This is a genomic window from Mesorhizobium sp. ZC-5 (genome assembly GCF_025753855.1).
Classification (GTDB): Bacteria; Pseudomonadota; Alphaproteobacteria; order Rhizobiales; family Rhizobiaceae; genus Neomesorhizobium.
Map to the genome: position 1 here is coordinate 552,568 of NZ_JAOWPT010000001.1, position 54,013 is coordinate 606,580.

Consider the following 54,013-nt stretch of genomic DNA (forward strand, 5'->3'; position numbering starts at 1 on the left):
CTGGCCGGCGGCAACAGTCTGGCTGGTTTCAGTGATATCGTCGGCCATGAGGATCTCCGGGAAGTTGGCCGCGACTCGGGCCGCGGCGGTGTCGGCGGTTCGATGCCTCAGCGGCGTAAGCGGGTCAAGCGCTGAATCTCCCCTCGCTGCCTCTACAGCAATTCCAGCAAAAGCGTGCAGCGGTTTCGCGTCCGGAATTGCGGCAAACTGCCTAATGGTCTTTCGGCCGCCGCGCCTCGAATTCCGCCCGCTTGGCGTCCGGCGCATCGGTCTGGTGCAGCGCCTGCCACTCGGCATAGGGCATGCCGTAGACGATTTCGCGCGACTCGTCCTTCGACAGTTCGATGCCTTCGGCGTTGGCCGCGTCCCGGTACCAGTTGGAAAGGCAGTTGCGGCAGAAGCCGGCCAGATTCATCAGGTCGATGTTCTGCACGTCGCTGCGCTCGCGAAGGTGCTCGACCAGCGTGCGGAACGCCGCTGCCTCGAAATCGCGCTTCTGTTCGTCGCTGAGCTCGGTCATGGCGAAACCTCCTTCACACCGGCCCGGTGCGCGAGCCGAATTGTTTGACCTCGTGTATATCGGGACGCCGGTTGATCGCGTCAACGATCGGCGCCAGCCGTTCCGCCCAGTCGCCCGCCCCTTTTTCATCGCCGATCAGGTCCTGCCTTATCTCGATCAGCGCATGCGCGAAACCGTTGACGATGGCATGGCGGAACATCGTGTCGCCGCGCAGCGCCCCGTCGTAAGGCTCGTTGTCGCCGACGACGAGGCTCTTGCCTTCGGCCAGTTGTTCGATCAGCGGCCATGGCGCGCGAGGGTCCATGTCCCACAGCACCCCGACATGCCATGGCCGGACATGGCCCTGCATCGCCGGCGTGAACGAATGCACCGAGAAGATGAACGGCGCCCGGCCTGATTCGTGCGCAACCGATGCCACCATGGCGCCGACGGCGTCATGGTAGGGCCGGTAGAAGCGGTCGAGCCGGCGCTCGCGTTCTTCTGCCGTCATCGGGTAGTTGCCCGGAACCACGGTGCCGTCATAGAGCTGGCGGATCAGCGTCGGATCGTCTTCGCCGCGATTCGGGTCGATCAGCAGCCGCGAGAACCGCGCCATCACCGCCGGCACGCCAAGCAGGGCGGCCAGCTTACGGGTCACCGCCTCGACGCCGATGTCATAGGCGATATGGCGATCGAATTCGGACGCCGGCAGGCCGAGATCGCCATATTCCTCCGGCAGTTCGCGATGCGCATGGTCGGCGACCAGCACGATGCCCCGCTTCCGGTCGCCTTCGATGATGTCGAACGGAGCAAAGACTGCGGAACGGGTCATGAGAGCTGGCGGACTTTATGGCGGCGGGTGATGTTCCGTCATTCCACGAAGTCCCGTGCCGTGCAACGCCGTTGTTTGGTCATTGTTTTTCCGTGAAATGGATTCGGGCGTTGAATCTGGGCGCTTTGGCGCACTAATCGATTAAGATCGAAGACGTGACCGCGTTGACATGCGCCCGCACTTTGCCGAAAAGGGGCGTCTAAGATGCTGATTTCACGCATGAGGGGCTTCACCATGGAATTCGCCAGGAGGCAGCGCTTTCACCCGTTGGTGACCGCTCTCTTGGCCATCGTCGCGCTGCCCTTTGTTGCCGCCCTGTCGGCAACGCCGGCGCTGGCGGATTTTCGCGTCTGCAACGCCACGCAGAATCTCGTCGGCGTCGCCATCGGGTACCGTGCCAAGGCCGGCTGGGTCACCGAGGGCTGGTGGCATGTCGAAGGCTCGTCCTGCAAGACGCTGATCGAGGGTCAGCTGTCATCACGTTATTATTATCTTTATGCAGAAGACGCCGAGCGCGGCGGACGCTGGGATGGTCCGGTCAACATGTGCGTAGCGGAAAAAGAGTTCAAGGTATCCGGCGTCAGCGATTGTTTTGCCCGTGGATTCCAGCGCGCCGGCTTTCAGGAATACGACACGGGCGAGCAGGCCAGCTGGATGGTCCAACTGACTGAGCCCGCAACGGACGGCACCGCCGCCGTCACGGGAACCAACGGTCAATGAGACGCAGCAGAAAAGTAAAGATACTCGCCACACTCGGTCCGGCCTCCTCCGATGAGGCCATGATCCGCAGGCTTTTCGAAGCCGGCGCCGATGTCTTCCGCATCAATATGAGCCATACCGACCACGACACGATGCGGACCCTGATCGCGCGCATCCGCAAGGTCGAGGACGAGGTGGCGCGCCCGATCGGCATTCTCGCCGACCTGCAGGGCCCCAAGCTGCGCGTCGGCAAGTTCGCCAACGGCAAGGAAGAGCTGAAGGTTGGCCAGACCTTCACCTTCGATGGAAGTCCCGAACCCGGCACCACCGAACGGGTTCACCTGCCGCACCCCGAGATCCTCAAATCGGTCGAGGCCGGCCACCGCCTGTTGATCGACGACGGCCGCCTCGAACTCGTCGTCGTCAAGGCCGACGGCAAGTCGATCGTCTGCAAGGTGGTCGCCGGCACCAGGATCTCCGACAAGAAGGGTGTCAGCCTGCCCGACACCGAGCTGCCGGTCGGTGCCCTTACCGAGAAGGACCGCAAGGATCTCGACGCGGTCCTGGCAACCGGCGTCGACTGGGTGGCGCTGTCCTTCATCCAGCGGCCGGAAGACCTTGCCGAAGCCCGCAAGATCGCCCGCGGCCGCGCCGCCATCATGTCCAAGATCGAGAAGCCGCAGGCGGTCGCCCGGCTGGCCGAGATCATCGAACTCTCCGACGCGCTGATGGTGGCGCGCGGCGACCTCGGCGTCGAGATGCCGCTGGAAGCCGTGCCCGGCATCCAGAAGCAGATCACCCGCGCCGCCCGCCGCGCCGGCAAGCCGGTGGTGGTGGCCACCCAGATGCTGGAATCGATGATCACCGCGCCGGTTCCGACCCGCGCCGAGGTCTCGGACGTCTCCATCGCCGTCTTCGAAGGCGCCGACGCAATCATGCTGTCGGCCGAGTCCGCTGCTGGCCAGTATCCGGTCGAAGCGGTCGCCATGATGGACCGCATCGCCCAGCGCGTCGAGCAGGACCCGACCTATCCCGGCATCATCAACGCCCAGCGTTCCGAGCCGGAGGCGACCGGCGCTGACGCCATCTCGCTCGCCGCCCGGCAGATCGCCGAGACGCTCAAGCTCACCGCCATCGTCACCTACACGGCGTCGGGCACCACCGGCCTGCGCGCCGCGCGCGAACGTCCGCAGGTGCCGATTATCGCGCTGTCGCCGATCCTCGAGACGGCACGCCGCCTGTCGCTCCTGTGGGGCACTCACTGCGTGGTGACGCCGGACGCCACCGACCTCGACGACATGGTCGACCGCGCCTGCCAGATCACCTTCGCCGAAGGCTTCGGCAAGGTTGGCGACCGCGTCATCATCACCGCCGGCGTGCCGCTCAGGACACCCGGCTCCACCAACATGCTGCGCATCGCCTATATCGGCTCGGACGGGCTGGGCGGGATCTAGAAACTCACCCCGGCGCCAGTTCCGCCGTCGGCGCCTTTTCGTTGACGCAGCCGGCGGGCAGCACGTCGCCGGCGATCCGTGCCTCGACCGCGCGCGCCACGCTGTCGAGGTCGCGATCCTTGCCGGCGACCTTTTCGATCGCCGCCACCACAAGGTCGCGGGCGACCCAGTCCGGCTTGTGGCCGAGGTTCTTCACCCACACCAGTTCGGCGCCTGGAATGTCCCGCGCCAGACCTATCGAGTGGATTTCCTCGTAGATCACGGTGTCCTCGTCGCCGGAAACCACCACCGTTGGCGCATTGATTTCGCGGTATCGCTGCGCCACTTCGAGCACATAGTCATACAGCCCGGCGACATCGATGGCGTTGGAGCGGAAGGCGCGCGGCCTCAGCACCAGCGGGATCGAGGCCTCGTCGGAATAGGCGACCGGCACCGCGTTCGGGGCGAAGACGCAGGCCGTGGCGGCCGGCATCCGCATCATGCCGGCGGGATAGGTGATGGCTTGCGCAAACAGCCAGCCGACCACCGGCGTCGCGGTCAGGCTGTAATACCAGGCAGTGGCGCCGCCGGGCCATGGGTGGGTCGCCGCCGACAGGAACACCAGTCCGCGCGTCCGTTCCGCCTGGTCCAGCGCGAAGGTCGCGGTCACCGCGCCGCCAAAGGAATGGCCCACGATGATGGCATCGTCGATGCCGACATGGTCCATCAGCGCCGCGATCGTCGCGGCCTGCTCATGCGGGTTGTCGTTGCGACCGCCGCGTTCCGACCAGCCATGGCCCGGGCGGTCGAAGAACAGCATCTCGGCGCGCCCTTGCAGCAAGGGCCGCAGCGGTTGCATCTGATCCCTGAGATTGCCACTGGCACCATGGATGAACACCAGCGGCGGCAGGTCGGCATCCGGCCCGGCCGGCACATGCACATAGTGCATACGGGTCGCGTTCACCGTTGCGAAGCTTCCGATCGGCGGATAGTGCCGCTCGATCAGCCAGGAGCCGACACGTGTGATGCCGACGAGGATCAGGAAAAAGGCGAGCAGGAAGGCGAGCGCGGCGGTGATCAGATTCATCGGTCAGGCAAATGTCTTCGAAAGGAATTCAAGAAACGAGCGCGCGGCCGGCCGAGTTTCCGCTCAGATGCCTTCGCCCGCCAGTTCCTCGGAAAGCTCGGACACCTCGTTCTGCGCGCTGCGCATCATCGGATAGATTGCGAGCACGCGCTGGTAGGCATCGAGCGCCAGTTCCTTGCGGCCTGTGGTCTTCATGATCTCTGCCATGCCGGAAAGCGCACCGAAATGACGCGGCTCCAGTTCCAGTGTCCGCTCAATGTCGGCCATCGACTTGCCGAAGTTCTGCATCATGAAATGCACGGTGGCGCGGCGGTTCCAGCCCTCGGGATAGGTCGGCGCCAGCACGATGACCTGGTCGAGGAAATCCAGCGCCACGTCGTACTTCTTGGCTTCGACCGCGTCGCCCGCCCATTTCATCATCAGGTCGACCGACGCGCTGCCGGACTTGAACCATTCCTGCCAGATATTGCCGGCGATCCGTTCGGCCGCCTTTTCGTTGCGCTGCCGCTTCAGGTCGCCGAACAGCTTGTCGAGCCGGCTGCCGACCTGTTCCTCGGGCTGTGGTTTGATTTCCTCGGTCGGCGGAGCGTCCTGGGCAAGAGCCGGAAACGCGGCGCCGAGTGTCAGGGCAATGGCAAATGCAAAAACGCTCCGCATATGCGGGAATCTATCCCCGCATGGCGGAACGTCAAACTGAATTTCGCGTGAAGGGGGCGAAAGCCCGATCAGCCCTGGCGGGCCTTGTAGCGCGGCGCAGTCTTGTTGATGATGTAGATGCGGCCCTTGCGGCGAACCAGCTGGTTGTCGCGATGGCGGGCCTTCAAGGCCTTGAGCGAATTCTTGATCTTCATTGGTCTTGCCCGTCGAATGGGCCCTCGTCCGGGCCGAACTGAAAGGCGCGCCCGAAGACGCGCCGAATTTGTGAGAGGCTCATAAACGAGGAGCACTGCGCGTGTCAACCTGTGTAGCGCCTGGGTGGTGTCCCGGCTGCAAAGCGCATCAACGCGGACGGCGCTACCGTTGACGTCGGCGGGTCGCCTCTGGCCTTTTAAAGCGGATTGGCATCAGCGGTTCGGCTCCCAACCATTGGGTACGACAATCACTTTCTTTTTTTGGACGGTCCAAAGCGGGTTTCCTTCATCATCGGTCTCGTCCAGCACCGTCACTTCGATATCATGGTCAGGGAAGTCGTGTTGCTCTTTCGCCAACGCCACCTTGTGGCAGTGTGCCTTTTCCTCGGGCGTCAAAAACCGCTTTTGCGACATTTATCGCTCCCGTGTTTTTTATCACTCCCATGCTTTCCGCTAAGCATATAGGCGCTTCGCCTGAGCGATCAAACTGGGATAGCTGTGGTTGAGCGGTCAACCCATTTCGGTGTTGCTGCCCGGCGTCATGCCGCGTTGGCCGTCTCGGATCGCCGCTGCGCCTCGAACAGGCCGCGGCCGATGGCACGGGCCGTATCCAGATGCGAAGCCGGATCTTGGGTTTCCGATTGGAGCAGCAGTTCGGACGTCAGCACCCGCGCGCCGCAATAATCGAACATCCCATGGTCGATCTGCGTCTTCATGGCGCCGAAATAGCCGTGCCGCGCATAGGTTCTGAGGTTGGCGCCGCCAATGGCGACCAGATGAACCGACAAATGACGAAGCTTCTTCACCAGCCTGGTGTCCGGACCTTCGTCATAAGCCCAGCCATTGGCGAACACGCGGTCGATCCAGCCCTTGAGAAGCCCTGGCATCGACCACCAGTAGACGGGGTAGACCAGCACCAGTGCGTCGGCGCGGTCGATCCGCGCCTGCTCGGCGGCAACATCGGCGGTGGGCGGCGCCTCGCGGAGATGGACGGCGATGTCCGCCGCGGTGAACCTCGGATCGAACGCCTCCGCGGCGAGATCGGCGATCTCGAATGAATCGCCGCCGGCGGACACGCCCTCGGCAACATGCGATGCGACGCCATGGGTGAGCGACCTTGGATCGGGATGCGCGACAACGATGAGCGCTTGCATGTCGAAAACTCCTGATTGCAGGCGAAGGGTGAAACTTATATACTTTTCGTAGCTACGTTCCGTAACCTACTTTTGGTATATTACCGTGTCAAGCGCTGAAACCATCGGACAGGCGTCAGATCCGCAGCCACGCCGCCGCCTGTCGAGGCAGGAACGGCATCGCCAACTCGTTGACGTCGCCTGGCAAGTGGTTCGCGAGGAAGGAACGGAAGCCTTGACGCTTCCACGGCTCGCCGAGCGGGCAAACATCGCAAAGCCCGTCGTCTACGACCATTTCGGCACGCGCAGCGGGCTGCTGGCGGTGCTGTATCAGGATTTCGACGCGCGCCAGTCGGAGATCATGGACGCTGCATTTCAAGCAAGCGAGCCGACTCTTGAAGGAAGGGCTTCGGTCATTGCGTCTTCTTATGTCGACTGCGTGTTGTTCCAGGGCCGTGAGATACCGGGCGTGATCGCATCTCTGGCCGGCTCGCCGGAACTCGAGGAGATCAAGCGGGAGTACCAGGCGGTTTTCATGGAAAAATGCCGGACCATGCTCGCACCGTTCGCTGGTGACATTGCTGGAGCTGGCCTTCGGGCGATGCTCGGCGCCGCCGAGGCCTTGTCTTACGCCGCTGCGACCGGCGAGATTACCGCCGCGCAGGCACAGGCCGAGCTTTACGAAACGATCGTCGCGATGGTCGCCAGAAACGCACGCGGCGGCACCCCGTAGTCGCCAATCTCGTGCGCGGCCATCGATGCGATGGAACAGTTTCGCAATCTCGAACGCTGTTGTGGGTGTAACCTTGCGATAGAGACCAGCGGGAGAGCGATAGAGCGAGGACCATGAACCTGCGATTTCTGGTGTGGAGCGGTCTTGGCGCCGCCGTGCTTTTCCTGATCGGCGGCGCCATCTGGATCTTGTCGCTGCCCGCTGCACCGGCCGCCGCGGCCGCGCCGCCGATCGCGCAGGACGAAGCCGAGGCCACGCTCGCCGCCCTGAAGCCCCCGAAACGCCAGCGTCCGCTGGTCGCCATCATCGGCATCAATGACGCCACCGAGACCACCGACTACCTCATGCCTTACGGCATCCTGCGGCGCGCCGACATCGCCGACGTGGTTGCGCTGGCCACCAGGCCGGGACCAATGCAGCTCTACCCGGCGCTCAAGGTCGAGCCGCAGGCGACGGTCACCGACTTCGATACCGAGCATCCGGACGGCGCCGACTATGTCATCGTCCCGGCGATGAGCCGCGACGATGATCCGGCGGTCCTGCAATGGCTGAACAGCCAGGCCGCCAAGGGTGCGATCATCATCGGCGTCTGCGTCGGAGCCAAGGTCGTCGCCGCGGCCGGCCTGCTCGACGGCAAGCGGGCGACCACACACTGGTATTCTCTCGGGGAGCTACGCAAAGAACATCCCGACATCCGTTATGTCGCCGACCGGCGCCTGGTCGTCGACGGGCGCGTCGCGACGACGACGGGCATCACCGCATCCATGCCGATGTCGCTCACCTTGATCGAGGCCATCGCCGGCCGGGAGAAGGCTGAAGCCGTCGCCCGGGATCTCGGCCTGGCGGACTGGGATGCGCGCCACGACAGCGCTGCGTTCCGCTTCACGCGCCCGTTCGCCCTGACGGCGATCGGCAACACGCTCGCCTTCTGGAACCGCGAGCAGCTCGGCATGGAGATTACGCCCGGCGTCGACGAAGTGGCGCTGGCGCTTGTCGCCGATGCCTGGTCGCGCACCTACCGGTCGCGCGCGTTCACCTTCGCCGACGCCGCAATTAAGACCCGCAACGGCATCCGCATCCTGCCCGATCAGGTCGACACGAGCTGGCCTGCGGAGCACGTGATCCCACCGATCGGAGGCCGGCAGCCGGCAAAGGCGCTGGACGACACCCTGCAAGGGATAGCGGAACGCTATGGAATGCGCACAGCCGATTTCGTTGCCATGCAGCTCGAATATCCGAAGTCAAACGCCCCCTGAGGGATGCCGCGCCGCCGGTTCGGGAGATAATTTCTAGCGCCGCCGCTTCAGGCGGGTGAAATGACCCATCTTGCGGCCCGCGCGGGCTTCCGCCTTGCCGTAGAGATGCAGCACGACATCGGGTTCGGCAAGCAGCGCTTCGGCTCTGGCAACGTCGTTGCCGATCAGGTTTTCCATGACGCAATTGGAGTGCCGCGCGGTCGTGCCGAGCGGCAGCCCGGCAATGGCGCGGATATGCTGCTCGAACTGCGAGATGCCGCAAGCCGCCTCGGTCCAGTGCCCAGAATTGTGCACCCTCGGCGCGATCTCGTTGACCAGCAGCCTGCCATCCTTCGCCGCGAAGAACTCGACCCCGATCACCCCGACATAATCGAGCGCCTCGAGGATCGCGAAGGCCGCGTCGCGCGCAGCCTGCGCCGTTGCCGCTTTCAGCTTTGCCGGCACGGTGGACGTATGCAGTATCCCGGCGCGGTGGATGTTCTCGGCCGGATCGTAGGCCGCAAGCGAGCCGTCGCGGCCGCGCGCCGCGATCACCGAGATCTCGCGCTCGAAGGCAACGAACGCTTCAAGGATCAGTGGCACGGCGCCCATCGAGGCAAAGGTGCCCGAAACATCGTCGCCGCCGATCTTGTCGAAGGCGCGCTGCCCCTTGCCGTCATAGCCCATGCGGCGCGTCTTCAGGATTCCCGCGCCGGAAAATTCCTTGAGCGCGTCAGTCAGCTGCCGGTCGTTATCCACAGGACGATAATCCGCTGTGGATATCCCGATGCCGTTGAGGAAGGCCTTTTCCGCCACCCGGTCCTGGCTGACTTCCAGCGCCTTGGCCGGCGGAAACACCGGCACGTCGGCGGCCAGCGCCTTGGCCGAGGCCACCGGCACGTTCTCGAATTCATAGGTAACGACGTCGCTTTCGCGGGAGAGTTCAGCCAGCCCGTAGGCGTCATCGTAGGCTGCTATTATCTGCCGGTTGGCGACCTGCGCTGCCGGGCAGTCGCCTTGCGGCTCCAGCACCACGGTGCGGTAGCCGAGCCTGGCCGCAGCCATCGCCAACATGCGGCCGAGTTGGCCGCCGCCGATGATGCCGATGGTCGAGCCGGCCGGCAGCGCTGTGCTCATACCGTGTCCGACGGTTTTTCGGCGACCTTCGCGGTCTGCTCGGCCCGCCAGGCCTCCAGCCGCCCCGCGAGGGCCTCGTCGCTCAGCGCCAGCACGGCCGCCGCCAGCAGCGCCGCGTTGATAGCGCCGGGCTTGCCGATCGCCAGCGTACCGACCGGAATGCCGCCCGGCATCTGCACGATGGAGAGCAATGAATCCTGACCCGACAGCGCCTTCGATTCGACCGGCACGCCGAACACCGGCAGCGCCGTCATCGATGCCGTCATGCCGGGCAGGTGCGCAGCACCGCCTGCCCCGGCGATGATCACCTTGAAGCCTTCGGCCTTGGCGCCCTTGGCGAACTCATAGAGCCGCTGCGGCGTGCGATGCGCGGAGATGATGCGGCTGTCATGCGAAACGCCGAGTGCCGCCAGCATGTCGGCGGCGTGTTTCATTGTCGCCCAGTCGGACTGGCTGCCCATGATGATAGCCACGTCGGCACGCTTGTTTGTCACGGCACTTTCCCCGACACGAAGGAAGTGGCCGATTAGCCCAGTTCGCCGGCTGCCGCAAGGATTGACGGCCAATCTGCCGAAGCGCGACGCGAACCCGTCTCGAAACGCGCTCCCGCGAGACAGCTGGTGGTGTTTTCGAGAACCGGAGCGCAGCGGACATTCAGGTCCGTGAGCACCGGAAGCGCAGAAAACGCCGGCAGATGGCCACGGGAGTAGCGTTTCCAGATGGGCTCAGGCGATGATGTCGGGAATGATCCGGTCTTCCAGGTTCTTCAGCTTGTCCTTCAGCGCCAGCTTCTTCTTCTTCATGCGCTGCACCTGCAGCGGATCACAGCCGGTGGCGATCATCGCGGCGATGGCGGCATCGAAATCCGCGTGTTCCTGTTTCAACCGTGCAAACTCGAGACGAATTTCGGCCTTTTCCTGATCCGACATGTCTACCGTCTGTGAGTCTCCGGCGCCAAGCTCGCGCCATTCCGGGCGGGTCCGGACACACTTGATTCCGGCGTGGCGCTCTTACCACATTTCATGACGACAGGAAATGCTACTACGACGAAATCGACTTCCGGATCGTGTGGTGGCAAACTATCATCCTTCCGTCACGCTGGTGCCCCAGCGGTGGACGTACCTGTGACGGTTGCCTCGAGGAAACCATGAAAGGGAGAACCAATCATGTCTCTTGCCAACCATCTTGAAGAGCTGCAGCGCAAACACGGTGATATCGAGCGTGAAATCGACGAAGCATTGCTGCATCCGTCGGTGGACGATCTCGAAATCGTGAAGCTGAAGCGTCGCAAGTTGGCACTCAAGGACGAGATGGAGAAACTGAAAGGGCACCACACGACACACTGAATCCAGCAGTCATAAACGCGCCGTCGGCGCGTCGGTTTTGCCAGCGGCGGCGCTGATTGTGCCGCCGGGTTGGATGTGTGGTTTTCTAAAATCAATTATGATCATCGCTGCATGCACTGCCATTGCGAGGCAGTTGGTGCGATCAACTAACTTTCCCAGAACTGATCCAGCCAGATATTGAGATGCATGAAACCGGACGTGCTCACGGCATAGAAGCGCTTCGTCCCCTCCGCGCGTGCGCTCACCAGCCCGGCGTCGAGCAGCACCTTGAGATGCTGCGACACTGCCGGGCGCGACACCGGCAACCCCGCGGCAAGCTGGTTCACCGTCTTCGGTCCGCGCCGCAATTCTTCCAGCAGATGGCGCCGGTTGGCATCCGCGATCGCGATGAAGGCGTCGGCAGGGCTCATCCGGCCTTTGTGCGGCAAAGCCCGGCGAATCTCAACCGCCTTGTTCCTCGCCGCTCGGGTCGAGTTCCTCGCCGCGCGGGTCGAGCCTGAGTGCTTCCGGCGTCACCGCGCGCTCGGCCGGCAGCGACTTGAAGGCGTCGCGGTCCTCGACCGGCACCGGCGCCCGCTTGCTGACGCGCACCACTGTGTAGGCGGCAAGTCCCGCATGCGCGCAGGCGGTGGCGAGAAACAGGCTTTCCGGCCGCAGGCTCCCCATCAGCACGGCGCCGAGCACCGGCCCGATCATGGTGCCGAAACCATAGAGCAGCAGCAATCCGCCTGAGACCTTGACGAAATCCTCCGGCTTGGCGTGGTCGTTGGCATGCGCCACCGCCAGCGAATAGAGCGTATAGGCGAGCGCTCCGTAGGCCGCCGTCATGGCGATGACGAAGACCGCCGTGCGCGGCGTCGCCAGAAAGATCAGCAGCGCGAACAGCGCCGAGCCGAGCGAGGCGCCGGCCAGCACATAGCGGCGGTCGGTCTTGTCGGAGAGGCGGCCGACGGGCATCTGCATGGCCGCACCCGCCACCACCACCAGGCTCATCATCAGCGCGATCTCCGCCGTCGAGATGCCGATGCGCGCGCCGTAGACGGCGCCCAGCGTTCCCCAGGCGCCGTTGGCGACGCCGATCAGCAGGCAGCCGACCGACGACACCGGGGAATTGGTGTAGAGGCCCTTGAGGTCGAGCGACACGTCCTGCAGCGGCTTCGGCGTCGCCGCAGCCGAAATCGCCGTCGGGATCAGCGAACAGCAGAAGAAGATGCCGGCCACCATGAACAGCGACGCCTGGGTCACATCGCCGACCGCCACGATCATCTGGCCGGCCATAATCGAGGCATAGGTCACCATCATGTAGAGGCCGAACACCGTGCCGCGGTTTTCGTTGGTTGCCCGCTCGTTCAGCCAGCTCTCGATCACCATGAAGGCGCCCGCCATGGTGAAGCCGGTGCCGGCACGCAGCAGGATCCAGACCGGCGCGTTGATCATCAGCCCGGTCAGCAGCGCTATGATGGCGCCGGTGGCGGCAAACGCGCCGAAGGCGCGCACATGGCCGACCTTGCGCACCAGCCGCGGCGCAAAGAAGCAGCCGGCGACGAAGCCGCCCGCCCAGGCGGTACCGAGCAGGCCGAGCGACGCAGTCGAGAACCCCTCCTCCTGTCCGCGCAGCGGCAGAAGCAGGCCGTGCAGGCCGGACGCCGCCAGCAGGAATGCCGTGCCGCGCAGCAGCGAAAGGATCGGTCTGTAGGTTGCGAACATGCTGCTACCTGCAAGGACTGGGTTGAGGGGAAGAACCACCGTGGACGCTTCGGCCGCGCCGGAATGGTATCGTCGAAAAATCAGCTCCGGCGAAACAGTGCTTCCGCCGCCGCCTTGGTGCTGCCTTTCGACCTGAGTTCCGCTTCGAGCCGTTCGATCTCGGCGCGCAGCTGCACGATCCGCTCGTCGAGCTCGCCGACCGACAGCAAGGACAGGTCCTGGCCGATCTCATGCACCCGCTTCGGTTTTGTCGGTTCGTCGTCGAAGATGGCCATCGGAACGCTCCCGTTTGCATGATTTGCCGGAAGAATACATACGAGGGTACGGTTGACGCAAATGCCGGGGGCGAACGTTGTCCGGAGAAGGGAACCCAAAATGTCAGATCAGTCGAAAATCCCGGCGAAAATGGTCGCTATCGCCATCTCCGAACCGGGTGGCCCGCTCGTCCTGAAACCCGAGAAACGCGACGTCCCGGTCCCTGGCCCGGGCGAGATCCTGATTCGCGTCCGCGCCGCCGGCGTCAACCGGCCAGACATTTTGCAGCGCAAGGGCGCCTATCCGGCGCCGCCCGGCGCCTCCGACCTGCCGGGCCTCGAAGTCGCCGGTGAAGTCGCGGCGAGCGGCGAGGGTGCCACGCGCTGGCGCCTCGGCGACCGCGTCTGCGCGCTGACGCCGGGCGGCGGCTATGCGGAATATTGCCTCGTCCACGAGAGCAACGCCCTGCCGGTGCCGCCCGGCTTCACTTTCACCGAGGCCGCGGCGCTCCCCGAAACCTTCTTCACCGTCTGGCACAACGTGTTCGAGCGCGGCGCGCTCAAGAAGGGCGAGACGCTGCTCGTCCACGGCGGTTCGTCCGGCATCGGCACCACCGCGATCCAGCTCGCCTCGGCCTTCGGCGCCTATGTGATCACCACCGCGGGCTCGGCAGATAAATGCGCCGCCTGCCTCAAGCTCGGCGCCGACCGCGCAGTCAACTACCAGCGCGAGGATTTCGTCGCGGTCGTCAAGGAAGCAACCGAAGGTCGCGGCGCCGACGTCATCCTCGACATGGTCGGCGGTGACTATGTGGCCCGCAACTACCACGCCGCCGCCGTCGATGGCCGCATCGTGCAGATCGCCACGCAGGCCGGCCCCATCGCCAGCGCCGATTTCTCCCGGCTGATGGTCAAGCGGCTGACCCACACCGGCTCGACGCTGCGGCCGCGCACAGCTGAGTTCAAGGCTGGCATCGCCGCGGCGCTGGAGGCACAGGTCTGGCCGCTGCTTGCCAGCCGCCGTATCGCGCCGGTCATGGACATGATCTACCCGCTTCGCGAGGCATGGCGCGCGCATGAGCGCATGGAGGAAGGCAGCCACATCGGCAAGATCGTGCTCGACGTGGCCTGACGATGGCGGCGCAAGACGCCCGCGCGCTCTGCGCCCGCAACAATGCCGAACTGTGCGATAGCGTCTGCCGTTCGCATGGCGTGCCCGGACAATTCTCCGCGGATGTATGGCTGCAGCCGCGCGATGGCCCGGCCTATTATCCCAACGCCGTCACGCTTTCCGCTTCGGGCGACGGTATAGCCGCGCAGATCGAGCGGCTCTCCGCGGCGCGGCCAAACGGCTTTTCGGTCAAGGACTCGTTCGATCAGCTCGATCTTTCGGAGTTCGGGCTGCGCCGGCTCTTTAGGGCTGAATGGGTTTGGCTTGAGAGCGATCCCCCGCCAGCGGCCGGGGGAACCGGGGCTATCTGGAAGAGGATAGGCACCGACGGGGAACTTCAGGCCTTCGAGGCCGCATGGTCGGCCGGCAATCCGCCCCATGGCCGTATTTTCCTGCCGCAGCTTCTGGAAGACGCAACCGTTTCCCTGCTCGCCGCCCGGCGGGACGGACGTATCGTCGCCGGCTGCATCGCCAATCGCGGTCCCGCCGGCGTAACCGGCTTTTCAAATTTCTTCGCCCCGCAGGCAGGCCGGTCCGCATTCCGTGCCGAGGCGGTCCTGCAACTGCGGCGCATGGATGGCGGTGCGATCGCGGGCTACGACAACGGCGAGGAATTGGCCGGGCTGCTTGCCCTCGGCTTTCGCGCCGTTGGTTCGCTTGCTGTCTGGACGATGCCGTAGCGCGAATACGTCAATTATTGTGCAATGCACAAAACGCATTCCGCCTATGCAAAAGCATCCATTCACGTTTTGCCTCGGCACCACCATATCGGCGCCATCGAACACGAATGGAGGGACAGATGAACCTGGTCCGCACTTTGAAGAACTGGCGCCGTTACAACGAGACGGTGCGTGAACTGAACCGCCTCAACAGCCGCCAGCTGAGCGATCTCGGCATTTCCCGTTCCGACATCGAACGGGTCGCCCGCTCGGCCATCTAAGCAGAGCCGCGTAAGCCGGGATTTCGTATCCCGCCGCTGGTTCCAGACCCGCCGGACCCATGGTCTGGCGGGTTTTTGTTTGCCCGGATGCCGGCCATCGGAAGGCCGCAGCACTACGGAATGCAGTTCTTTTCAATGTCGTGCGCGGCAAAATCCGCCGCCCGCCGCCACGCCTCATCGGTGTCGCCCCTGTAGGTCAGGGTGCGGTCGCAGACGGGTTTGTTCTCGTCCAGGTCCAGCACGGCGAATTTCACCCAGCCGACCAGCGTGCTCATCTTGTGCACCTCTCCGACCAGGAGATATCTCGTGCCGTCCGTCTTCGCCTTTGCCGACAGGCTGTCGAGACCGGATTTCCGCGGCGTGCATGGGTCGGCGCCGCAAGCCAGGGGCACAAGCCTAATCTTCGGATTGCCCGCAAGGGCATCGTGAAGCGTAGCGCCGAATGCCTTCAGCCGTGCTTCATGCAAGGCAACCTGGTCCCGGACCTCACCGGACGTATCCCTGAAATCGAAACCGGCGATCGCCAGCCGCGACGGCTCGGCGGCGAAGGCCGTCGATGCAACGGCAGCGATGCAGATTAGCGCCAGGAAAAACTTCACGATCGCAATTGGCATGGCATGGCATCCGGACTGCGGTCTTCACGCATCGGCTGTGAAACCGCCCCGCGACGATCATCGCATGTAATTTTCTCGTGACGCAAGCAAGCCCCCTCCACCTCCCCCTTGAGGGGAGGAGAAGCTCGTTTCGTGGACATCTCAGCGGGGTTGGAACGTCACGGCATGGCAACTGTGTCAGCCGTGACATCCGTGAAGCTAACCAACGGTGCAGAAAAGCAAAAGCCCCGATGAAGCGGCGCATGCCCAAAATCGCCGTGAAACGTCTTGGCGTGGAGCAAAATCGCCTGCCGGGATTGCCTTCTCCCTACCGGGAGGAGAAGGCAATCCCGTGCTTGAAGAGAAATACCTCAGTTCACCGCTTCGATGTTGCCGAGCTTCAGGAACAGCGTCTCGCCCGACGAATCGTCGACACCGTCATTGTCGGTGACGACGAAGGCATTGCCGTCCTGGTCGATGGTGAAGCCCTCGACCTTGTCGAGGACATAGCCATTGGTCGCCGATTTCAGATCCGGCAGCAGGTCGCGCACCAGCGTCTTTTCGACCAGTGGCAGGTCGCCGCCGAGCTCGGCCGGCTTGAAGCCGTCGAGCGGCACCGAATAGACGTGCTTCACCTTGGCAAGGTCGCCGAGCAGATTGTCGCGCTCGATGATGAAAAGCTTGCCGTTGTGGGCGGTGATTTCGGAAAGCCCCATCCAGCCGCCTTCCGACGGCGCTTCGAGCGGATAGCGCACCGCCGACCATTCCTTGGCCTTCGGCTTGTAGGCGAGCAGCTTGACCTGACCCTTGGGGTCATCGCCCCATTCCCGCTGCACGGCCATGACCAGCGTCAGGTCGTCGCCTTCGCCGACGGCCGTGATGCCTTCGAGGCCGAAGCGGGTCTGGCCGGCGAGCAGTTCGACCGGGAAGCCGATCTCCTGCTTGATCTCGCCCTTGTCGTTGACGTGCAGGATGGCATGCGGAACCAGTTTCGCCGGATCGCCCTCGTTGGCTAGCCAGAAGCCGCCTTCGCCGTCGCCGGCGACGCCTTCGATGTCGAGCTTCTGTGCCGGGTTGCCGTCGCGGGTGACAATGGTCTTGCCGATGATCAGCGCCGGGGTCTGCGTCGCATCGATTGCGAAGATCGCCGGCGCGTTGGCATAGACCGAGTCCGACGCGGCGAAGAGCTTGCCGGCTGCGTCGCCTGCCGTGAGCGCCGAAAGCGCGCCCCAGCCGAGCGGTGTGCCGTTATCGGTCAGGGCCGCGTTGATCATCGGGTAGCTCGCCGGGCCTTCGGCGCGTTCGAAGATCATGACGTGCGAGCGGGCGAGACCGTCCTCGACCAGGTCGGTTTCGTTGGCGGTGACCAGGAGGTTGCGCGACGGGATGGCCACGAGGCCTTCCGGGCCGATGCCCGACGGCAGCAGCTGGATGAATTCCGGGGCAGCGCCGGTGTCCTTGTAGACGCCGACCACCGAGCCACGCTCGGAAGCGACGAACAGAAGCTTGTCGTCGCCATATGCGCCGACCTCGAGGCCTTCCGGCTCGTTGCCCTTCTTGTTGCGGGCTTCCGGATAGTGGCCGGCATTGGCGACTTCATATTCGAACGACGCACCGGATTCGTAAAGCACTTCGCCCTTCTTGTTGAAGATGGTGAAGCCGCGTGAACCGCCTTCGTAGTCGCCTTCATTGGCAACCGCGAAACGGTCGTTGTCGAGCCACTTGATGGTGTCGGGTTCGCGCAGCACGTTTTCCTGCTTGCCGCCGAACGAGAAGGCGTCGTTCTTCTTGGTGTCGATGTTTTCGAGCGTCACCGAACCGGCCGAGAAATGCGCGGTCACCTTGGCAGTCGCCGCATCGACGATGGCGATGTGATTGTTTTCCTGCAGCGTCACCGCGATCTCGCCGGCATCGTTGAAGGACACGAACTCGGTCTCGGCGTCGTCGGGAGCCACGTCGGAAAGGCCGGTGAGTTCGACCGTCTTAATGGTGGCGCAATCGGGAACGCCTGCGGCGAGCGACACGATCTTCAGATTGCCGGAAGGCAGTTGCGGGATCTTGCCGTCGTTCAACTCTTCGTCACGTTCGTTTTCGATGGCCACCGCAAGGAATTTGCCGTCCTTGCTGAGCGCCACCGAATCCGGCTGGCCGCCGAGATCGCAGGAGGCCTCGATCGCCTTCGAGGCGAGATCGATGACGGTCAGGTTGCCGGAAGGATTGGCCTTACTTTCGGATGTGTTGACGCCGGCCAGGACCTTGCCGCCAATGACCGCGACCGAGGTCGGCTCGCCGTCGATCTTGACGATGCCGCTGGCCTTCGGCGCCTTCGGATCTGTGATGTCGATGAAGCCGACCGCACCCAGCGGGCTGTCGGAATAGACCAGCGTCATGCCGTCTTCCGTCGCGGTGATGATTTCCGACGACGTCGGCTTCGACTTGTCGGCATCGGCGGGCAGATTGTCGGCGACGGCGAAGCTGGCAACACGGTTGAACATCATGTCGGCATGGGCCGGGAGCGCGACGGACGCGGTCAATACCGCGGTCAGCGCGAAAAGGCGTGAATTCAGCATGGCAAGAACCTCTCCTGATATTGGGGCGGCTCTGCTTTGCGGTGTCGAGATTTCAGGCCGATGACGGATACGCGACAGTTTCGTGACATCCGGAACTTCCCGGGGCAAAGATTCTTGCCCCGTGTGGCGAACAAGGCTATATACGCCTCGATTTCCCAATTTTCGGTGGTTCCATCCACCGCCCGCGCAAGGGACGCGGGCGAACGAGAGGATATTATCTAATGGCCAATACGCTGCTGATGCCCAAGGCGACCGCTGTCTGGCTGGTCGACAATACCGCGCTGACCTTCGAGCAGATCGCGCAGTTCTGCACGCTGCACCCGCTCGAGGTGAAGGCGATCGCCGACGGCGAGTCGGCGCAGGGTATCAAGGGCATGGACCCGGTCATCACCGGCCAGTTGACGCGCGAGGAAATCGCCCGCGCCGAGAAGGATTCCAACCACCGCCTGAAGCTTTCCGATCCCAAGGTGCGGGTGCCGGAATCCAAGCGGAAAGGCCCGCGCTACACGCCGCTGTCGAAGCGCCAGGATCGCCCGAACGCCATCCTCTGGCTGGTGCGCAACCATCCCGAGCTGAAGGATGCGCAGATTTCGCGCCTCGTCGGCACCACCAAGTCGACGATCGAGCAGATCCGCGACCGCAAGCACTGGAACGCCGCCAACCTTGTTCCGATGGACCCGGTGACGCTCGGCCTATGCTCGCAGATCGACCTCGACCTCGAAGTGCAGCGCGCCTCGCGCGGCCGCGAGCCCGCCGCTCCTGTCGGCGACACCTTGCTGCCGGCCTCGCTCACCGAGCGGCTGGTCCCCGAGGCAGAGAAGCCGCACGACGAGGACAAGGAACTCGACGCCAATGCGGTATTCGCCAAGCTGTCCTCGCTGAAGTCGAAGGATCCGGAACCCGACGAGGAATAAGCCTGTATTTTGCGAAAAGCCCGCCGATCGGCGGGCTTTTTTGTTAATTTGCGCTGGAATTTTCGAAGTTCCGCAACAAGACGGATTCAGAATAAGAGGCTCCGCCGTAGCGGAGCCTTTTGCGTTGCGCCTCTTTCAAGCGAGGCGCAAGCTGTTTGCCTTGGCTGTCATGCCGGCAGCGACAATGGAGGAGTTCTTCGATGCCGAACAAACCTGCAATTGTTCTCGTGCATGGCTTTTGGGGCGGAGCGGCGCATTGGGGCAAAGTGATCGTTGCGCTCTCGAAGAAAGGCTACCAATCGATCTCGGCCGTCGAGAATCCGTTGACCTCGCTTGCCGACGATGCCGAGCGAACCCGCAAGATGATCGCGCAGCACCAAGGACCGGTTCTTGTGGTGGGGCATTCCTATGGCGGCGCGGTGATCACCGAAGCCGGCGACCAGCCCAATGTGGTAGGGCTGGTTTATATCGCCGCGTTCGCTCCGGACGCCGGCGAAAGCCCAGGCAGTATCACTGCCAAGAATCCACCGGTGGCGGTGCCAAACCTGGCTCCTGACAGCGACGGATTTCTTTGGATCAGGCGAGACAAGTTTCACGAGAGCTTCTGTCAGGATTTGACCGCCGATGAGGCTTTGGTGATGGCCGTCGCCCAAAAGGCGCCGGTTGCCAGTACCTTCGAGAACACGATCACCAAACCGGCGTGGAAAAAGAAACCCTCCTGGTACCAGATATCCACTGAGGATCGGATGATCGCTCCAGCAAACCAGGAATGGATGTCAGGCCGCCTCGGCGCTAAGAAGATCGTCACGCTGAAGGCGAGCCACGCTTCGCTGGCCTCGATGCCAAACGAGGTGACCGCACTGATCGACGAAGCCGCGTCCGCACCTTCGACATAGGACGCAAGCTGGCCGACCGGTACAACTTGGCAGGCCGGCCAGATCTCACATCGACAGAAGTTTGCCGAGCACCATCTGCTTGTAGGCCTCTACCAGGCCGTCGCCCTCTTCGCGCCCGACCGAGATGGCGAGCCGCATTGCCGCCTCCCCCAGCGACATGACCAGGAACGCGGTGCGGTCGATTTCGACCGGGTCGACATCCGGCCGCACCCGCTTCAGCGCGCGCGCCAGGATTTCGCCGTTTACCCTGCCGTAGACGAGATCGATGTCGCGCAGCTGCTTGTCGGCCTGCGTGCCCGACCAGATATCGCGCATCACCGGCTCGGCGAGGAACAGCTCGTAGTAGGTGTCGATCAGCCCGCCGAACGCGGCGCGGAAACCATCCGCGTCCGAAACATCGGCCAGCTCCGCCTCGATGCAGTCGCGCCCCAGCGTGTTGTAGCGGTCCGCAAGCGTGCGGATGATCGAACCCTTGTCCGGAAAGTACTGGTAGAGCGAGCCGATCGACACGCCGGCCCGTTCCGCCACTTCGCCCATGCGCATGGCGTCGCTGCCCTGTTCGGCGATCACATCGGAAGCCGCCGTCAGCATGCGCTCAACGCGTTCGCGGCTGCGTTTCTGGCTCGGTGCGCGACGGAGTCCGGCAAGGTCGGGCTGATTTGCGCCGGCTTCGGTAATGTCTGCCTCGTCCATGGTTCGTTCCCAAGTCCATCGATTCCTGCTTGACAGCCATAATATGAGGATTTATCACATTTGCAAATGTGAGGATTACTCATATTGTGACGAAAGGAAAGATTATGCGGAAGCCCATTGAACATTCGATGCCTGTCCTGGTTGTCGGCGGCACCGGCAAGACCGGCCGGCGCGTTGCTGAGCGACTTGTGGCGAAAGGCATCCCCGTGCGCATTGGTTCGCGTTCCGCGTCCCCGTCGTTCGACTGGGAAAACGAGGCGACCTGGGCGAAGGCACTCGATGGCGTCGGGGCTGCCTACATCACCTATTATCCGGACCTCGTCGTACCGGGTGCCGCCGAGGCGGTCGACACCCTGGTCAAGCTGGCGCTCGCTAAGGGCGTGCGCCGGCTGGTGCTGCTGTCGGGCCGCGGTGAACCGGAGGCGCAACGCGCCGAAGAAGCGCTGATTGCATCGCAAGCCGACTGGACAATCCTGCGCTGCAGCTGGTTTTCGCAGAATTTCAGCGAAAACTATCTCGTCGACTCCGTGCTGGCCGGCGAGGTGATCCTGCCGGTGGGCGATATCGGCGAGCCTTTCATCGACGCCGACGACGTCGCCGACGCGGCGGTGGCGGCATTGACCGAGGAAGGCCATGGTGGCCAGCTCTACGAGCTGACCGGGCCGCGGCTGTTGACCTTCGCGCAGGCAGTCGGCGAGATTGCCGCCGCGACCGGCCGCGACATCGCCTACACCGAGGTCTCCTACGACACGTTCGAAAAGATGATGATCGAGCAGAAACTGCCCGCCGATATCGTCTGGCTCCTGAAGGAGCTTTTCACCGTCGTTCTCGACGGACGCAACGAGAGCCTTACCGACGGGGTCCAGCGTGCCCTTGGCCGCGCCCCGAAGGGCTTTTCCGACTATGCACGCGAAACCGCCGCCACCGGCATCTGGAGCAACTGACATGAGCGAACGTCTCTTTTCCATGCTGACCATCCTGACGGCGCTCGGCACCGGCACCGTCGGCGGCGTCTTCTTCGCCTTCTCCAATTTCGTGATGGCCGGCCTGGCGCGCGTACCGGCTCCCGGCGGCATCGCCGCGATGAACGCGATCAACGTCACCGTCATCAACCCGCTGTTCATGACCGCGCTGTTCGGCAGCGGCCTGCTTTGCCTGGTGCTTGGAGTCTACGCACTGTTCAACTGGAACATGGACGGCGCGCTGCTGCTGCTCGCTGGCGCCGTCCTCTATCTTGCCGGCAACGTGGTCGTGACGATGGTTTTCAACGTGCCGCTCAACAACGCACTGGCCGCCGTCGATCCGGCAAGCGCCGAGGGTGCTACGCTGTGGACCCGCTATCTCTCGGAATGGGTGATGTGGAACACCGTGCGCACCGTGACGGCGCTGGCAGCGATGGTTGCGTTCATCCTGGCGCTGCTTTGATCGTCGAATGCCGCTCACGAGGCGGTTGGGAATGCTCTCGCGGTCGTTGATCCCATGTTTTCGTTCATCTCGGCGCGCCGGTAGAAATCGGCGAGCTGCTTGCCGCGCTCCGGCTTGAAGGTGTGCCCGGGCGCCACGACCGAAGCGATGCGATCGATCCGGAAGGCACGGAAATCGTCGCGCAGTTCGCACCAGGCGATCAGCGTCCACACCTTGCCCCAGAACCACAGGCCGAGCGGGCGTGCGTCGCGCATCGAACTGCGCCCGGCCTCGTCACGGTAGTCCAGCGTCAGCACACAACGTTTTTCTATGGCGCGCTCGATCAGGTCGATCGCTTCGCGGTCGGCATTGCTGACCACATACATCGGCGCATGGATTTCGGTGCGGGCAATCCGGTCCTTCTCGGAATCCGGCAACACCGCTCCGATCTTGACCAGGGCCTCCTCGGCGGCCCGCGCCATCGCCGCGCCGCCGAAGGCGCGCACCATTCGGGCGCCGGCAACCAGCGCTACGATTTCATCGCGTGTAAACATCAACGGCGGAAGATCGAACCCCTCCCTCATCATGTAGCCGACACCCGCCTCTCCATCGATCGGCACGCCGGTCGACTGCAGATCCGCGATGTCGCGATAGATGGTGCGCTCGGAAACCTCGAGCCATGCGCCAAGCTTCTGTGCGGTGACCAGACGGCCACCCCGCAGATGCTGGACGATCTGGAACAATCTGTCGGCGCGTCTCATTGTTCAGTTTTCCAGCCCTTCGCGAGCCCGTTGCTCGGCCACGAATTCCGCGCCGAAAGAAAGCCGCTTCGTCGTCGGCGTCTTCGCATCGAGCACCCGCCAGAACGGCGTGATCTCGGAAAGCGGCGCGCCACGGCTCAGCATTTCGTGCGCGGCTTCCGCAACCGTCCTCAGGTGATAACCGGTATAGATCGGGCACGTGACTTCCGTGCCGTGCTCCCTCGCCAGGGCCTTGCGCATGCTTTTCACGTCGGTTTGCGCGCCTTCCGGTATCGCACGGATGTAGTCGTCGACCAGCTTCGGCGTGGGAACCAGCATGATCTCGCCGGCACGCATGCCCGCGATGGAAACCGGCGCAGCCTTGACCTCGGCTCGCGCCGGGGCATTCAATTTCTCGGTCCAGCTCTTCATCGCCGCTCACCGCCTCCAATCAGACGAAAAGGCCAAAGCTGTTGCCGTCCGGGTCCAGACAATAAACGAAACTGCCGACGGGAACAGTGATGACCGGCGAGACGACCTGGCCGCCATGCTTCGTCACCCGTTCCATGGCCTCCTCCAGAGGCGCGGAAACCCTCAGATGGATGGTCGGTCCGGTACCCGCGGCGGCAGGCTTGCCAGGATAGACATGCCCGGCGGCTCCCCGCTCCTGCGACGCGAATATCGCGATCGGGTTGGGTCCGTCTTCGTTGAGCGCAAGCTCGTTCTTCAGCACCGCGCCGTAGAACGCCTGGGCGCGACCCATGTCGGTGACGGGTATTTCGAACCAGGCGGAGGCTGTTGCTGGAATGAAGACGGCCATGGAATCTCCTGACATCGAATTAGGCCATCATGACACACTGCTCCTGACACCCTTCTGTCAGGAGCAGTGTGTCATGATGAGCCGGCATATTCTCTTGAAATTAACGCGCGCATTTCTGCCAGTTGCTGCTTCTGGTCCGGGAACAGTGCCTCCAGGAAAGTCACCGCGAAGGTGCCGGGAGCCGAGCCGGGTGCGGTGACGATCCTGTCGTCCGCCACCGCATGGGGAACATCCTGGTAAAGGTCGGCCCCCGCATAGTTCGGGAGATGGCCGAGAATCCAGTCGCGGCCGTTGCTGGTGTGCTTCTGGCCTTGCAGCAGGCCGGAACGGGCGAGCGCCAGCGTGCCGGCGCAGATGCCGCCAACCACGCCGCCTCTCTCCGCCACCGACTTGAGCAGCGCCGAAACGTCCGGCGGAGTCTCCACGGCCCAACTGTCCGATCCGATCACCGCAATTGCATTGAGATCGGCATTGGCCGCCGCGTCGGTGCTTCGGTCCGGGGTCAGCGTGAAACCGCTTATGCCGATGACGGGCTTGCCGTCCGGCGTGAGCGAAAACGCCTTGGCGCCGAACCACTCCACCGCAGACGCCGCCAGGAGCCCGTACTCCCAGTCGGCATAACCCTGGACGAAAACGAAACCGATGGTTTTTGCTGCGGCCATATAGAGGGTTTCCTGCATTTGCCCGCCTGCCCGCGATATATCGCGATCGCGGGCAGGCAATCAACGGTTTCTAGCCGGCGCGGCGTGCGCGGCGCTCGGGAAAGCTGTCCGGCCAACCGATGTCCTTGCGGATGCTGGCGGGCAGGTCATTGAGCAGCCGCTCCGTGCGGACCCGTTCCTGCATGGTCCGCAACGATGCTGCATAGCGTCCGACTGCCTTGAAGAGTGTGGGGGTGAAAATGTCCATGACAGTGGCTCCTTTGTTTGACGAGACCACTATCGCACACCCCTACTGACAGCAGTCTGTCAGTAGCCTTCAGGATTCATGTTCTAATTTTGTTCCGGCTGCCGGAACTTTTGTTCTCGCTGATTCCTGCTTGGGAAAACCGGCTTTCGACAGGCCCAGCCGGTTCGCCTACACTCCGATCCCGCGGCCGTTCAGCGCCGCGGTGATCTCATCGAGAATCGCCGGGTCGTCGATGGTCGCCGGCATCGTCCACGCCTCCTTGTCGGCGATCTTCTGCATGGTGGCGCGCAGGATCTTGCCCGAACGCGTCTTCGGCAGCCGCTTGATGGTGACGACGGTCTTCAGCGACGCCACCGCGCCGATGCGGTCACGCACCAATTTTACGATCTCCTGCTCGACGGCGGCACTTTCCCGGTTCACGCCGGAATTCAGCACCACGAAGGCACACGGCACCTGGCCCTTCATGGCGTCGGCGATGCCGACCACGGCGCATTCGGCGACGTTCGGATGTTCGGCCACCACCTCTTCCATGCCGCCGGTCGACAGGCGATGGCCGGCGACGTTGATGATGTCGTCGGTGCGCGCCATGATGAAGAGATAACCGTCATCGTCGATATAGCCGGCATCGGCGGTCTTGTAGTAGCCGGGGAACTCGGCGAGGTAGGCTTGCCGGAACCGTTCGTCCGCGTTCCACAGCGTCGGCAGGCAACCAGGCGGCAGCGGCAGCTTCACAACCACGTTGCCGAGCGTGCCCCTGCCGACCGGATGGCCGGCGTCGTCAAGCACCTGGATGTCGTAGCCCGGCATCGGCACGCCCGGCGACCCGTATTTGACCGGCAGCTGCCCGAGACCGACCGGGTTTTGCGACATCGGCGAACCGGTTTCCGTCTGCCACCAGTGATCGATCACCGGGATGTTCAGCTTCTGCTCCGCCCATTTGATGGTTTCGGGATCGGCGCGTTCCCCGGCAAGGAATAGCGTACGGAACTTCGACAAATCGTATTTCGGCACGAATGCGCCGTCCGGATCCTGGCCCTTGATGGCGCGAAACGCGGTCGGCGCGGTGAACAGCGCGACCACGCCATGCTCGGCGATCACCCGCCAGAAAGTGCCGGCGTCGGGCGTGCCGACCGGCTTGCCCTCGAACAACACGGTGGTGCACCCGTGCAGCAGTGGCGCGTAGACGATGTAGGAATGGCCGACCACCCAGCCGACATCGGAAGCCGCCCAGAACACTTCGCCGGGCTCGACGCCGAACTCGTTCCACATCGACCATTCGAGCGCGACCATGTGGCCGCCATTGTCGCGCACCACGCCTTTCGGCTGGCCTGTGGTTCCCGATGTGTAGAGCACGTAGAGCGGGTCGGTAGCGAGGACCGGCACGCAGTCGACATTGGCGCCGGCCGCCCGTTCACGCGCGACCGCGTCGGCGTAGTCGATGTCGCGGCCTTGCGTCAGTTCGCAAGTCTGCTGCGGACGCTGCAGGATGACGCAACGCTCGGGCTTGTGGCGGGCGATCTCGATGGCGCCGTCGAGCAGCGGCTTGTAGGCGATGACGCGGCCGGGCTCCAGCCCGCAGGAGGCGGTGATGATCAGCTTCGGCTGTGCGTCGTCGATGCGGGTGGCAAGCTCGCGCGCTGCGAAGCCGCCGAACACCACCGAGTGGATGGCGCCCAGCCGGGCACAGGCGAGCATGGCGAAGGCGGCTTCAGCCACCATCGGCATGTAGATGATGACGCGGTCGCCTTTGCGCACGCCGTGGTTCTTCAGAACCGAGGCCAGCGCCACCACCTCCCGCTTCAGCTCGGCATAGGTGAATTTCGCTGTCGTGCCGGTAATGGCGCTGTCGTGGATGAGCGCCAGCTGGTCTGCCCGTCCGCCATTCACATGCCGGTCGACGGCATTGTAGCAGGTGTTGCACTCCGCCCCCGCAAACCAGCGGCCGTAAATCCCGGCGTCGGCGTCGAAAACCTTGTCCCATGGCTTGAACCAGTCGATCGCACCGGCAGCCTCGGCCCAGAACCGTTCCGGGTCCTGCTTCCAGCTCTCGTAGACCTCCCGATAGCGCGAACCCATGATTTCCTCCCTTATTCCAAGCCATGAATTGCCATTCCCGGCCGCGCCTGTCTATTAGCACGAAGGTTCGAGACAGGAGCGGATAGGCGATGGGCAAGATTTTGGCGCTGCTGCTGCTTGCCGCGATGATCGTTCACCTGATCAGGCCGCTGAACCTGCCGGGGCTGCGGAAGCGCGCCGATTTCTGGAAGATCGCGGTGGTGGCGATTGCCGTGATGATGCTGGCGAGTTTGATCCGGCCGTGACCGGACCGACCGTCAGTCGTGCGGAGCATCTGTCACGACAAAACCGAGCAGATGTTCGGCCCAGGCACGGTAGCCGGCTTCCGAGGCGTGGAAACCGTCGGTCGAGAACCCCACGGCGGGATCGGTGATCGGTAGCCGCGGCGCGGGCACCGCGCCACGCTCGAGGCATAGCCTTTCGCCCATCCGGTTTACGGCGCCGGCGCGGATCTCGAGGATTTTGCCGAGCAAGGGCGGCATTGCCGGTGCGCGAGTGAATTCCAGGACCGGGGACCAGACGACGCGGGCTTCCGGCCACTTGGCCCTCAGTGCATAGAGCAGGCCGCCGAAATCTTTCTTGAAGCGCGGCACCGAGTGGAAATTCTTGGTGTCGTTGGTGCCGATGGCAAGCACGATGTGCGTCCACGCATCGGCCGAGAGATTGGGCAGGACATAGTCGCGTATCTGGCCCGAGGTCGCGGAATTGAAACCTGCCGCCCGCCAGGTGACGGCACGGCCGGTACGCTCGCGGATCAACCCGGCGAGCTGCGCGGCAAGCCCGTCCTCGGAGCGACCGATGCCGACCGAAGCCGCCGAGGAATCGCCGAGAACCAGCAGCGAAATGGCCGGCTCCCGGCCGTCGAGGCGATGCAGCACCGGACCTTGCGCCGGCAGCATGCGGCTGGTGCGCCGACGCACGCCCAATCCCTGCCAGACGTAGATCGGAAAGGCCAGCCAGGTGAGAAGAGGCAGAAGACGCGACATTGGCGCTTCATAAGGCCAGTGCTACAAAAGAAAAAGCCCCGTCGGAGCGGGGCTTTTTCAGTTTCGTTCTAGGCTCCCTGTCCGGCGGCGATGTTCTCCGCCTTGCCGCTCCACGCCCTCTGGCTGTCAGCTGGCACGGGACGCTTCGAAAATGCTGTCGATCGCTGAAGCCAGCGAACCGTTGAACTGCTCGTCGCTCTGGCCCGCCGACAGACCCTCGGTCAAGGCACGCGAGAAGCTGGCGATCATGCCGGCATTCTGCCTCAGCTTTGCATTCGCGTCGTCGCGGGAATATCCGCCGGACAGCGCGACCACGCGCATGACGCGCGGATCGTCGATCAGCGGCTTGTAGAGGTTGGCTTTCGTCGGCAGCGTCAGCTTCAGCATGACCTGCTTGCCGGCCGGCACATCGTCGAGATGCTTACGGATTTCCGCAAGAAGAATGTCCTCTGCTTCCGCCTTGTCCGGGATCGAAATCGTGACCTCCGGTTCGATGATCGGCATGAGGCCGTGCGCCAGGATCTGCTTGCCGACCTCGAACTGCTGGTCGACGACTGCGGCAATACCTTTCGGATCCGCAGCGTCGATCACCGAACGCATCTTGGTGCCGAATATCCCCTTCGCGACGGCGCGCTTGAGCAACGCGTCGAGCTCCGGCATCGGCTTCATCAGCTTGACGCCGTCCTTGGCTTCCGCCAGCCCCTTGTCGACCTTCAGGAACGGCACCACATGGCGCTTCTCCCAGAGATATTGCGCTGTCGGCGTGCCGTCGATGTCGCGGTCCATGGTCTGCTCGAACAGGATCGCACCCATCACCTTGTCGCCGGTGAAGGCAGGCGATTTGATGATCCGCGCGCGCATCTTGTGAACGAGGTCGAACATTTCCGCATCATTCGACCAGGCGCCTTCGTCTATGCCGTAAAGCTTGAGCGCCTTCGGCGTGGAGCCGCCGGACTGATCGAGCGCTGCAATGAAGCCGTCCTTGTTTGCGGCCTGCGCGGCCATTTCCTGGTTCATCTCGTTCTCCTGACTGTCTGCCCGGGCGAATACCAGAAGAGTTTTCGCGATGGAATGCCAGCAAAAACCTGAATCGATTGAAAGATATCACTTGCGATGTGAAAGTGTTTCATCCGCCCCGACAAGAAGCAGGATGAACAGATTTTCTGGGGCGGAATGCATTCGGAGGACGTTCCGCCCGGTCTGTTGTTTGGCCGCATTTGTGCGCAGCCAGGTGGTCCACTGGCTGCAAAATGCTCTAGGCCTTCAGCACTTCCACGCCGGGCAGCGGCTTGCCTTCCATCCATTCCAGGAATGCGCCGCCGGCCGTCGATACATAGGTGAAATCCTCGGCGACCTGTGCCTGGTTGAGCGCGGCGACCGTGTCGCCGCCGCCCGCCACCGAGACGAGCTTGCCGGCCTTTGTGCGCGTCGCCGCGTGTTTGGCGGCCGCCATCGTCGCCCGGTCGAAAGGTTCGATCTCGAAAGCGCCGAGCGGGCCGTTCCAGACAAGCGTCGCGGCGCGGTCGATCCACTGGTTGATCGCCTCGACGGTCTTCGGACCGACGTCGAGGATCATGCCGTCCTCCGGCACCGCGTCGATCCCGACCGTCTCGTTCTTCGCGCCTGCCTTGAATTCCCAAGCCACAACGCCGTCGACCGGCAGGATGATGGCGCAGCCGGCGGTGGCGGCCTCGATCATGATCTGCTTGGCGGTGTCGGCAAGGTCGCGCTCGGCCAGCGATTTGCCGATCTTGCTGCCGCGGGCAACCAGGAACGTATTGGCCATGCCGCCGCCGATCACCAGCGCGTCCACCTTCTTTACCAGGTTCATCAGGAGGTCGATCTTGGTCGAGACCTTGGCGCCGCCGACGATCGCGACGACCGGCTTGACCGGGTTGCCAAGCCCCTTCTCGAGCGCCTCGAGCTCGGCCTGCATTGTGCGCCCGGCGAAGGCCGGCAGATTATGGGCGAGGCCTTCCGTCGACGCATGGGCGCGATGCGCGGCTGAGAAAGCGTCGTTGACGAAAATATCGCCATTCTTCGCCAGCGCCTCGGTGAACGCCTTGTCGTTTTTTTCCTCGCCCTTGTGGAACCGGGTGTTTTCCAGAAGCAGTATGTCGCCGTCTTTCAGGGCCGCCACAGCCATGGCCGCGTTCTCCCCTATGCAGTCGGTGGCAAAGGCGACCTTGCGGCCAATCACCTTGGCGGCCGCCTCGGCGATCGGCTTCAGCGACAGCACCGGGTCCGGCCCGTCCTTGGGTCGGCCGAAATGCGCCAGCAGGATGACCTTGGCGCCCTTGTCGGCAAGTTCGATGATCGTCGGCACGATGCGTTCGATGCGGGTGTCGTCGGTCACCTTGCCATCGGCCATCGGCACGTTGAGGTCGACGCGGACAAGAACCCGCTTGCCCTTGATGTCACCAATCGTGTCGAGCGTCTTGAAACCGGCCACGGCAAATCCTCCTTTTAAAACCGCCGGACCTTATCGCGCGGCGTCACGGATGCAAGGCGACGTTCGGTCGCTTGCTTTAAGTCAAACCGGCGCCGTTCAGCCGTTGACCGGCGTGTCTTCCGGTGCCTTTTCAGCCGCCGCGGGTTTGGCTTCGCCGCCGCGATGTGCCCTGAGCCGCGTCCAGGCTGCCGCCAGCCGGTCACCGATCTCACCGAAACTCAGGAACATCGGCACGCTCGGACGCATCGCAAGAGGTTCGGTCGACAGGCCGATCGATGTAATCTTCCCCTTTTCGTCGACGTCACGCACGATAAGTTCGATCGGACCGATCATGACGCGATCGGCATATTCGGCATGGCCGCCGAAACGCTCGTTGAGCAGCGCACCGATCGTCATCTTCTGCTCCGCCTCGCTGAGACCGAGGCCATATGCCATCTCCAGGTCCGAGGCGAGGCGACCCGGTTCGACGGCGAAGGCCCCGAAGAAGTCCTCGTCCTCCGGATCGACCTCCATGCGGCTGGCAAACAGCCGGTCGAGCAGGCGCGGATATCGGTCGGGCACGAAGATATAGACGTGGTCGCCAGCCACCAGCCGCCCCATTTCCTGGAACCGCATCGAGCGCCCGTCGCGCACCACCAGCGACGGGCGTGCCCAGCGCGGGATGCGTTGTCCACGTGCCACCGGGCTTCCGGCCACCACCGTGTAGGCGAGCAGTTCGTGATGCGCCGAGCCCGGCAGTTCGAGCTCGACCTTGTTGAGTGGGCCAAGCCGGGCCGGCACGATCAGCCCCAGCCGCCGCGCCAGCGGACCGACTGTCCAGCCCTGTACCACCAGCGAAACCAGCACGACGATAAAGGCGATGTTGAAGATCAGCCTGCCATTCTCCAGCCCGCCGATCAGCGGCGTCAGCGCCAGCAGGATCGACACGGCGCCACGCAGGCCGACCCAGGAGATGAAGGCCGTCTCGGCGCGCGGAAAGCGGAATGGCATCAGGCACAGCGACACCGCCAGCGGCCGCGCGATGAAGATCAGGAACAGGCCGAGCAGGACCGCCGGCACCAGGATCGCCGGAAACTGCGACGGGGTCGCGAACAGGCCGAGCACCAGGAACATGATGATCTGCGCCAGCCAGGACATGCCATCCTGGAAGCGCTTCAAGGTGTTGGTGGCACGGATTTGCGAATTGCCGGCGACGAGACCGGCGAGATAGACGGCCAGGAAACCCGAGCCGCCGATCGCCCCGGCGCCTGCGAAGACCAGCAGCGACAGCGTCAGCACGAAGATCGGCAAGAGCCCGCTGTCGAGATTGAGCCGGTCGACCAGCCGCACGATGGCCATGCCGCCAAGCACGCCGGCGATGGCCCCAAGTCCCATATGCTCGATGAAGCCTATGACGATGTCGAGCAGCAGCACCTGCGCTTCGGGGTCGGCGCCGAGCGCGATCACCTCGACAAGGGTGATGGTCAGGAAGATGGCGATCGGGTCGTTGGTGCCGGATTCGATTTCGAGCGTCGAGCGCACCCGGTCACGCAGCGACAGATTGCCGGCGCGCAGCAGGAAAAACACCGCCGCCGCGTCCGTGGAGGCGACCGCGGCACCGAGCAGGAAGGATTCCAGCCATGTCAAAGGCGTCAGGTAGAAGGCGGCCACGCCGAAGACCAGCGTGGTCAGCGCCACCCCCATGGTTGCCAGCGAGATCGCCGGCAGCGCCGCTTGCCGAAGCGCGTTGAGCGGCGTGCCGAAGCCGGAATCGAAAAGGATAGTGGCAAGCGCCAGTGAGCCGGCGAAATAGGCAAGCCGGGCGTTGTCGAACTGGATGCCGAGCCCGTCGGCTCCGGTCACCAGGCCTATGCCGAGGAAGAGTAGCAGCAGCGGCGCGCCGAAGCGAAAGGCGATAAGGCTCGAGAACGCCGCGGCCAGCACAAGTGCCGTCGCCACAAGCGTCACGAGATATATCGTCTGATCCATACCGGCCTGTCCCCCGAAGCAGCTTTCCTGCGTCGCCGCAGAGTGCGGCGAAGAAAAGGCCATAGGCAAGCGATTGATCCGATTGAAGCTTCCGGTACTCGATTTTTTCTTAATATGGCCTGAAATGAAAACGCCCGGCCGAAGCCGGGCGTTTCAATCCGATTGTTTGCCCGCCGTCAGGCGATGGTCTTGCCGAAAGCCGCCGTGGTGTCGGCCATGCGGTTCGAAAAGCCCCACTCGTTGTCGTACCACGACAGCACCGAGACGAAATTACCTTCCATGACCTTGGTCTGGTCGAGCGCGACGGTCGAGGAATGCGGATCGTGATTGAAGTCGATCGAGACATTCGGGTGCGTCGTGAACGACATCACGCCCTTCAGCTTGCCCTTCGACGCGGCAATCACCGCGTCGTTGATCTCCTGCGCCGTGGTCGCCCGCTTGGCGATGAACTTGAAATCGACCAGCGAGACGTTCGGCGTCGGCACGCGGATGGAGATGCCGTCGAGCTTGCCCTTCAGTTCCGGTAGCACGAGGCCGATTGCCTTGGCCGCGCCCGTCGAGGTCGGGATCTGCGACAGCGCCGCGGCGCGGGCGCGGTAGAGATCCTTGTGCATCGTGTCCAGCGTCGGCTGGTCGCCGGTGTAGGAGTGGATGGTCGTCATCATGCCTTTTTCGATGCCGACCGTTTCGTGCATCACCGCGGCGAGCGGTGCCAGGCAGTTGGTCGTGCAGGAGGCATTGGAGACGACGACGTGATCCTTGGTGATCTTGTCGTGGTTGATGCCGTAGACGACCGTGAGGTCGGCGCCGTCGGCCGGAGCCGACACGAGGACGCGCTTGGCGCCGGCGGTAAGATGCGCCGAGGCCTTGTCCTTCGAGGTGAATATGCCGGTGCACTCCAGCGCGATGTCGACGCCGAGTTCTTTCCATGGCAGCTGTGCGGGATCCTTGATCGCGGTGACCTTGAACTTCTCCTTGCCGATGCTGATGGAGTCGCCGTCGACGGTCACTTCGTGCGGGAACCTGCCGTGCACGCTGTCGAAACGCAGCAGATGCGCGTTGGTTTCGACCGGACCCAGATCATTGACGGCAACGACGTCGATGTCCTTGCGGCCCGATTCATAGATCGCACGCACGATGTTACGGCCGATACGGCCAAATCCGTTGATGGCAATTCTGACTGTCATGTGTCCGTTCTCCTTGAGAGCAAGAAAGGCGCGCTGGTCACGCGAGGCTTAAGACATGCGGCTCGAGGGCCCGTATAGGGACCAAGCCATCAAAACCGGAGCAGCGCTTCATAGCGGCGGCGGCACCAAGAATCCAGCCGCTCCAGCGACATTCAGGAAGGCGCCGACGGTACCAGCGGCACCTAATCGTTTAAGCCGCCACAATAGGCCCGCGGCTGCGTCCAAATGCCCCGCAGCCGCGGCAAGACGACAACCACCTATTTGTGCAGGCGCTTCTCCCCGGCCTTTGCCGCGGCGTCGGCGGTGATGCCGAAATGCGGGTAGAGCTGCTCGATCGTGCCCGAGGCGCCAAAACCGTCCATGCCGATGAAGATGCCGTCGGTACCGATGAAATGATCCCAGCCCTGCCGGATGCCGGCTTCGATAGCGATCTTGAGCGGCGCATCGCCGATGGTCTTCTTGCGGTATTCGGCGCTCTGCTTGTCGAACAGTTCGAAACAGGGAACCGAAACGACGCGGGTCGGATGGCCATGTGCCTGCAACTTGTCGCGGGCCGCCAGCGCAATCTCCACTTCCGAGCCGGACGCGAAGATCGTCACCGCGGCCTTGCCGTCGGCCGATGCCAGTTCGTAGGCGCCCTTGCCGCAAAGGTTTTCGGTAACGTATTCGGCGCGCACCGCAGGCAGGTTCTGGCGGGTCAATGCCAGCGTCGACGGCGTCTTTTCCGACTCCAGCGCCAACTGCCAGCATTCCGCCGCCTCGGTGGCGTCAGCGGGGCGGAAGACGTTGTGGTTGGGGATGGCGCGCAGCGCGGCCAGATGCTCGACCGGCTGGTGCGTCGGGCCGTCCTCGCCGAGGCCGATGGAATCGTGCGTCATCACGAATATCGAGCGGATGCCCATCAGCGAGGCAAGCCGCATCGCCGGGCGGGCGTAGTCGGAGAAGCAGAGGAAGGTGCCGCCATAGGGCACAATGCCGCCGTGCAGGGCCAGCCCGTTCATCGCCGCCGCCATGCCGTGCTCGCGAATGCCGTAATGGACATAGCGCTGGCCGTAGTCGTCAGGCGTGATGTTCTTGGTCTGGCTGGTCTTGGTGTTGTTGGAGCCGGTCAGATCGGCCGAGCCGCCGATCGTCTCCGGCACGATGCCGTTGATGACTTCGAGTGCCATTTCGGAGGATTTGCGGGTAGCGACTTTCGGCTTGTCGGCAATGAGCTTCTGCTTGTAATCGGCGATCGTCGCATCGAGGTTCTTCGGCAATTCGCCGCGCATGCGGCGTTCAAACTCGCTGCGCTCTCCTGCATCGGCTGCAGCCAGCCGCTTCTCCCATTCGCCGCGCTTGCCGGCCGAGTGCTGCCCGGCCTTCCGCCAGCCGTCGAGGATGTCGGACGGAACCTCGAAAGGCGGGGAATCCCAGCCGAGCGCCTTGCGCGCGCCGGCGATCTCTTCGGCGCCCAGCGGCGAACCGTGCGCCTTGTTGGTGCCGGCGCGTGTCGGCGCGCCGAAACCGATCGTCGTCTTGCAGGCGATCATCGTCGGCTTGTCGGACTTTTGCGCCGCCTCGATCGCCGCGGCGATCGCCTCCGGATCATGGCCATCGATGTGGCTGGCATTCCAGCCCGACGCCTTGAAGCGGGCGACCTGATCGGTGGAATCGGCCAGCGACACCGGACCGTCGATCGAAATGTTGTTGTTGTCCCAGAAAACGATCAGCTTGTTGAGCTTCAGGTGCCCGGCCAGCGCGATGGCTTCCTGGCTGATGCCTTCCATCAGGCAGCCGTCGCCGGCCAGCACATAGGTATGGTGGTCGACGAGATCGTCGCCGAAGGCGGCATTCATGATGCGCTCGCCGAGCGCGAAGCCGACCGAATTGGCCAGGCCCTGGCCGAGCGGGCCGGTTGTCGTCTCGATCCCCGCCGCATGGCCGTATTCCGGATGACCGGCGGTCTTCGAGCCGAGCTGGCGGAAATTCTTGATCTCGTCGATGGTGATGTCTTCGTAGCCGGTCAGGTAGAGCAGCGAGTAGAGCAGCATCGAGCCATGGCCGGCCGACAGGATGAAACGGTCGCGATCGGCCCAGTGCGGCGCCTTCGGATCATATTTCAGGAACCGCGTGAACAGTACCGTGGCGATGTCCGCGCAGCCCATCGGCAGGCCGGGATGGCCGGAATTGGCTTTCTCGACGGCATCCATGGAAAGGAAGCGGATCGCATTGGCCATCCGGTCGTGCTGGTCGCGTGTGGTCATGATTTCTCGCTTGTCGATCGGGTTTGCAGGGGCGGTCGACCCCTTGGAAAGGCTGGGCGACACATAGCAGTTGCGCCCGCTCTGTCAATAAATCCGCGGCCGACCCGGCTGTCCGAATCGTCCGGAAAAACGGCCGGATCGCCAACCGGCCGTCCGATTGCAGGGGAAAGCAGAAACCCATCATTGACGGCCGCTTAACCCGCCGCATAATGTTTCCGGAATAACGCGTTAAGAACGCGAGCGATTCGGGAGCGGCGGGCTTGGAACTGGAGCCATGACCGGGGAAACGACACTCAGGGAAGTCATCGTCCGTCTCGGCAAAGCGATCGACACGTTGGAAAACGCTGTCGCCGCGCGGCATGAGCAGGAGCAGGATTACTCCGAAGCCGAGGCCGAGGTTCAGCGCATGAACGCCGACCGTACCCGTCTCGCACAGGAACTCGACAACTCTGAAGCCCGCGCCGAGCGGCTGGAAGAAGCCAACAAGGAAGTGTCGCGCCGGCTGGTCACCGCGATGGAAACCATCCGCGCGGTTCTCGACAGATAAGGAATTTGCGATGGCGCAGGTCACTGTGACGATCGACAACAAGGCGTACCGCATGGCTTGCGACGAAGGCCAGGAGGAACACCTGATGGATCTCGGCCAGCGTTTCGACCGCTATGTCTCCCACCTCAAGGCATCTTTCGGCGAGATCGGCGATCAGCGTCTGACCGTCATGGCCGGCATCATGGTCCTGGACGAATTGTCCGAACTCCAGAAACGCATCAAGGGCATGGAAAGCGAGGTCATGACCCTGCGCAAGACCCGCGACGAGGCGTTGAGCAAGGCCGACAAGAACGACGGGGCGCTGACCGGCGCTTTGAGCGGCCTCGCCGAGCGGATGGAAGCATTGGCTGGCAAGCTTACCGTGAAGGCCGCTCAGAACCCCTGATGCAGAAAGTCTATCGCGGCGGTAATCTCGTCACGATGGTTTCCGAGATTTCCGATGCGTTCGCGAAGCGCGCCGACCGGCACGGCAAGCATATATTGGGTACTGAGAACGTAACGCTTTCCAGCGATCTCGAAGATGGGGTTCAGCTTCTTGATAAGTTTCCTCTTCGGCTGATCCGGAAGAAGCGGAATGGCCATCCGGGTCTCAAGCGTATCGAGAACATCGGCCTGAACACATAACAGAAGATTTTCAGTGCCACGCGGATCGCGGTACACGTCGTGTTTCGCCATCAGAAACCACGATACTCGGCGAAGGGAAGCCCGTGCTCCTTCACCCACTCATTCCACGACTCCATCGCTTCCTTGTTCTCGATCTTCCAGCGGCGGTTCTTCTCCTCGCGGACAGCTTCCGCGATGCCTTCCTCGGCAAGCCGCGAAATGTTGAGATCAAGCGCCTTGGCTTCGGCGACCAGTTCGACATCCAAAGACAGATTGACGGACTTCCGGGGCGGTGATTTGGTGAGCATGCCGATCTCCTATGCGCATACTTTATGCGCATACCTTTTGACTGGCAATATGCGCTATCCTTCGACCTCTTCCCGCAGCATCTCCAGTTCCAGCCACTCCTCTTCGAGAGCAACGAGCGTCTCCCGCTCCTTGTCGAGCGCGGCGATGGTCTTCTGGAAGCCTTTCGGATCGCGCTCGTAGAACGCTGGATCGGCAATGTTGTTCTCAAGCCGGGCTATCGAGGCCGACACCGCCGCCATCCGCGTCGGCAGCTGTTCGAGCGCGAATTTCTGCTTGAAGGAGAGTTTTTTCGCTGCACCCTTTGGTGCCTCAGGCTTCGCCGTCGTCGCGCCTTCGGAGACGGCAGTCCTTGCACGCGCGGCCTTGCGGTCGTCGAGCTTCGTGCCGCCGCGCTGCGCGAGCATGTCGGCATAGCCGCCAGCATATTCGATCCAGCGCCCGCCGCCGTCCGGCGCGATCGTCGAGGTCACCGTGCGGTCGAGGAAGTCGCGGTCATGGCTGACCAGGATCACTGTGCCGGCAAATCCCGCGACCAGTTCCTGGAGCAACTCCAGCGTCTCCATGTCGAGGTCGTTGGTCGGTTCGTCCAGCACCAGCAGATTTGCCGGCCGGGCGAGCACGCGGGCGAGGATCAGCCGCGCCCGCTCGCCGCCCGACAGTTCGCGGACTGGCGTGCGCGCCATTTCCGGCTTGAACAGGAAATCCTTCATCCAGGAAACGACGTGGCGCTCCTCGCCGTTGACGACCACCGTCTCGCCGCGCCCATCCGTCAGGTAGTGCGCCAGCGTCTCCTGCGGATCGACCGCTTCCCGCTTCTGGTCGAGCGTGGCGATCTCCAGGTTGGTGCCGAGTCGGATGGAGCCGGTATCGGGAGCAAGTTCGCCGGTCAGCATTTTCAGAAGCGTCGTCTTGCCCGCGCCATTGGGACCGACCAGGCCGATGCGGTCGCCGCGCTGGATGCGGGTCGAAAAATCCTTCACCACCACAAGATCGCCAAAGCTCTTCGAGATATTCCTGGCCTCGAGCACCAGCTTGCCGGATTCGGCGGCTTCGCTCGCCACCATGTTGGCCAGCCCCTCGGCGCCGCGATGGCCGCGAAACCGCTGCCGCATCGTCTGCAACTCGCCCAGCCTGCGCATGTTGCGCTTGCGCCGTGCCGTGACGCCGTAGCGCAGCCAGTGTTCCTCGCGCACGATCTGACGGCCAAGCTTGTGCTGCTCGCGCTCCTCCTCCTCGAGGATCACGTCGCGCCACTCCTCGAAATGGCCGAACCCCTTGTCGAGGCGCTTGGTCTGGCCGCGGTCGAGCCACACCGTGGCGCGCGACACCCGTTCCAGGAAGCGGCGGTCGTGCGAGATGACGATGATCGCCGAGGACGAGCGGATGAGTTCGTCCTCCAGCCATTCGATGACCTGCAGGTCGAGATGATTGGTCGGCTCGTCGAGCAGCAGGATGTCGGGCTCCGGCGCCATCACCTTGGCAAGCGCTGCGCGGCGCGCCTCGCCGCCGGAAAGGTCGTCGGGCTTCTCCTCGCCGGTCAGGCCGAGATGATCGAGCAGATAGGTGACACGATGCGGGTCGTCGGCCGGGCCGAGCCCCGCCTCGACATAGGCCCGCACGGTGGCGAAGCCTTCCATGTCGGGCGCCTGCGGCAGGTAGCGGATGGTGGCGGAGGGCTGGCGGAACACCTCGCCGTCCTGCGGCTCGATCATTCCGGCGGCGATCTTCAAAAGCGTCGACTTGCCGGAGCCGTTGCGGCCGACCAGCGCGATCTTGTCCCCGGCGGACGCCGAAAGCGCCGCGCCGTCGAGCAGCGGGGTGCCACCGAAGGTGAGCTTGATGTCGTCGAGACGAAGCAGCGGTGGCGCCATGATTGTCTAGAATTCCGAGCCGGGAAAGGGGTGGGCGATCAGCATGGCGCGGCCGCTCTTGAGTTCGGCATGAAGCCCGCCCTTAACCTCGTTGGAGATGGTAAGCGACGAGCCGAACGCCACTTCGACCGCGCGCAGCGGCCATTTCACGCCGGTAAGCGTCAATCCGGACAGCGCCGAGAAGCCGATCACCGAAAAGAGCACGCCGTCCTCGTAGTCGAAACTGGATTTGCCCGGCAACAACGGGCGGCCTTCCTGCGCACCGCCGGTCAAAAGCATCGGCGTCCCGCTTTCGGCAAGCCGCATCGCAATCGCCAGATGCAGGAAGGCGTGGTCGGCGCGCGGGCCGCCAAAGGCACCGGCCAGGATCAGCTTCGTCGCGCCATGCCTCAACGCCGTGTCGATGGCCAGTTCACCATCGGTATTGTCCTTCTCAGCAGGAAACACCTCGCGCGGCAGATCGGGATAAGCGTCTTCCATGCCTTCCGGCACCGAGTCGAAATCGCCAACCCACAGTTCCGGCATGACGCCGAGCGTCGCCGCGTGACGGATGCCGGCATCGGCGGCAATCACGCGCGTACCGGCGACCTGGGTATCGAGGCGCGGCGTGCGGACGAGATCCCCGCCAAGCAGGATGGTGAAACGGCTCATGCGCGTGGCCTTATCACGCGAGTCGTCTGAAACGGAAGGCTGCCTTGCGCAACAATCGCTTGCCTGCCGCACAGGCCCGCTCTATGTGTCGAAACGCTCTAACGGGGTGCCGGCTGCTGCAATGCGACCGGCTGAGAGGCAAACGGGGAAACCCGGCCAACCCGCTGAACCTGATCCGGCTTGTACCGGCGGAGGGATTAGACGCTTGAAACGGCGCCTCAATTCCCTTGTATGCAACGAGAGGAGGCGCGCGATGCGCAATGTGATTTCAAGTCTTCTGGGTGCGGCGGCATTGGTGTTTGCCTTGCCGGCCACAGCCGCCGAAAAGCTCACTGTCTATACGTATGAAAGCTTTACTGCCGAGTGGGGCCCCGGCCCGCAGGTCGAAAAGGCTTTCGAGACCGAATGCGCCTGCGATGTCGAATTCGTTTCCGTGGCCGACGGCGTCGCGCTGCTCAACCGCGTCAAGCTTGAAGGCGCCGGGACAAAGGCCGATATCGTGCTCGGCCTCGATACCAACCTGACGGCGGAAGCCAGGGCCACCGGCCTGTTCGTGCCGCACGGCGTCGACCCCGGCAACCTCACCGTGCCGAACAGCTGGACCGACGACACGTTCCTGCCGTTCGACTATGGCTATTTCGCCGTTATCTATGACACCGAAAAGCTGAAGACGCCGCCGGCGAGCCTGAAGGAACTGGTCGAGGGCGATCCCGAGCAGAAAATCGTCATCCAGGATCCGCGCACCTCGACGCCCGGGCTCGGCCTGCTGCTCTGGGTCAAGGCCGTCTACGGCGACAAGGCGCCGGAAGCGTGGGCGAAACTGAAGGACCGCATCCTCACTGTCGCTCCGGGCTGGAGCGAATCCTACGGGCTGTTCACCAAGGGCGAGGCACCCATGGTGCTGTCCTACACCACCTCTCCGGCCTACCATGTGATCGCCGAGGACACGCAGCGCTATCAGGCGGCGGCCTTCTCGGAAGGCCACTACCTGCAGGTGGAAGTCGCCGGCATCACCACGACCGGCGCCAAGAACCCGCTCGCGGCGAAATTCATGGCCTTCATGACGACCCCGGCGTTCCAGGATGCCATCCCGGAAACCAATTGGATGTTCCCGGCCGCGAAAACCTCGAAGCCGCTCAACCCGGCCTTCGACAAATTGGTGAAGCCGGCTAAAACTCTGGCCTTTGGCGCCGACGAGATCGCCGCGAACCGCAAGGCCTGGGTCGACGAATGGCTGTCGGCGATGAGCAAATGATGCACGGCCGGCGCGCGGTCGACCGGCGGCAGACCGCCGGCATCGTCGCGCTGGCCGCGATCGCCATCCTGCTCGGTGGCGCGCTTCTCGGCCTGCTTGCCGAAGCGGCGAGCAACTGGTCCGGCGCAATCGCCGCTTTCGACGGCTACATGGCGCGCATCGTGCGTTTCACGCTCTGGCAGGCGGTTCTCTCCACCATCCTGTCCGTCGTCCCTGCCATGCTGGTGGCGCGGGCCTTGTCGCGTCACCCCGATTTTCCGGGCCGTAGCCTGATCCTGCGCATGTTCGCGGTTCCGCTTGCCCTGCCGGCGATCGTCGCCGCCCTCGGCATCCTCGCGCTGTATGGCCGCGCCGGCTATTTCGCCGGGATCTTCTCCGCACTTTCAGGGGAGACGTGGCCGGGAGCCTACGGCCTGTCCGGCATCCTGGTCGCCCATGTGTTCTTCAATCTGCCGCTGGCAACACGCCTCTTTGTCGAGGCGCTGGACACCGTACCCGCCGACCAGTGGCGGCTGGCGAGCCAGTTGGGCATGCGGGCCGGACCTTCCTTCCGCTTTGTCGAATGGCCGGTCATGCGCGCCGCCATGCCGGGCATCGCCGGCCTCGTCTTCATGTTGTGCATCACCTCGTTCACTATCGTCCTGACGCTCGGCGGCGGGCCGCAGGCCACCACGCTTGAAGTGGCGATTTATCAGGCGCTGCGTTTCGACTTCGATCCCGCGCGCGCCGTTGCGCTGACCTTGCTGCAGATCCTGCTCACGGCGATCGTCGTTGCGGTATTGGCGAAGCTCGGTGCCAACGTTACCGGCGACGCCAATCTTTCGGTCGCGTCCCGCCGCACCCGCGAAGCGACACGCGTGGAAACGATCCTCAACGGCCTTGTCATCGCCTTAGCGCTGCTCTTCGTGGCCGGGCCGATGCTGGCGACCGTGTTTGCCGGTCTCGACGCCGACCTCGGCCGCCTTGCCGGCGAAAGTACCGTGCTTCGGGCAACCGCGACGAGCCTGGTGTTGGCGATCCTGTCCGCGCTGCTCTCTGTTTGCCTTTCGCTGTCGCTGGTCATGGCGCGCCGGGCGCTTGAACTTGAACGGCGTACCGGTTCCCGCTCGCTGTTCGAGCGGCTGGCCGACACGGGTGCCGGATTCGTGCTGGTGGTACCGCCGATCGTCATCGGCGCCGGCTGGTTCATTCTTCTGCGCCACACCGGCAATGTCTTCCTCCTCGCGCCGGTCATGGTGGTCGCCGTCAACGCGGTGATGGCGATGCCTTTCGCCATTCGCGCCATCCGTCCCGCCTACGATGCCGCCAGCGAGCGCCACGAAAGGCTCTGCGCGCTGCTCGGCATCGGCGGCCGCGACCGCTTTCGCCTGGTCGACTGGCCGGTGCTGCGCCGGCCGCTTTTCACCGGCTTTGCCTTTGCAATGGCGCTGTCGCTCGGCGATCTCGGCGTCATCGCCCTGTTCGGCAGCGATGCCGTGCAGACCCTGCCCTATCTGCTTCTGGCCCGCATGGGCAGCTATCGCACCGAGGATGCGGCCGGCCTGGCCTTGCTGCTCGGGCTCCTTTGCCTTGCCTTGATAACGCTCGCCGACTGGCTGGGGAAGCGCGCCGATGACTGACATCGCCGACAGACGGGCCGGTGCGGCGGTAGCACTCGACCAGGTGATCTTCAGCTACGGCGAAGCCTCGATGGTGTTCGATCTCGCCGTCGAAGCGGGTTCGATCACCGCAATCATGGGGCCGAGCGGCTCGGGAAAAACGACGCTTCTCAATCTCGTCGCCGGTTTCGAGACCCCGAAGTCGGGACGCATTCTCATCGATGGCAAGGATGTGACCGACGCCCCGCCGGCGGATCGCCCGCTATCCATGGTTTTCCAGGAAAACAACCTCTTTGCCCATCTCGATGTCGCGGCGAATGTCGGCCTCGGCCGATCGCCGGCATTGCGGCTGACTGCCGGCGACCGCGCGGCCATATTCGAAGCACTCGCCCGCACCGGCCTCGCCGGCAAGGAGCATCGCCTGCCCCGCGAGGTGTCGGGCGGCGAGCGCCAGCGTGTGGCGCTTGCCCGCGTGCTGGTCCGCGACCGGCCGGTGCTGCTGCTCGACGAGCCCTTTGCCTCGCTGGGGCCGGCGTTGCGGGAGGACATGCTCGGCCTCGTCGCCGACCTGCACGCGGAGCGCGGTATGACCGTCCTTTTCGTCACCCACCAGCCTGAAGACGCGCGCAGACTCGCCAGGATGATCGTGTTCCTGGAGGACGGCCGGGTCGCCGCCAGCGGCGGAACGGCAAAATTCTTCGGCAGGCATGGCCCTGAAGCATTCCGGCGCTATATCGGTAGTGTTGCCGGATCGCTGCAATCACGAGGATTCGCCCGGAAGCAGACATAATTTACCGTCAAACCGCAAGATGCTGCGTGTCGACGTTCTTGTCTTGCGGTGGCGACTATGTCTAGGTCCGACGCAAATTGGCGTCGCCCAAGCCCGAGGCCTCACCCCGATCCGAAAGGAAACCGTTCTGCCAACCTGCCCGACAACATCCGTAGACATGCCGACGCCCGCATTGCGCGCGCCGTGGCGCGCTGCGATGTCGGTCGCGTTGCTTGCGTTGCTTGCCGGCTGCCAGATGCTGAGCGGGCCGATCAACGAACAGGCGTTCCGCCCGTCGGAAAACCCGGTCACTGTCGATACTGTCGCCCGCAACGACAAGTTTGCCCAGCTCGCCAAGCAGCAGCATCCGCGCATCCTGGCGACCTATGGCGGCGAGTATTCCGACCCGAAGCTGGAGCGCATGGTCGCCAAGGTGGTCGGCACGCTGACCTTCGATGCCGACAATCCATCGCCGCAGACCTATCGCATCACCATCCTGAATTCCCCCAACGTCAACGCGTTTGCGCTGCCTGGCGGCTATCTCTACGTGACCCGCGGCCTGCTGGCGCTTGCCAACGACTCGGCCGAGCTCGCCGCCGTCATCGCCCATGAGATGGGGCACGTCACCGCCAATCACGGCATCCAGCGCCAGCAGAAGGAAGCCGAGGAGGTTCTGGCGACCAAGGTCGTCACCGACGTCCTCGGCGAAAGCCAGGTCGCCAAGGTCGCGCTGATCCGCGGCAAGCTCCGGCTTGCCCAGTTCTCGCGGAACCAGGAACTCGAGGCCGACGCCATCGGCATCCGGTCGATCGGCCGCGCCGGCTACGATCCCTTCGCCGCAAGCCGCTTCCTCCAGTCGATGGCAGCCTACAGCGAGTTCCGCACGGTGACCGGTGCTCAGGATGCGAGCCTCGACTTCCTTGCCAGCCATCCTAATGCGCCGCAGCGCATCGAACTGGCGCAGCGCCACGCGCGCGGCTTCGGCACGCCCGGCACCGGAACGGTGGACCGCGATTCCTTCCTCGCCGGCATCGACGGCCTTCTGTTCGGCGATACGCCGGAAGAAGGTTACGTGCGCGGCAACACGTTCCAGCATCCCGGCCTCGGCATCGCCTTTTCGGTCCCCGCTGGCTTCGTCATCGACAATTCCGCTGCCGAGGTCACCGCGACCGGGCCTGGCGACATGGCGATCCGCTTCGACGGCGTCTCGGTTGGCAGGAACATCGCCCTGGCCGACTATGTTCGCAGCGGCTGGGTCACCGGTCTGGAAGATGCAACCGTCCAGGCGACCAACATCAACGGCAACGATGCCGCGACCGCGCGCGCCCGCGCCGATGGCTGGCAGTTCGACATCACCGTCATCCGTTCCGGTGACAAGGTCTATCGCCTGCTGACCGCCGCCCCCGTCGCCAGCACCACGCTCGACAGCGTGGCCCGTTCGGTAGGCGGCAGCTTCCGCTCGTTGTCGTCGTCCGAGAAGGCGGCGCTGAAGCCGCTCCGTATCCGCGTCGTCACCGTCAGGCCTGGCCAGACCGTCGGGTCGCTCTCTGCCTCGATGGTCGGCGTCGACCGCAAGCTCGACCTGTTCCGGGTGCTCAACGCGCTGCCGCCCGGCGGCGGCGTTTCCGCCGGCGACAAGGTGAAGATCATCACCGATCGTTGAATTGGCTAGTTGTCAGGCCGCGTGTTCGAAGGCCGGATTGACCTTGACCAGTTCGGATTTCAGCTTTTCCAGCGCCCGCGTTTCGATCTGCCGTACCCGCTCCTTGGAGATGCCGAGCTTGGTGCCCAGCGATTCCAGCGTCGCGCCATCGTCCTGGAGCCGGCGCTCCTGGATGATCCTCAATTCGCGCGGATTGAGGACGCCAAGCGCATCATAGAGCCATTCCGTGCGCCGCTCGATATCGATGACGTCTTCGGCGACTTCATCGGGAAGCGGATCCTCCGAGATCAGGAAATCCATGCGGTCGGCCGACCCGGAATCGTCGGCCACCGGTGCGTTGAGCGATGTGTCGGGCCCGGAAAGCCTGGAATCCATCATCGCAACATCGGCTTCCGAGACGCCCAGCGCCGACGAGATTTCGCGATAGATCGCGCCGTCCGGAAGCGGCTCGGCGCCTTGCGTCAATCGTGCCCGCAGACGGCGCAGGTTGAAGAACAACGCCTTTTGCGCCGAACTCGTGCCGCCCCGCACGATCGACCAGTTGCGGAGGATATAGTCCTGCATGGAGGCGCGTATCCACCATGTGGCATAGGTCGAAAACCGCACATCACGATCCGGCTCGAAGCGAGCCGCGGCTTCCAGCAGCCCGACATGGCCTTCCTGGATCAGGTCGCCGGTCGACAGGCCGAAATAACGGAATTTCGAGGCCATAGAGATGACCAGCCGCATATGCGCGGTGGTGATCTGGTGCAGTGCCTGCTGGTCGCCCTCGTCGCGCCAGCGCACCGCTAGATCGTGTTCCTCCTCGCGCGCCAGGTAGGGCGCCTTCATCGCGGCCCGGATCAGATTTCTCTTCGCCGTCTCTTCCATCGCCAAGCGCTCCGTTGACCTGGGGCGATTCAAATCCGGTTCAAGTTCGGACACCGTCCGGATTACTGTCTGAAAAGGCGAATTCCGATGCGCTGAAAAAGCCGCCGGGCATACGCCAGAACAGATTAAAAACGTCGGGCGGCGCAGAACGTTCCATTGCACCATGATCGAAACCGCGGGAGCCTGCGGCAACCCCTGCTCGCGACCTGATGCATGTCGCCCGAAAGTGTCCTTGGTTTCGGGACAGAGACATGCACCAAATCAAGGAATCTGAAGCGCGGCCGCCGATTCTATTCGGCGCGTCGTGTTTTAGTTCACCGCGCCTTCACGCACCGCATCGCCTGCACCCGCATTGCGCAACACGCGCAGGACCACCACGGCGAGTGCAACGGTCAACAGCGCGGCGATGATGGTGACCAGTACGAAACCTTGGTGGAATGCGTCGCGGGCCACCTCGGCCAGTCCGGCGCCCAGCCGCTCCGGCAGCTCCGCGGCAACGGCCAGGGCGCCGGCGAGTGTGTCGCGCGCAGCGTCCGCCGCGTTGACCGGCACGCCGTCGGGAACCGCATCCGCCATGACGCCTCGGTAGATCGCGATGCCGATGCTGCCGAGAACGGCGATACCCAGTACGCCGCCGAATTCAGCACCCGTCTCAGACAGCGCTCCCGCCGAGCCTGCGCGCTCCGGCGGCACCGCGCTGACGATGATGTCGGTGGTCAGGATGAAGATCGGGCCGAAGCCCAGCGCCATGATGAACGTTCCAGCCACCAGGATGGCCAGGCTGTCCGCACCGCCGACCCGCGACATGATGAAAAACCCGGCGGCGACGAACGACAGCCCGCCGGCGATCACATAGGCCGGGCGTATCCGGCGCACGATCAGCGGCGCCAGCATCGACCCTGCAACCACCGCCGCAGCCGAAGGCAGCGACCACAAGCCGGCCTGCAGCGGCGAAAGCCCGAGCATCAACTGGAAGTACTGCGCGGTGAACAGGAACGAGCCGAACGCAACGAAACAGCCGAGCATGTTGACCGCCAGAGCGGTGCTGAACGCGCGCGAGCGGAAAAGCGACAGGTCGATCAGGGGATCGGCGAGCTTGCGTTGCCTGTCGATGAATATCGCACCAACCGCCAGCCCAGCGATGATGATCGAGGCCGGCTGCCAGGAGAAACCATCTTCGGCGATCCATTTCAGCCCGAAGATCGCCGCCAGCACCGCCACCAGCGACAACAATGCGCTGGCGAAATCGAGCCGGCCGGCTTCCGGATCCTTGTATTCGGGCAAAAGGATCGGGCCTACCACGAGCAGCAGCGCCATCACCGGCACGGCGAGCAGGAACACCGATCCCCACCAGAAATATTCGAGCAGGGCGCCGCCGAGCAGCGGACCGATGGCGCCGCCGAGCGAATAGCTGGTGCCCCATACGCCGATGGCGAAGGTGCGCTCGGCCGGATCGTGGAACATGTTGCGGATCAGCGATAGCGTCGACGGCGCCAGCGTCGCCCCGGCGACGCCAAGCAACGCGCGCGCCGCGATCAGCATCTCGGCCGAGGTCGAAAACGCCGCGATGATGGAGGCCGCTCCAAATAGCACCGCCCCCCAGAGCAGCAGCTTGCGGCGGCCGATACGGTCGCCAAGCGTGCCCATGGTGATCAGCGATCCCGCGACCAGGAAGCCGTAGATGTCGACGATCCACAGCAACTGCGCCGCACTCGGCTTCAGGTCGGCCGTGAGATGCGGCACGGCGAGGTTGAGCACCGTGAGATCCATGGAATAGAGCAGGCAAGGCAGTGCGATGACCGCCAGCCCGATCCATTCCCGTCGTGTCGCCTTTTCCATGCCAGCCTGCTGTTGTTGCATGATTTACGGCGCGATGGTGCCCTCGAAAGCTGGCATGCCGTAAGGTCCAGAATTGCTTTTTCGCTTGGAGCGAAAGTTCACGGCTCACGCCTTGGTGCTACGCCCATCCAGTCGGCAAACGGGGACCTGCGCGTCTCCTCTCGTGCGAACCGCGAAAATGAGCGACGCCGCGCAAGCAACAAAAAACCCGGCCTCGCGGCCGGGTTTTTTGTCTTGCGAAAGAAAGCGGCTTATGCAGCCTCTTCCTGCTCGGCTTCCTCGTTGTCGGCCTTGGCGCCGCGCTTCGGTCCCTTGTTAAGGTTCACCTCGATGAGGCGGACCGCTTCGGTCTCCGACATCTTGTTGACGGCCGCAATCTCGCGCGCCATGCGGTCCAGCGCCGCCTCGTAGAGCTGGCGTTCGGAATAGGACTGCTCCGGCTGGTTCTCGGCGCGATAGAGATCGCGCACCACTTCCGAGATCGAGATCAGGTCGCCCGAATTGATCTTCGCGTCATACTCCTGCGCGCGGCGCGACCACATGGTGCGCTTTACGCGGGCGCGGCCCTGCACGACCTTCAGCGCGCGCTCGACATAATCCTCCTCCGAAAGCTTGCGCATGCCGATCGAAGTCGCCTTGGCGACCGGCACCTTCAGGCGCATCTTGTCCTTCTGGAAATCGATCACGAACAGCTCAAGCTTGTGCCCAGCAACTTCCTGCTCGTCGATCGATACGATCTGGCCGACGCCATGCGCCGGATAGACGATGTATTCGCCGGTCTTGAAACCGTGACGCGTTGCTGCGGACTTCTTCTGCTGCTGGATTGCCATACGCCCTGAACTCCTGTTGTGGCACCGGCGGCATCGCCGGAAACCTGCTGGGGCCGTGGAATGATCGGCCAATGGTGCCGCCTGAGCACATGAGGGCCATCCGGAGAGACAGGACCGGGCAGAGGGCACATAAACGTGCTTGCCTGGCCAAGTTGCCTTGGTCCGGATACTGGCCCTCACCTTTCAATGATTAACGCTTTTGCGCCATAGATCGACGTTGTGTCACCGGCATGTTTCCGAGTGTTACCACAAAAAGCTGAAAGAATCAACAATTTGCTGCATGCGCGAAGATGCCGCGCAGCCGCGCAGGTCGGCACCTGGCGGGAAAATGCCGGGTAGACGAGGCCGGAAGCGTGTCCCGGCCGTCGGCAGATCAGTCTCCCTCGCCGGCCTCCGGCGAGAAATACTTCTCGAACTTGCCCTCGACGCCGTCGAACTCCTTGGCGTCAGCCGGCGCATCCTTCTTGGCCGTTATGTTCGGCCACTTCTCCGCGTATTCGGTGTTGACCTGCAACCATTTGTCGAGGCCGGGTTCGGTGTCCGGCTTGATCGCGTCGGCCGGGCATTCCGGCTCGCAGACGCCGCAGTCGATGCATTCGTCGGGATGGATGACGAGCATGTTCTCGCCTTCGTAGAAGCAGTCGACCGGACAGACCTCTATGCAGTCCATGTACTTGCATTTGATACAGTTGTCGGTCACGACATAAGTCATGTAAGGCTCCTGGCCGCCTCTCGGTCTTCTCGATGCTCCCGCCGGTGAGGTAGCTCCTTTGACCGGCCGTGGCAAGGGCGCGGATCGGCGCATCCGCCCGTTGAACTGGAACAGATTTTCGCGACTTGTGGGCCAGTTCCCAGCCTCGACGCTCAATCCTCGTCGTGCAGCTTGTCGGTCGCCCGCCTCTCCTTCTTGGTCGGGCGGCCCGAGCCGGCGTCGCGCAGCGGTGCCATCTGCTCTGGAAGTCCTTTCGCGCGCGGCGCGGGCTTCGGCGAGATGTCCTCGTAGAGCGTGCGTGCCTCCTCCGCCGGACCGCGCCGCGTGCCGCATTCGACGATGCGGTAGACCAGCACCTGGCGATCCAGCGTGATCGTCAGCACGTCGCCGGGCTTGACCGGATGCGATGCCTGATCGGTCTTGTCGCGGTTGACGCGGACACGGCCCGACTGCGCCAGCTTCGCCGCCAGCGACCGCGACTTCACCACCCGCGCAAAGAACAACCATTTGTCGATGCGCTGGCGGCCTTCTGAAACCATATCGGGCCGTGATTATTTTTTCAGTTGATCGCGCAAGGCCGCGAGCTTGGCGAAGGGCGAATCCGGGTCGACGCGCACCGGACGCTCCTCGCGCGGCTTCTGCTGGAACTGCGGCTTGCCCTGGAAGCCGCCCTTCTGGCCGGGTTTGCCGCCATCACGGCGTTCCGGCCGGAAGCCCTGGCCATCCGGCTTGCCCGGTTTGCCCTGGAACTTGCGCTCGAAACGCTCCGAGCCGCCTTCGCGCCGGCCTTTGCCGTCATTGCGTGCCGCGGCCTCGCCGGAAGGCGCCGCCGCTTGCGCTGCATTCTGATGGCGTCCGCGCGGACCGCTGCGATCGCGCTGGTTGCCGTGGCGCTGGCCTTGCCGGGCCTCGAACCGGGCCTGCCGCCAGAGCAGGATCGGCTTTGGTGCTTCGGCAGGCGCCGCGGCTGTTTCGGTCTCGGTCGCGTCGGAGACTGCCTCCTTCGCGACGCTCTCGCCCGCGCCTTCCGCCGCGGGCTCCGCCGACACCGGTTCGGAGGTCTCGGCATCCGGTCCGCTGGCCGATGCCTCCTGCGCAACTGTATCCTGCGCAACTGTATCGACCGAAGCTTCGGCCCCGGCGACAGGTGCCGCTTCTACGGTAGCAGCTTCCTCGATCGCGACGGGTTCGATCGTTTCCGTCGTGGACTCCGCTTCGGTTCCACCGGCATCCGGGGCGACTTCCGCGCCGGCAGTTGAAATATCAGCGGCAGCCGTTTCTGCATCAGCGGCAACTGGCGTTTCCGTATCGGCGGCAGTTGGCGTTTCCACCTCGGCGACAGCCCGCGTTTCTGCATCGGCAGCAGCCTGCCCTGTTTCGGCCCCGACCGCGCTCGCCTCGCCAGCATCGCCCTGTGCGCTCGCCGCGATCTGTTCGGCTGCCTGCTCGAGGGCTGCCGTATGCGCGGCATCTCTCGCCGCCTTTTCCGTGGCGGCCTTCTCCGCGGCTTCCCGCGCCGCGGTGTCAAGCGCTTCAAGCTTGGCCTTCACCTCGGCGACCGGCTTTGGCTCGGCGCGATAGCCGAGACCCTTCAGGATTTCCTCGATGTCGTCGGCGTTGGCGCCGAGGATCGACATCATCGCAGGCGTCACAAGGAACACGCTGCCGTCATAGGCACCGTCCGGACGCGGACCTGTTCCGGCCCGCCACGAGAGTGCAGGGCGGATCAGGTCGGCAAGCCGCTCCAGTATGTCGACGCGCACCGCGCGCCGGCCGAGATTGCGAAAGCCGGCAAGCCGGTAGAAAGCCCGATCGTAGGCCGGATCGATCACCACCGAGGTGCGGCCGGCGGCCAGTGCATGCACCACATCGCCGAAGCCGGGCTTGTCCTTGCCGTCGTTCTTCAGCGCCCAGAGCAACGTGACCAGGCCGGCCGGGCCGGGTTTCAGCAGGGCCGGCACGAAGACATGGTAGGCACCGAAGCGCACGCCGAGACGCCTCAGCGCGCCGCGCCCCTCCTGGTCCAGCGACTTCACCTCGTCGGCGATGTCGCGGCGGTTGAGCAGGCCGAAATTCTCGACCAGCTGGAACGCGATGCCGCGCCCGATGCCGGTCAGCTGCTCCGCGTTCTTGAGGTCGACCAGCGGCTTCAGCAGCGTCTCGGCCTGGTAGTTGACGAAGCGTTCCGCGTGCGCCGCGACCTTGTCGCGCGCCGGGCCGGTCAGTTGTTCGTCGGCCAGGAGGATGACGCGCGGCTTGAGCACATCCTCGCCGGAGGTGAGCGTGGCGATCGGCGCGCCGATCCAGCGCAACACGCCGTCGGAACCGAGCGCGATGTCGTTGTTGCCCGACGCGGAAAAACGCTCCGCCCGCGCCTCGAACTCGACGGCAAGCGCCTTCTGGGCCGCGGTCTTCACCGCCTTGGCATCCTCACCCTCGGCGGTCTGGTCCGCGGTGAAGCGGAACCCCTGCAGCTCGCCCACATGGTGCCCCTCGACAAGGACGGCACCGGACGGGCTGATTTCGGCTTCAAGCATCGTATTCTCTCTCAGGCGCTTCATGAGCACGGAAGTCCTGCGGTCTACGAAGCGTTTCGTCAACCGCTCATGCAGGGCATCCGACAATCTGTCTTCGATCTCGCGCGTTTTTTCCTGCCAGTGTGCCGCATCCGCCAACCAGCCGGGGCGGTTGGACACGAAGGTCCAGGTGCGGATCTGCGCGATGCGGTGCGACAGCGTATCGATGTCGCCGTCGGCCGAATCCGCGCGCCGCACCTGCTCGGCCATGTAGGCCTCGTTGACATGGCCGCTTTCGGCGAGATCGAGATACATCGATGCGATGAGATCGGAATGCTGCGCCGGCGCGATGCGCCGGTAGTCCGGCAGCGCGCACGCCTCCCACAACAGTGCCACCCGTTCACGGCTGGTCGCCAGCTTGCGTATCTCCGGATCGCGCGACAGCTGATCGAGTGCCTGCGCGTCGACCGCGGGAAGCGCCCGCGTCAGCCCTTCGATCGGCGCCGGCGTCTCGATCGAACGCTTCAGCGTATCGAGGCTCGCAAAGTCGAATTCGGCCGTACGCCATTGCAGCACCTTGACCGGATCGAACTCGTGCGCCTCTATCTTGTGCACCAGTTCGTCGTCCAGCGGATCGACCTGGCCAGTCACGCCAAAGGTGCCGTCGCGCAGATGCCGCCCGGCACGTCCGGCCACCTGGGCAAGTTCGGCCGCGGTAAGGTCGCGGTACTGGAAGCCGTCGAACTTGCGGTTCTGCGCGAAGGCGACGTGGTCGACATCCAGGTTGAGGCCCATGCCGATGGCGTCGGTGGCGATCAGATAGTCCACGTCGCCGTTCTGGTAGATCTCGACCTGCGCGTTGCGGGTGCGCGGACTGAGCGCGCCCAGCACCACGGCGGCGCCGCCGCGCTGGCGGCGGATCAGTTCGGCGATGGCGTAGACCTCGTCGGCCGAGAAGGCGACGATCGCCGTGCGGCGCGGCAGCCGCGTCAGCTTTTTCTGGCCCGCATAGGCGAGATGCGAAAGCCTCGGGCGGGTGACGACGGAAATGCCTTTCAGCAGTCGCTCGAGAATGCCGCGCATCGTGGCGGCGCCGAGCAGCAACGTCTCCTCCCGGCCCCTGAGATGCAGCACGCGGTCGGTGAAGATGTGGCCGCGCTCCAGGTCGCCGGCCAGTTGCACTTCGTCGATCGCCACGAAAGCCGCGTTGGTCTCGCGCGGCAGTGCCTCGACCGTGCAGACGGAATAGCGCGCGCCCGCCGGCTGGATTTTCTCCTCGCCGGTGATCAGCGCCACGTTCTGGACACCGACCTTGTCGACGACGCGGCTGTAGACCTCGCGCGCCAGCAGTCTGAGCGGCAGGCCGATCAGCCCGCTGCCATGCGCCACCATCCGTTCGATGGCGAGATGTGTCTTGCCGGTGTTGGTCGGTCCCAGAACGGCGGTGACGTCGCGTCCGGAGGGCACGAGATAATCGCTCTGTTTCGGCTGCAGGTTCATCGAGGAGGCAGATGGCTTTCCTGGTCGGGGTCCTGCACAGGCGGGACGGAAGCGGCGGCAATCGCGAGGCAGACGCCACCGCGACACATATAGGATTTGGATGGTGAAACGAAAGCGGAAATGTTGCCGGATTAACTGTTGGAACGAGTCTGGAACGAATCAGCGACGAATCGCTGACTCTTATCGATTCAGGTTTTGTTCACGGCGACATGTAGATCGGCGAGAGCTGCCCGGCACCACATGCTGAATCGACGTTTGGCGGTTCCGAGCGAATCCGCCCATCTTCGTTAACTTTCGTTTCGCGAACGGCACCGAAGCCCAGAGCGCACGGTGAAGATTTCATTAACCTCAGGATTCCACTTGCTATTTTGGAGCAAACCGAGGCCATCGATCGGCCTGGCGGGCCGCTTTCGTTAACACTCCGCCCAAACCCGGAACGAACAGGCGACGAATCAGCGATGGCGCTGTTTTCCCGTTCCGTTCACCGCAACATCTTGTGTCTTCAGGCCGCGCTCGACCGAGAAAGCAGCTCGGCCTCGCGAACACGCCAGCCTCGCGCTGCTTGCCCGTTAACCTTTCCGTCTTGTTCCGGCACAGGCGCAGTGCGGTCCGATGAGGAGCGACGCGGCAAGCATTTGAAAAATCCTGTGATTTCCGGAGGCTGCAAGCCGAAACGCCCACCCGTTTCGATTGTATTCCGCCCAGTTTCATGGCCTCCTTCCCTTGCGTTGGTATGAGGAGGGAATAATCATGACCAAACGTCTCATTGCAGAGTTCATGGGTACCTTCTGGCTTGTCTTTGGCGGGTGCGGCAGCGCGGTTCTGGCCGCCGCTTTCCCTGATGTCGGTATCGGGTTGCTCGGCGTTGCTTTCGCGTTCGGTTTGACTGTCCTGACCATGGTCTATGCGGTCGGTGGGATTTCCGGTGGTCACTTCAATCCCGCTGTGTCGGTCGGCTTGATGGTGGCC

At 63.9% G+C, this 54,013-nt stretch carries 59 protein-coding genes and 1 riboswitch (2 of these 60 running past the window's edge); of the genes, 20 read left to right on the plus strand and 39 right to left on the minus strand.

The annotated features are described in order from the left end of the window. From OHD58_RS02640 to OHD58_RS02650, 3 genes are all read right to left on the minus strand, one after another. Positions 1–48, minus strand: the start of a protein-coding gene (locus OHD58_RS02640; RefSeq protein ID WP_263801480.1) for a DUF2312 domain-containing protein. The gene continues 213 nt to the left of window position 1, outside the view; 48 of the gene's 261 nt are visible here — the first part of the coding sequence; its start codon is at positions 46–48; the stop codon falls past the left edge of the window. 163 nt (positions 49–211) lie between these two features. Then, on the minus strand, positions 212–520 hold the full coding sequence (locus OHD58_RS02645) for a DUF1244 domain-containing protein (protein ID WP_263801481.1): 309 nt from the start codon (positions 518–520) through the stop codon (positions 212–214). A gap of 13 nt (positions 521–533) precedes the next feature. Next, the gene (locus OHD58_RS02650) at positions 534–1,331 is read right to left on the minus strand and encodes an N-formylglutamate amidohydrolase (RefSeq protein WP_263801482.1); all 798 of its coding nucleotides are present in this window, start codon (positions 1,329–1,331) and stop codon (positions 534–536) included. Positions 1,332–1,565: 234 nt separating this feature from the next. Between OHD58_RS02650 and OHD58_RS02655 the strand changes: the two genes are divergently transcribed. Further along, positions 1,566–2,051, plus strand: coding sequence for a DUF1036 domain-containing protein (locus tag OHD58_RS02655; RefSeq protein WP_263801599.1), 486 nt, complete (start codon positions 1,566–1,568; stop codon positions 2,049–2,051). After that, positions 2,048–3,484, plus strand: coding sequence for a pyruvate kinase (pyk, locus tag OHD58_RS02660; protein ID WP_263801483.1), 1,437 nt, complete (start codon positions 2,048–2,050; stop codon positions 3,482–3,484). Before OHD58_RS02655 ends, pyk begins: the two co-directional genes overlap by 4 nt. 4 nt (positions 3,485–3,488) lie before the next feature. On the opposite strand, the gene OHD58_RS02665 is transcribed toward pyk, so the two are convergent. The 5 genes from OHD58_RS02665 to OHD58_RS02685 form a co-directional block, all read right to left on the minus strand. Continuing rightward, positions 3,489–4,550, minus strand: a complete 1,062-nt coding sequence (locus OHD58_RS02665) for an alpha/beta fold hydrolase (RefSeq protein WP_263801484.1) — start codon at positions 4,548–4,550, stop codon at positions 3,489–3,491. Positions 4,551–4,613: 63 nt separating this feature from the next. Beyond that, the gene (locus OHD58_RS02670; RefSeq protein WP_263801485.1) at positions 4,614–5,207 is read right to left on the minus strand and encodes a tetratricopeptide repeat protein; all 594 of its coding nucleotides are present in this window, start codon (positions 5,205–5,207) and stop codon (positions 4,614–4,616) included. 68 nt (positions 5,208–5,275) lie between these two features. Continuing rightward, positions 5,276–5,401 (minus strand): type B 50S ribosomal protein L36, encoded by a 126-nt coding sequence (ykgO, locus tag OHD58_RS02675; RefSeq protein WP_006203764.1) that lies wholly within the window; start codon positions 5,399–5,401, stop codon positions 5,276–5,278. Positions 5,402–5,614: 213 nt separating this feature from the next. Next, positions 5,615–5,815, minus strand: coding sequence for a hypothetical protein (locus tag OHD58_RS02680; RefSeq protein ID WP_263801486.1), 201 nt, complete (start codon positions 5,813–5,815; stop codon positions 5,615–5,617). Positions 5,816–5,940: 125 nt separating this feature from the next. Further along, positions 5,941–6,555 (minus strand): NAD(P)H-dependent oxidoreductase, encoded by a 615-nt coding sequence (locus tag OHD58_RS02685; protein ID WP_263801487.1) that lies wholly within the window; start codon positions 6,553–6,555, stop codon positions 5,941–5,943. Positions 6,556–6,640: 85 nt separating this feature from the next. Between OHD58_RS02685 and OHD58_RS02690 the strand changes: the two genes are divergently transcribed. After that, entirely contained in the window at positions 6,641–7,267 is a 627-nt protein-coding gene (locus OHD58_RS02690; protein ID WP_263801488.1) for a TetR/AcrR family transcriptional regulator, read from the plus strand. Between the two features lie 113 nt (positions 7,268–7,380). Beyond that, entirely contained in the window at positions 7,381–8,523 is a 1,143-nt protein-coding gene (locus tag OHD58_RS02695) for a DJ-1/PfpI family protein (RefSeq protein WP_263801489.1), read from the plus strand. A gap of 33 nt (positions 8,524–8,556) precedes the next feature. Here OHD58_RS02695 and OHD58_RS02700 read toward each other — a convergent pair whose 3' ends face one another. The 3 genes from OHD58_RS02700 to OHD58_RS02710 form a co-directional block, all read right to left on the minus strand. Continuing rightward, complete coding sequence (locus OHD58_RS02700) at positions 8,557–9,639, minus strand: 5-(carboxyamino)imidazole ribonucleotide synthase (protein WP_263801490.1); 1,083 nt, start codon at positions 9,637–9,639, stop codon at positions 8,557–8,559. After that, complete coding sequence (gene purE, locus OHD58_RS02705) at positions 9,636–10,133, minus strand: 5-(carboxyamino)imidazole ribonucleotide mutase (RefSeq protein ID WP_263801491.1); 498 nt, start codon at positions 10,131–10,133, stop codon at positions 9,636–9,638. Before purE ends, OHD58_RS02700 begins: the two co-directional genes overlap by 4 nt. Before the next feature lie 231 nt (positions 10,134–10,364). Further along, a complete protein-coding gene (locus OHD58_RS02710; RefSeq protein WP_263801492.1) occupies positions 10,365–10,568 on the minus strand; it encodes a YdcH family protein in 204 nt (67 codons plus the stop codon). Positions 10,569–10,805: 237 nt separating this feature from the next. Here OHD58_RS02710 and OHD58_RS02715 point away from each other — a divergent pair, with 237 nt between their 5' ends. Continuing rightward, the gene (locus OHD58_RS02715) at positions 10,806–10,985 is read left to right on the plus strand and encodes a YdcH family protein (protein ID WP_263801493.1); all 180 of its coding nucleotides are present in this window, start codon (positions 10,806–10,808) and stop codon (positions 10,983–10,985) included. A gap of 146 nt (positions 10,986–11,131) precedes the next feature. Here OHD58_RS02715 and OHD58_RS02720 read toward each other — a convergent pair whose 3' ends face one another. From OHD58_RS02720 to OHD58_RS02730, 3 genes are all read right to left on the minus strand, one after another. Then, positions 11,132–11,395: an ArsR/SmtB family transcription factor gene (locus OHD58_RS02720; RefSeq protein ID WP_263801494.1), complete on the minus strand. Its 264-nt coding sequence runs from the start codon at positions 11,393–11,395 to the stop codon at positions 11,132–11,134. A gap of 31 nt (positions 11,396–11,426) precedes the next feature. Then, complete coding sequence (locus OHD58_RS02725; protein ID WP_263801495.1) at positions 11,427–12,692, minus strand: MFS transporter; 1,266 nt, start codon at positions 12,690–12,692, stop codon at positions 11,427–11,429. 80 nt (positions 12,693–12,772) lie between these two features. After that, the gene (locus tag OHD58_RS02730; protein ID WP_263801496.1) at positions 12,773–12,967 is read right to left on the minus strand and encodes a DUF1192 domain-containing protein; all 195 of its coding nucleotides are present in this window, start codon (positions 12,965–12,967) and stop codon (positions 12,773–12,775) included. Between the two features lie 100 nt (positions 12,968–13,067). Here OHD58_RS02730 and OHD58_RS02735 point away from each other — a divergent pair, with 100 nt between their 5' ends. The 3 genes from OHD58_RS02735 to OHD58_RS02745 all read left to right on the plus strand — a co-directional run bounded on the left by OHD58_RS02735 (position 13,068) and on the right by OHD58_RS02745 (position 15,057). Beyond that, entirely contained in the window at positions 13,068–14,078 is a 1,011-nt protein-coding gene (locus tag OHD58_RS02735; RefSeq protein WP_263801497.1) for an NAD(P)H-quinone oxidoreductase, read from the plus strand. A 2-nt stretch (positions 14,079–14,080) separates the two neighbouring features. After that, a complete protein-coding gene (locus OHD58_RS02740; protein ID WP_263801498.1) occupies positions 14,081–14,797 on the plus strand; it encodes a hypothetical protein in 717 nt (238 codons plus the stop codon). Positions 14,798–14,916: 119 nt separating this feature from the next. After that, positions 14,917–15,057 carry a DUF1127 domain-containing protein gene (locus OHD58_RS02745; protein WP_263801499.1) on the plus strand — a complete coding sequence of 47 codons (141 nt, stop codon included), beginning with the start codon at positions 14,917–14,919 and terminating at the stop codon, positions 15,055–15,057. 113 nt (positions 15,058–15,170) lie between these two features. Here the strand turns inward: OHD58_RS02745 and OHD58_RS02750 are convergent, their stop codons facing one another. Further along, positions 15,171–15,671, minus strand: coding sequence for a DUF3280 domain-containing protein (locus OHD58_RS02750; RefSeq protein WP_263801500.1), 501 nt, complete (start codon positions 15,669–15,671; stop codon positions 15,171–15,173). A gap of 350 nt (positions 15,672–16,021) precedes the next feature. Continuing rightward, the gene (locus tag OHD58_RS02755; protein ID WP_263801501.1) at positions 16,022–18,220 is read right to left on the minus strand and encodes an esterase-like activity of phytase family protein; all 2,199 of its coding nucleotides are present in this window, start codon (positions 18,218–18,220) and stop codon (positions 16,022–16,024) included. Positions 18,221–18,441: 221 nt separating this feature from the next. Between OHD58_RS02755 and OHD58_RS02760 the strand changes: the two genes are divergently transcribed. Continuing rightward, complete coding sequence (locus tag OHD58_RS02760; RefSeq protein ID WP_263801502.1) at positions 18,442–19,134, plus strand: DUF1013 domain-containing protein; 693 nt, start codon at positions 18,442–18,444, stop codon at positions 19,132–19,134. A gap of 200 nt (positions 19,135–19,334) precedes the next feature. After that, positions 19,335–20,030, plus strand: a complete 696-nt coding sequence (locus OHD58_RS02765) for an alpha/beta hydrolase (RefSeq protein ID WP_263801503.1) — start codon at positions 19,335–19,337, stop codon at positions 20,028–20,030. Between the two features lie 45 nt (positions 20,031–20,075). Here OHD58_RS02765 and OHD58_RS02770 read toward each other — a convergent pair whose 3' ends face one another. After that, positions 20,076–20,723, minus strand: coding sequence for a TetR/AcrR family transcriptional regulator (locus OHD58_RS02770; RefSeq protein ID WP_263801504.1), 648 nt, complete (start codon positions 20,721–20,723; stop codon positions 20,076–20,078). A 104-nt stretch (positions 20,724–20,827) separates the two neighbouring features. On the opposite strand from OHD58_RS02770, the gene OHD58_RS02775 reads away from it, so the two are divergent. After that, positions 20,828–21,667, plus strand: a complete 840-nt coding sequence (locus OHD58_RS02775) for an NAD(P)H-binding protein (protein ID WP_263801505.1) — start codon at positions 20,828–20,830, stop codon at positions 21,665–21,667. Between the two features lies 1 nt (position 21,668). Beyond that, positions 21,669–22,148, plus strand: a complete 480-nt coding sequence (locus OHD58_RS02780; protein WP_263801506.1) for a DUF1772 domain-containing protein — start codon at positions 21,669–21,671, stop codon at positions 22,146–22,148. A gap of 14 nt (positions 22,149–22,162) precedes the next feature. On the opposite strand, the gene OHD58_RS02785 is transcribed toward OHD58_RS02780, so the two are convergent. The 6 genes from OHD58_RS02785 to OHD58_RS02810 form a co-directional block, all read right to left on the minus strand. Continuing rightward, a complete protein-coding gene (locus tag OHD58_RS02785; RefSeq protein ID WP_263801507.1) occupies positions 22,163–22,888 on the minus strand; it encodes a helix-turn-helix transcriptional regulator in 726 nt (241 codons plus the stop codon). 3 nt (positions 22,889–22,891) lie between these two features. Next, entirely contained in the window at positions 22,892–23,299 is a 408-nt protein-coding gene (locus tag OHD58_RS02790; protein ID WP_263801508.1) for a hypothetical protein, read from the minus strand. Between the two features lie 19 nt (positions 23,300–23,318). Continuing rightward, positions 23,319–23,687, minus strand: coding sequence for a VOC family protein (locus tag OHD58_RS02795; protein WP_263801509.1), 369 nt, complete (start codon positions 23,685–23,687; stop codon positions 23,319–23,321). 71 nt (positions 23,688–23,758) lie between these two features. Beyond that, on the minus strand, positions 23,759–24,349 hold the full coding sequence (locus OHD58_RS02800; RefSeq protein WP_263801510.1) for a DJ-1/PfpI family protein: 591 nt from the start codon (positions 24,347–24,349) through the stop codon (positions 23,759–23,761). 70 nt (positions 24,350–24,419) lie between these two features. Next, positions 24,420–24,596, minus strand: a complete 177-nt coding sequence (locus OHD58_RS02805; RefSeq protein WP_263801511.1) for a hypothetical protein — start codon at positions 24,594–24,596, stop codon at positions 24,420–24,422. Positions 24,597–24,764: 168 nt separating this feature from the next. Then, entirely contained in the window at positions 24,765–26,672 is a 1,908-nt protein-coding gene (locus OHD58_RS02810; RefSeq protein ID WP_263801512.1) for a propionyl-CoA synthetase, read from the minus strand. An 89-nt stretch (positions 26,673–26,761) separates the two neighbouring features. Between OHD58_RS02810 and OHD58_RS02815 the strand changes: the two genes are divergently transcribed. Further along, positions 26,762–26,917: a hypothetical protein gene (locus tag OHD58_RS02815; protein ID WP_263801513.1), complete on the plus strand. Its 156-nt coding sequence runs from the start codon at positions 26,762–26,764 to the stop codon at positions 26,915–26,917. 12 nt (positions 26,918–26,929) lie between these two features. On the opposite strand, the gene OHD58_RS02820 is transcribed toward OHD58_RS02815, so the two are convergent. The 6 genes from OHD58_RS02820 to tkt all read right to left on the minus strand — a co-directional run bounded on the left by OHD58_RS02820 (position 26,930) and on the right by tkt (position 35,511). Next, positions 26,930–27,658: an SGNH/GDSL hydrolase family protein gene (locus OHD58_RS02820; protein WP_263801514.1), complete on the minus strand. Its 729-nt coding sequence runs from the start codon at positions 27,656–27,658 to the stop codon at positions 26,930–26,932. Positions 27,659–27,784: 126 nt separating this feature from the next. After that, positions 27,785–28,675, minus strand: coding sequence for a fructose bisphosphate aldolase (locus OHD58_RS02825; RefSeq protein ID WP_263801515.1), 891 nt, complete (start codon positions 28,673–28,675; stop codon positions 27,785–27,787). A 238-nt stretch (positions 28,676–28,913) separates the two neighbouring features. Next, complete coding sequence (locus OHD58_RS02830) at positions 28,914–30,110, minus strand: phosphoglycerate kinase (RefSeq protein ID WP_263801516.1); 1,197 nt, start codon at positions 30,108–30,110, stop codon at positions 28,914–28,916. Positions 30,111–30,206: 96 nt separating this feature from the next. Beyond that, the gene (locus OHD58_RS02835; protein WP_263801517.1) at positions 30,207–32,078 is read right to left on the minus strand and encodes a potassium/proton antiporter; all 1,872 of its coding nucleotides are present in this window, start codon (positions 32,076–32,078) and stop codon (positions 30,207–30,209) included. 176 nt (positions 32,079–32,254) lie between these two features. Continuing rightward, positions 32,255–33,265 carry a type I glyceraldehyde-3-phosphate dehydrogenase gene (gene gap / locus OHD58_RS02840; RefSeq protein WP_263801518.1) on the minus strand — a complete coding sequence of 337 codons (1,011 nt, stop codon included), beginning with the start codon at positions 33,263–33,265 and terminating at the stop codon, positions 32,255–32,257. 257 nt (positions 33,266–33,522) lie between these two features. Continuing rightward, on the minus strand, positions 33,523–35,511 hold the full coding sequence (gene tkt, locus OHD58_RS02845; RefSeq protein WP_263801519.1) for a transketolase: 1,989 nt from the start codon (positions 35,509–35,511) through the stop codon (positions 33,523–33,525). Positions 35,512–35,785: 274 nt separating this feature from the next. Between tkt and OHD58_RS02850 the strand changes: the two genes are divergently transcribed. Both OHD58_RS02850 and OHD58_RS02855 read left to right on the plus strand, forming a co-directional pair. Continuing rightward, a complete protein-coding gene (locus tag OHD58_RS02850) occupies positions 35,786–36,058 on the plus strand; it encodes a DUF4164 domain-containing protein (protein ID WP_263801520.1) in 273 nt (90 codons plus the stop codon). A 10-nt stretch (positions 36,059–36,068) separates the two neighbouring features. Next, positions 36,069–36,443 carry a cell division protein ZapA gene (locus OHD58_RS02855; protein WP_263801521.1) on the plus strand — a complete coding sequence of 125 codons (375 nt, stop codon included), beginning with the start codon at positions 36,069–36,071 and terminating at the stop codon, positions 36,441–36,443. Here OHD58_RS02855 and OHD58_RS02860 read toward each other — a convergent pair. Genes OHD58_RS02860 through OHD58_RS02875 form a run of 4 tightly spaced genes read right to left on the minus strand, consistent with a single transcriptional unit; the run spans position 36,431 to position 39,492 of the window. Continuing rightward, entirely contained in the window at positions 36,431–36,733 is a 303-nt protein-coding gene (locus OHD58_RS02860) for a CcdB family protein (protein WP_263801522.1), read from the minus strand. The two genes, OHD58_RS02855 and OHD58_RS02860, sit on opposite strands and share 13 nt — an antisense overlap. After that, positions 36,733–36,969 carry a type II toxin-antitoxin system CcdA family antitoxin gene (locus OHD58_RS02865; RefSeq protein ID WP_263801523.1) on the minus strand — a complete coding sequence of 79 codons (237 nt, stop codon included), beginning with the start codon at positions 36,967–36,969 and terminating at the stop codon, positions 36,733–36,735. The genes OHD58_RS02860 and OHD58_RS02865 overlap by 1 nt, the downstream gene beginning before the upstream one ends. Before the next feature lie 54 nt (positions 36,970–37,023). Further along, positions 37,024–38,841, minus strand: a complete 1,818-nt coding sequence (locus OHD58_RS02870) for an ABC-F family ATP-binding cassette domain-containing protein (RefSeq protein WP_263801524.1) — start codon at positions 38,839–38,841, stop codon at positions 37,024–37,026. Positions 38,842–38,847: 6 nt separating this feature from the next. After that, a complete protein-coding gene (locus tag OHD58_RS02875) occupies positions 38,848–39,492 on the minus strand; it encodes a thiamine diphosphokinase (RefSeq protein WP_263801525.1) in 645 nt (214 codons plus the stop codon). A 92-nt stretch (positions 39,493–39,584) separates the two neighbouring features. Beyond that, a riboswitch (TPP riboswitch) is annotated at positions 39,585–39,706 on the plus strand. A 39-nt stretch (positions 39,707–39,745) separates the two neighbouring features. Here OHD58_RS02875 and thiB point away from each other — a divergent pair. From thiB to OHD58_RS02895, 4 genes are all read left to right on the plus strand, one after another. Then, complete coding sequence (thiB, locus tag OHD58_RS02880; RefSeq protein ID WP_263801526.1) at positions 39,746–40,747, plus strand: thiamine ABC transporter substrate binding subunit; 1,002 nt, start codon at positions 39,746–39,748, stop codon at positions 40,745–40,747. Beyond that, the gene (thiP, locus tag OHD58_RS02885) at positions 40,723–42,366 is read left to right on the plus strand and encodes a thiamine/thiamine pyrophosphate ABC transporter permease (RefSeq protein ID WP_263801527.1); all 1,644 of its coding nucleotides are present in this window, start codon (positions 40,723–40,725) and stop codon (positions 42,364–42,366) included. The genes thiB and thiP overlap by 25 nt, the downstream gene beginning before the upstream one ends. After that, a complete protein-coding gene (gene thiQ, locus OHD58_RS02890; protein WP_263801528.1) occupies positions 42,359–43,135 on the plus strand; it encodes a thiamine ABC transporter ATP-binding protein in 777 nt (258 codons plus the stop codon). The genes thiP and thiQ overlap by 8 nt, the downstream gene beginning before the upstream one ends. A 196-nt stretch (positions 43,136–43,331) precedes the next feature. Beyond that, positions 43,332–44,777, plus strand: a complete 1,446-nt coding sequence (locus tag OHD58_RS02895; RefSeq protein WP_263801600.1) for a M48 family metalloprotease — start codon at positions 43,332–43,334, stop codon at positions 44,775–44,777. 12 nt (positions 44,778–44,789) lie between these two features. Here the strand turns inward: OHD58_RS02895 and OHD58_RS02900 are convergent, their stop codons facing one another. The 6 genes from OHD58_RS02900 to OHD58_RS02925 form a co-directional block, all read right to left on the minus strand. Further along, on the minus strand, positions 44,790–45,647 hold the full coding sequence (locus tag OHD58_RS02900; protein ID WP_263801529.1) for an RNA polymerase factor sigma-32: 858 nt from the start codon (positions 45,645–45,647) through the stop codon (positions 44,790–44,792). Between the two features lie 309 nt (positions 45,648–45,956). After that, positions 45,957–47,507 carry an MFS transporter gene (locus OHD58_RS02905; protein ID WP_412177152.1) on the minus strand — a complete coding sequence of 517 codons (1,551 nt, stop codon included), beginning with the start codon at positions 47,505–47,507 and terminating at the stop codon, positions 45,957–45,959. A 230-nt stretch (positions 47,508–47,737) separates the two neighbouring features. After that, positions 47,738–48,316: a CarD family transcriptional regulator gene (locus OHD58_RS02910; RefSeq protein ID WP_263801531.1), complete on the minus strand. Its 579-nt coding sequence runs from the start codon at positions 48,314–48,316 to the stop codon at positions 47,738–47,740. Positions 48,317–48,689: 373 nt separating this feature from the next. Next, complete coding sequence (gene fdxA, locus OHD58_RS02915; protein ID WP_263801532.1) at positions 48,690–49,028, minus strand: ferredoxin FdxA; 339 nt, start codon at positions 49,026–49,028, stop codon at positions 48,690–48,692. 152 nt (positions 49,029–49,180) lie between these two features. After that, a complete protein-coding gene (locus OHD58_RS02920) occupies positions 49,181–49,567 on the minus strand; it encodes an RNA-binding S4 domain-containing protein (protein WP_263801533.1) in 387 nt (128 codons plus the stop codon). 12 nt (positions 49,568–49,579) lie between these two features. Further along, entirely contained in the window at positions 49,580–53,044 is a 3,465-nt protein-coding gene (locus OHD58_RS02925; RefSeq protein ID WP_263801534.1) for a helicase-related protein, read from the minus strand. 750 nt (positions 53,045–53,794) lie between these two features. Here OHD58_RS02925 and aqpZ point away from each other — a divergent pair. Beyond that, positions 53,795–54,013: the beginning of an aquaporin Z gene (gene aqpZ / locus OHD58_RS02930; RefSeq protein ID WP_263801535.1), read on the plus strand. 498 nt of this gene lie beyond the right edge of the window; 219 of the gene's 717 nt are visible here — the first part of the coding sequence; the start codon lies at positions 53,795–53,797; its stop codon lies off the right edge, out of view.

Coding starts and splice junctions, on each gene's coding strand:
- OHD58_RS02665 (WP_263801484.1), bottom strand. CDS start 4,550: ATGAATCTGATCACCGCCGCGCTCGCCTTCCTGCTCGCCTTTTTCCTG.
- OHD58_RS02895 (WP_263801600.1), top strand. CDS start 43,332: ATGTCGGTCGCGTTGCTTGCGTTGCTTGCCGGCTGCCAGATGCTGAGC.
- OHD58_RS02785 (WP_263801507.1), bottom strand. CDS start 22,888: ATGAGACGCGCCGACAGATTGTTCCAGATCGTCCAGCATCTGCGGGGT.
- OHD58_RS02715 (WP_263801493.1), top strand. CDS start 10,806: ATGTCTCTTGCCAACCATCTTGAAGAGCTGCAGCGCAAACACGGTGAT.
- OHD58_RS02745 (WP_263801499.1), top strand. CDS start 14,917: ATGAACCTGGTCCGCACTTTGAAGAACTGGCGCCGTTACAACGAGACG.
- thiP (WP_263801527.1), top strand. CDS start 40,723: ATGGCTGTCGGCGATGAGCAAATGATGCACGGCCGGCGCGCGGTCGAC.
- OHD58_RS02685 (WP_263801487.1), bottom strand. CDS start 6,555: ATGCAAGCGCTCATCGTTGTCGCGCATCCCGATCCAAGGTCGCTCACC.
- fdxA (WP_263801532.1), bottom strand. CDS start 49,028: ATGACTTATGTCGTGACCGACAACTGTATCAAATGCAAGTACATGGAC.
- OHD58_RS02790 (WP_263801508.1), bottom strand. CDS start 23,299: ATGAAGAGCTGGACCGAGAAATTGAATGCCCCGGCGCGAGCCGAGGTC.
- OHD58_RS02650 (WP_263801482.1), bottom strand. CDS start 1,331: ATGACCCGTTCCGCAGTCTTTGCTCCGTTCGACATCATCGAAGGCGAC.
- OHD58_RS02680 (WP_263801486.1), bottom strand. CDS start 5,815: ATGTCGCAAAAGCGGTTTTTGACGCCCGAGGAAAAGGCACACTGCCAC.
- OHD58_RS02780 (WP_263801506.1), top strand. CDS start 21,669: ATGAGCGAACGTCTCTTTTCCATGCTGACCATCCTGACGGCGCTCGGC.
- OHD58_RS02900 (WP_263801529.1), bottom strand. CDS start 45,647: ATGGAAGAGACGGCGAAGAGAAATCTGATCCGGGCCGCGATGAAGGCG.
- OHD58_RS02730 (WP_263801496.1), bottom strand. CDS start 12,967: ATGGCCATCTTCGACGACGAACCGACAAAACCGAAGCGGGTGCATGAG.
- tkt (WP_263801519.1), bottom strand. CDS start 35,511: ATGACCACACGCGACCAGCACGACCGGATGGCCAATGCGATCCGCTTC.
- OHD58_RS02835 (WP_263801517.1), bottom strand. CDS start 32,078: ATGGATCAGACGATATATCTCGTGACGCTTGTGGCGACGGCACTTGTG.
- OHD58_RS02710 (WP_263801492.1), bottom strand. CDS start 10,568: ATGTCGGATCAGGAAAAGGCCGAAATTCGTCTCGAGTTTGCACGGTTG.
- OHD58_RS02865 (WP_263801523.1), bottom strand. CDS start 36,969: ATGCTCACCAAATCACCGCCCCGGAAGTCCGTCAATCTGTCTTTGGAT.
- OHD58_RS02925 (WP_263801534.1), bottom strand. CDS start 53,044: ATGAACCTGCAGCCGAAACAGAGCGATTATCTCGTGCCCTCCGGACGC.
- OHD58_RS02810 (WP_263801512.1), bottom strand. CDS start 26,672: ATGGGTTCGCGCTATCGGGAGGTCTACGAGAGCTGGAAGCAGGACCCG.
- OHD58_RS02725 (WP_263801495.1), bottom strand. CDS start 12,692: ATGTTCGCAACCTACAGACCGATCCTTTCGCTGCTGCGCGGCACGGCA.
- OHD58_RS02765 (WP_263801503.1), top strand. CDS start 19,335: ATGCCGAACAAACCTGCAATTGTTCTCGTGCATGGCTTTTGGGGCGGA.
- gap (WP_263801518.1), bottom strand. CDS start 33,265: ATGACAGTCAGAATTGCCATCAACGGATTTGGCCGTATCGGCCGTAAC.
- OHD58_RS02905 (WP_412177152.1), bottom strand. CDS start 47,507: ATGCAACAACAGCAGGCTGGCATGGAAAAGGCGACACGACGGGAATGG.
- OHD58_RS02855 (WP_263801521.1), top strand. CDS start 36,069: ATGGCGCAGGTCACTGTGACGATCGACAACAAGGCGTACCGCATGGCT.
- OHD58_RS02695 (WP_263801489.1), top strand. CDS start 7,381: ATGAACCTGCGATTTCTGGTGTGGAGCGGTCTTGGCGCCGCCGTGCTT.
- thiB (WP_263801526.1), top strand. CDS start 39,746: ATGCGCAATGTGATTTCAAGTCTTCTGGGTGCGGCGGCATTGGTGTTT.
- OHD58_RS02755 (WP_263801501.1), bottom strand. CDS start 18,220: ATGCTGAATTCACGCCTTTTCGCGCTGACCGCGGTATTGACCGCGTCC.
- OHD58_RS02920 (WP_263801533.1), bottom strand. CDS start 49,567: ATGGTTTCAGAAGGCCGCCAGCGCATCGACAAATGGTTGTTCTTTGCG.
- OHD58_RS02670 (WP_263801485.1), bottom strand. CDS start 5,207: ATGCGGAGCGTTTTTGCATTTGCCATTGCCCTGACACTCGGCGCCGCG.
- OHD58_RS02770 (WP_263801504.1), bottom strand. CDS start 20,723: ATGGACGAGGCAGACATTACCGAAGCCGGCGCAAATCAGCCCGACCTT.
- OHD58_RS02795 (WP_263801509.1), bottom strand. CDS start 23,687: ATGGCCGTCTTCATTCCAGCAACAGCCTCCGCCTGGTTCGAAATACCC.
- ykgO (WP_006203764.1), bottom strand. CDS start 5,401: ATGAAGATCAAGAATTCGCTCAAGGCCTTGAAGGCCCGCCATCGCGAC.
- OHD58_RS02815 (WP_263801513.1), top strand. CDS start 26,762: ATGGGCAAGATTTTGGCGCTGCTGCTGCTTGCCGCGATGATCGTTCAC.
- OHD58_RS02910 (WP_263801531.1), bottom strand. CDS start 48,316: ATGGCAATCCAGCAGCAGAAGAAGTCCGCAGCAACGCGTCACGGTTTC.
- OHD58_RS02820 (WP_263801514.1), bottom strand. CDS start 27,658: ATGTCGCGTCTTCTGCCTCTTCTCACCTGGCTGGCCTTTCCGATCTAC.
- OHD58_RS02735 (WP_263801497.1), top strand. CDS start 13,068: ATGTCAGATCAGTCGAAAATCCCGGCGAAAATGGTCGCTATCGCCATC.
- OHD58_RS02870 (WP_263801524.1), bottom strand. CDS start 38,841: ATGGCGCCACCGCTGCTTCGTCTCGACGACATCAAGCTCACCTTCGGT.
- OHD58_RS02760 (WP_263801502.1), top strand. CDS start 18,442: ATGGCCAATACGCTGCTGATGCCCAAGGCGACCGCTGTCTGGCTGGTC.
- OHD58_RS02720 (WP_263801494.1), bottom strand. CDS start 11,395: ATGAGCCCTGCCGACGCCTTCATCGCGATCGCGGATGCCAACCGGCGC.
- OHD58_RS02875 (WP_263801525.1), bottom strand. CDS start 39,492: ATGAGCCGTTTCACCATCCTGCTTGGCGGGGATCTCGTCCGCACGCCG.
- OHD58_RS02740 (WP_263801498.1), top strand. CDS start 14,081: ATGGCGGCGCAAGACGCCCGCGCGCTCTGCGCCCGCAACAATGCCGAA.
- pyk (WP_263801483.1), top strand. CDS start 2,048: ATGAGACGCAGCAGAAAAGTAAAGATACTCGCCACACTCGGTCCGGCC.
- OHD58_RS02655 (WP_263801599.1), top strand. CDS start 1,566: ATGGAATTCGCCAGGAGGCAGCGCTTTCACCCGTTGGTGACCGCTCTC.
- OHD58_RS02775 (WP_263801505.1), top strand. CDS start 20,828: ATGCGGAAGCCCATTGAACATTCGATGCCTGTCCTGGTTGTCGGCGGC.
- OHD58_RS02805 (WP_263801511.1), bottom strand. CDS start 24,596: ATGGACATTTTCACCCCCACACTCTTCAAGGCAGTCGGACGCTATGCA.
- OHD58_RS02825 (WP_263801515.1), bottom strand. CDS start 28,675: ATGAACCAGGAAATGGCCGCGCAGGCCGCAAACAAGGACGGCTTCATT.
- OHD58_RS02800 (WP_263801510.1), bottom strand. CDS start 24,349: ATGGCCGCAGCAAAAACCATCGGTTTCGTTTTCGTCCAGGGTTATGCC.
- OHD58_RS02645 (WP_263801481.1), bottom strand. CDS start 520: ATGACCGAGCTCAGCGACGAACAGAAGCGCGATTTCGAGGCAGCGGCG.
- thiQ (WP_263801528.1), top strand. CDS start 42,359: ATGACTGACATCGCCGACAGACGGGCCGGTGCGGCGGTAGCACTCGAC.
- OHD58_RS02750 (WP_263801500.1), bottom strand. CDS start 15,671: ATGCCAATTGCGATCGTGAAGTTTTTCCTGGCGCTAATCTGCATCGCT.
- OHD58_RS02850 (WP_263801520.1), top strand. CDS start 35,786: ATGACCGGGGAAACGACACTCAGGGAAGTCATCGTCCGTCTCGGCAAA.
- OHD58_RS02700 (WP_263801490.1), bottom strand. CDS start 9,639: ATGAGCACAGCGCTGCCGGCCGGCTCGACCATCGGCATCATCGGCGGC.
- OHD58_RS02860 (WP_263801522.1), bottom strand. CDS start 36,733: ATGGCGAAACACGACGTGTACCGCGATCCGCGTGGCACTGAAAATCTT.